A 56846-nucleotide genomic window follows, 5' to 3' on the forward strand; every position below is an offset into this window, starting at 1 on the left:
GCTACGTCACGCGTTTCAGATAGGCCGGAGGAAGTCGCAGCGTGACCAGATCATCGATCGGCTACGGCATCATCGGCTGCGGCATGATGGGCCGCGAGCACATCCGCAACATCGCTCTGTTGCCCGACGCGCATGTGGCCGCGATCTTCGAGCCGGACCCCGGCATGTTGGCGGCGTCGCTGGCGACGGCGTCGGGCGCGCGATCGGCGGCATCGATCGCCAAACTGCTGGCCATGGACGAGGTAGACTGCGTCTTGATTGCCAGCCCCAACCACCAGCACCTCGGTCAGATGGAGCAGATCGCCGCACTTCGACCACTGCCGGTGCTGGTGGAAAAGCCGCTCTTCACCGACGCCGCTGGCGAGGGGCGGATCGCGGCGCTGAAAGCTCGGCTTCCGCTCGTGTGGGTGGCCATGGAATACCGCTATATGCCGCCCGTCGCCGCATTCATCGAGCAGGCGCGCCACGCCACCGGCGGCATCCGCATGCTGACGGTCCGCGAGCACCGTTTCCCGTTTCTGGCCAAGGTCGGCGACTGGAACCGCTTCAACCGCAACACCGGCGGCACGTTCGTCGAGAAGTGCTGCCACTTCTTCGACCTGATGCGGCTGATCCTCGGATCCGACCCCGTCCGCGTGATGGCGAGCGCTGGACAGGCCGTAAACCATCTCGACGAACGCTACGGCGGTGAGAGGCCGGATATCCTTGACCATGGCTATGTGCTGGTTGATTTCGCGAGCGGTGCGCGCGCCATGCTGGAACTCTGCATGTTCGCCGAGGGCAGCCGCTACCAGGACGAACTCTGCGCTGTCGGCGGCGACGGAAAGATCGAATGTCTGGTGCCGGGTCCCGGTCGCTTCTGGCCGACCCACCTTGGCCCTGCGCCAGTGCCCCAGTTGATCGTCAGCCCGCGCAATCTGCCTGGACCACGCCTGCTGGAGATTCCCGTCGACCCCCGGCTGCTCGAGGCAGGCGACCATAACGGTTCGACCTATTTCGAGCATGTCCGCTTCACCGCTGCGGTGCGCGGACAAGGCAAAGTGGAAGTGACCTTGCAAGACGGCTGGTGGGCCGTCGTCATGGGTCTCGCCGCCCAGAGATCGGCCCGCGAAGGCCGCGCCATCGAACTTGCCGTTGAATTCGCGTTGCCGACCTGAGGCCGACCACGCATTCACCAGACCATAGGGTCAGATGCGCCGACCGGTTGCTGCGTCGAACAGATGCGCACATGCGCGGTCGATCTCGATCCGCACCGGCGCGCCCTGCTTGAGCGGAAGCCGTTCGCGGAAAAGGCAGGAAATTTCCTCGCCGGCGCAGTCGACCTTGGCGAAGATTTCCGAACCTGTGGCTTCCAGAAGCGTGACCGTGCCTGGCATTCCCCCGGCAGTTGCGCGGATATGTTCGGGGCGGATGCCGTAGACGAGTTCGCGTCCTGCGGCATCCGCCGGCTGGGCGCCTTCGGGCAACGGCAGGATCAACCCGCCGGCGCTGCGGAACACGCCCTCCTCGATGCGGCCGGCGATGAAGTTCATCGCGGGCGAGCCGATGAAACCGGCAACGAAGAGATTGGCGGGATGGTCGTAGAGGTCAAGCGGCGCGCCGATCTGCTCGACCAGGCCGTCATGCAGCACGACGATCTTGTCGGCCATGGTCATGGCCTCGATCTGGTCGTGCGTGACATAGATCGTCGTGGTACCCAGCCGCTGGTGCAGGGCCTTGATCTCGCCGCGCATCTGGACGCGCAACTTGGCGTCGAGGTTGGAGAGCGGCTCGTCGAACAGAAAAACCTGCGGGTCGCGTACGATCGCGCGGCCCATGGCGACGCGCTGGCGTTGGCCGCCGGAAAGCTGGCGCGGATAGCGGTCAAGCAGCTTTTCCAGGCCAAGAATGCCGGCTGCCTTCCGGACCCGGCCAGCGGTGTCGGCCGGGTCGGCTTTCTTGATCTTCAGGGCAAAGCCCATATTGTCGGCCACAGTCATATGCGGATAGAGCGCATAGTTCTGGAACACCATCGCGATGTTCCGGTCTCGCGCCCGCAGATTGTTGACCATGCGCTCGCCGATTGCGATCCTCCCGCCCGAGATCGTTTCAAGTCCGGCAATCATGCGCAGCAGCGTCGACTTTCCGCATCCCGACGGGCCGACCAGGATGACGAACTCGCCGTCGGCGATATCGACACTGACGTCGTGAATAATCTTGGTGGCCCCGAAGGCCTTCTGCACGTTGTTGATCGTTACCGATGCCATTGGATCTTTCCTGGAAAAAAAGTGATGTCCGGACGCGCCTCAGCCGCCCTTGACGGCGCCGGCGGTCAACCCCGCGACGATCTGCCTTTGCGCGAACATGGTCAGGATCAGCACCGGCAGCGTCACCACCAGCGCCGCCGCGGCGAGCGGCCCCCAGCTGACCTGCTCGTAGGACAGCATGTTGTAGACGGCGACCGGCAATGTGCGCGTCTCCCGGCTGGCGAGCACCACGCCGAAGACGAAATTGTTCCACGAGAAGATCACGGACAGGATGAAGGCGACGACGATGCCCGGCTTGGCGATGGGCAGGGCAACCAGCCGGAAAACCTGCCAGGAGCTGGCGCCGTCGATATTGGCTGCCTCTTCCAGTTCCATCGGCGTGGTCTCGAAATAGCCGATCATCACCCAGACCACGATCGGCACCGTCACCACCAGGTGGATGATGATCTGCGGCCAGAGCGTGCCGAGAATCCCGATCCATTGGAACAGCAGAAACAGCGGGATGAGATAGGATAGCCCAGGCGTCATGCGGGCGATCATGATGACGACGGCGGATCGCTCGGCCTTGAGCCGCGCGATGCCATAGCCGGCCGGTACGCCGATCAGCAGCGCCAGCAAGGTCGCCGTGCCGGTCACCAGAACCGAATTCCAGAGATAGAGCAGGAAATCGTTCTCCTCGAACACCTTTACATAGTTCGACCAGGCGAAACGTTCGGGGATCAGGATCGGCGGATAGGCACCGTTGTCGATTTCGAACTTCAGCGACAGCGAGATCATCCAGAGGAAGAACAGGATCGCCGGCGAGACGAAAACCAGGGCAGCGAAAAACAGACCGATCTGGTTGAGCAGCCGTGAACTCATCTATTTGCCCTCCGTATCGATCCACTGCGAGCGTTGGCGCAGCATCAGCAGGACAAAAGACAGGGCCACGATGACAATGAAGAACACCACGGCCATGGCCGAACCGTAACCGATATCGTAGTAGGAGAAGGCGGTGTTGTAGAGATAGATGTTGATGGTTTCCGAGGCCGTGCCCGGCCCGCCCTGGGTCATCGCGTAGATGATGTCGAAGCTCTTCAGCGCATCGATGGTGCGGATGATGACCGCGATCATCAGGAACGGTGCGATCATCGGCAAAGTGAGATAGCGGAATTGCTGCCAGGCATTGGCGCCGTCGATCTCGGCGCTTTCGAAGGGCTCGCGCGGCACCGAAGCCAGCCCACCCAGCACAATCAGCATGACCAGCGGCGTCCACTGCCAGGTCTCGACCGCAACCAGCGACGGGATGACCGTGTTGGCATTGAATATCCATTCCTGAGCCGGGATGCCGACCAGCGACAGCAAGTAGTTGAGTACGCCGAGCTGAGGATGGAACATCATGGTCCAAACCAGTGCCACAGCAACGGGCGTCGCCATCATCGGCATGACGAAGACGCCGCGCAGCAGACCGCGCAGCGGAAACCTGGCGTCGAAGATCAGGGCGGCCAGGGTGCCCAGGAGCATCGGCGCTGCAACCGAGAGGAAGGTGTAGGTCAACGTATGAACAAGGGATTCCCAGAAACGTGGGTCGCTTGCCAGGCGGAGGTAGTTTTCCATCCCGGCAAAGCTCCGCGACTGGCCGAGCGTCCAGCGGTTGACGCTCATCCACAGCGTGAAAGCCCAAGGAAAAACGATGACGGCGCCAACGACGACGAGTGCGGGGACAACGAAAGGCCAGTAGTTGGGAGCCAGCCGGATCGTCTGGCTCCCGTCGATAACCGGCATCGTCACCCCGGTCTGTTCTGGGGTGGTGGCCGACATCAGCCCTGCTCGCTCCTGTCGAGAACCGGCTGGAACTGCTCGGTGGCCTTCTTCAGCTCGGCGGCGGGATCGGCGCCGGCAATCATGTTGGTCAGCGCCACGCCATAGATGTCGCGGAATTCGGTGACGGGAATGATGACCGGCAGCGCCAGCCGGCTGATATTGCCTGAGCCGATCACGGCATCAAGCCAGCTTGCCGGCATAGTGACGCCTTCGCGCACCTTGGGATCCTCCAGCACGGATTTGCGGAACGGAACGCCGGCGCCGGCCTGCAACAGCCTCGCGCCCATGGCTGGCGATACCGCCCACTGGCAGAACAGATAGGCGGCCTCCTTCTTCTCGCTGGCGGCGGTAACGCCAATCCCGTCGCCAAAGGTGCCCGAGGCATGCGCCTTGGGACCCTTGGGCATGACGCCGTAGCCGACCTTGCCGACCACCCTCGATTTTTCCGGGTTTTCCATCGGCGGGGCAAAACCCACGCCGTCGAGCCACATGCCGATCTTGCCTTGCAGGAAGGCAGACTGTGCTTCGGCCCAATTGAACCCGGTGACGCCCGGAGGGGCGGACTTGGTCATCAATCTTTGATAGAGCGCGGCAGCCTCGATCGCCTCGGGAGCCTCGGTGCGCAGCTTGCCCTTGTCGTCGAGCGGCGTCATGTCGTAGCCGAGCATCAGCGATGTCCACACCGGCGTATTTGCGTTCTTGAGCCCGCGGGCGACGAAGCCGTATGTATTGGTCGACGGGTCGGTCAGCGCTTCGGCGGCGGCCACCAGTTGCTCGAAGGTCTCGGGATATTTGAGGCCCTTGGCCTCGAACAGCTCCTTGTTCCAATAGAGTATCCAGTAGTCCACCGAGAAGGGTAGCGAGCGCAGCACGCCCTGGCCGTCCTTGGCAAACAGCATGCCGGCCTCGGCGAAGTCGCTTTCGACCAACCCCGGGTCGGTGAGCGACGGGTCGGCGAGGTAGCCGGCGATGTCAGCCAGCCAGCCACCTTTCTCGAACTGGCGCTTTTGCACGTGGTAGCTCAGATGCACGACGTCGAAGCTGGGCTTGCCCGAGCTCAATTCGATCACCGTCTTCTGGCGCTGCTGCTGCTCGGGCGTGGCCTCGGCATTGACCTTGATGCCGGTCAGTTCCTCGAACTCGGCGAGATATTTCAGGATGGTGTCGCTGCGCGGGCTTTTCACCAGATTGACGTCAAGCGTCGTCCCGGCAAAGCGTTTCCAGTCGACGCCTGCGGCAAAGCTAGGGCGGAGCCCCACAAGGCCGGCGGCGGTGAGCGCCGCGGTTCCGGCAAGGAGTTGCCTCCTGGTTGGGTTGAACAGATTGGACGACATTTCTTCCTCCCGGTTGCTGTCGTTGTGGATGCGCCGCGAACCGCGGCGCGGCTATATTTCCTCAGATCTGGAGCGCCAGCCGGCGCGCATTGTCGATATGCAGACTGATCGCTTCAACCGCCTTTTGCGAATTGCGGCTCTCCATGGCTTCGATGACCGCCAAATGTTCGCGCATCACCGGCACCACGCGACCGTCGATGCGGAAACGCTCCTGGTGGATCAGCCGGATTTTCACCGAGTTGACCAGATAGGCCTTGGCGATGATCTCGTTGCCCAGCGCATTGATAAAGGTATCGTGCATGGCCCAGTCGATGGTCTGGGCCTTGGCTTCCATTTCCGGCGTCGGCGCCTGCCCCAGAGCTTGAGCCAGCATCTCCTCGTGTTCGCGCCGCATGCGGGCAAGTTCGGCATCTGAAGCGCTGGCCGTGAATAGCGCCACCGCCTCGCGTTCCATGAATAGCCGAAACTGAAAGGCCTCGCGGATCAGATTGATGTCGATGTGCGCGATTTGCATGCCGCGCTGCGGGATGGTGGTCAGCAATCCCTCGGCCTCGAGACGCGGGACGATCTCGCGAATAGCGCCCAGCGGCAGCCCGGTGAAAGCGACCAGTTCGCGCTGTGACACGAACTGCCCCGGCCGCAGATCACGGGCCAGCAAATGCCGCGTGAAGCTGGCATAGGCTTTCTCCCGGAGAGTGATCGGTTCGCTGCCGTCTTCCACTTCAGCTCGCTTCCTTGTCGGCCAGCCCGGCCTTGTCGGTCAGGCCGCCTCTGTCGCAAACAGCCTGTCGTAGGCCGCGGCAAGCTGCCGCCGTCCTTGTGGGCCGATCGCCTCCAGGGGCGGGCGGACCGCCAGCCAGCGCTCGTCGCCGGTCGTGCGCGCGACCATGACCTTCACCGCCGGTGTGACCGGGTATTTGAGCAATTCGAGCACGAAGTCCTCGACGCGTGGGTCGTCGCGGCCGTCTTCGACCATTGCGAGGATTTCGCCGGTAACAAAATTAGCCATGCCGGAAATCGCACCCTGTCCGCCGCGGCGCACGCTTCTCGCCAGATGCCGTTCGTCGCCGATCAGGATCACCAGATCGCCATGCGCTTCAAGCAGCGCCTCACTGTAGCTCCAGTCCCCGCCGGAATCCTTCACCCCGGCCACCACAGCGGGAAAGGCGGCGCGCAACCGGCCGATCAGCCCAAGCGGGAGCGGCACCATGGTGACAGAGGGGATGTTATAGAGGAGCACATCACGCGCCAGCGGGCCGAGTGCGGCGAAGACGGCGGAAAACCATCCGAACAGCCCGTTCTCGCCGACATTCTTGAAGTAGCTCGGCGGAGCGAGCAGAATGTTGCGAACGCCGCGCTGCAAAGCGTGCCGAGCCTGATCGGCGGCATCTTCGATTGCATCGACCAGCACGCCGGCGACGAGCTGATGTGCCGGTATACCGGCCGCCAACATGGCTTCGGTGACGATCCGCCGCTCGTCGGTGCCCACCGAGGCTCCTTCCCCGGTGGTGCCGAACAGCGTCGCGCTGCTGCAGCCGGCGCCAAGGCAGGCTCGGGCGTGCGCGATCATCGGCGCGAGCGCTATCTGCCCCGACGGGTCGAAGGGTGTGGCTAAGGCAACCGAAAGACCAAAGCGGGAAGCCAATGCGATCTCCGTTGAAATCAATGTGCACGTAGCGTTAGCACGCTAACATGTCAGATGTAAACTGGCGATCTTGCCAACTCGGCATCGCCGATTGGCGCTGCCGCGGCAGCGCCATCACCGATCACATCCTGCCGCCCGAGCATCACATATGCTGCTGTCCCCGAGCGTCTGCGGATTGGCTGGACGAGGCGGCCTAAGCTGATCAAGTGGCGACGAGGTGGCCGTCGCCAACATCTTCAAGCTTGAGTTTCCGGGGCTCGTCACCGATGCGCCGCACAGCGCTTGGAATTTCGCTGTCCAAACGGGCGAACCGGGCGCGGCGCCGGCCTGGATCGGGAACCGGAACGGCTTCGATCAGCCGCTTTGTGTAAGGATGGCGCGGGTTGGAGAAGATCTGGTCGCGGGTGCCCATCTCGACGATCTGCCCCAGATACATTACCGCCACGCGATCGGAGATGTTCTCTACCACCGCCATGTCGTGCGAGATGAAGAGATATGCGACGCCGAATTCGCGCTGCAGTTCCTTCAGCAATCTTAACACGCGCGCCTGCACCGACACATCGAGAGCAGAGACGCTCTCGTCGGCAATGATCAGCTTTGGTCGCAGCGCCAGCGCCCGTGCAACGCAGATTCGCTGGCGCTGCCCGCCGGAGAATTCGTGGGGATAGCGCTCCATCTGGTCAGCGGAGAGGCCGACGCGTTCGAACAGTGCGGCGATCTGGGCGTGCCGTTGCTCTTTGTCGCCGAGGCCGTGGATCAGCAGAGGCTCGGCGACGAGATCGCCTACTCGCATGCGCGGGTCGAGGGACGCGAAGGGATCCTGAAAGATCATCTGCACATTGCGGCGTACAGCCTTGCGCTCCTTGCGGCTGAGCGCCGACAAGTCGTGGCTGCCGATTGAAATGCTGCCGGTGTAGGGCACCAGCCCGGCGATCGCCTTGGCCGTCGTCGACTTGCCGCAGCCCGATTCGCCGACCAGCGACAGCGTTTCGTGCGGCGCGATCGAGAAACTGACGCCCTCGACCGCGTGCACCCTGCGGTCAACGCGACCGAAGAAGCCGCCGCGCAGGTCGAAGCGGACGTGAAGATCGCTGACGGATACAAGCTCGGCCGGCATGTGGGCGGCGTCTTGTCGGTCTTCGGCCGGCCGTCCACCGCCGATGCGTGGCACGGCGGCCAGAAGCTCGCGCGTATAATCTGCCTGCGGGCGGGTGAAGATGTCGGTCGCGCTGCCCTGCTCGACCATCCGGCCATCGCGCATGATGATAACGCGGTCCGCCATCTCGGCGACGACACCCATGTCGTGCGTGATCAGGATAACGCTGGTGCCGTGCTCGCGCTGCAGGTCACGCAGCAACTCCAGCACCTCGCCCTGAACGGTGACGTCGAGGGCGGTCGTCGGTTCATCGGCGATCAGCACATCCGGGTTCAGGGCCAGAGCCATGGCAATCATCACACGCTGGCGCATGCCGCCTGAGAGTTCGTGCGGATAGTGCTCGAGCCGCCGTTCGGCATCCGGAATTCGGACTGCCTTCAGCGCCTCGAGCGCCCTCAGCCGCGAGTTGGAGCGCGACAGCGAGGCGTGTGCCTCGATCGCCTCCGTGAGCTGCCGGCCGATGGAAAGAACCGGATTGAGCGATGTCATCGGTTCCTGAAAGATCATGGCAATGCGGTCGCCGCGGATGCGGCGCATACCACTCTCGCTAAGAGCCGCGAGATCCTGATCGCCGAGCCGGATGGAGCCTGATCTGATGCGTGCCGCCGGCTGCGGCAGCAAGCCCATGATGGCCAGCGCCGTCATCGACTTGCCGGAACCGGACTCGCCGGCGATGCAAAGCGTTTCGCCGCGCATCAGGTCGAATGTCAGGTCGGAAACGACGTCGCGGTCGCCCTCTTCGCCGCGCACGGCGACGCTCAGACCTGAGACGCTGAGTACCGGCCTGACAGAGCCACTCTCCGCGGCGGCCTGCCCGGATCGTTTGATGTCCTCCACCTTCATTCAAAGACGCAGCGGGGGAAGTAGAAAGAAACCACCCAGTTGGGCATGTCGACGATCTCGCTGATGCGCAGGTCGCCGCAAACCGACACGAGCATATAGGCGTCTACCGGATCCATGCGGTAGCGGCCGGAGAGCAGGTCGATCATCTGCGAGACGGCGCTCCTGGCGCCGTCCATCAGATCCGGCCCGATACCGGTTGTCACCTCATAGCCCTTGGCGTCGAGATGTCGCGACACCGGACCGGGCGTCGTGAAACGCGGCGTCCGCAGCCGGGCATCCTTGACCAGATCGAGCGTCAGCACGGCGTCCATGGGGCTCTCGATCGCCGTGCCGCAGACCTCGCCGTCGCCTTGCGCGGCGTGCGTGTCACCGACCGAGAACAACGCTCCCGCGACCTCTACGGGCAGGTAGAGCACCGTGCCGGCAGCGAGATCACGGATGTCCATATTGCCGCCCACGCGCCGCGGCGGGACCACCGAATGCAGACCCGGCTCAGCCGGGGCATTGCCGATGGTGCCGGCGAAGGGCTTGAGCGGCACCCGGCCGCTCTTGCCGAACAGCGCGGGTTCGAGCGAGGCGGCGTCGTACTTCCAGATATTCAGTGCCGGTTGAGTGAAGTCATCCGCCAACAGACCGAATCCCGGGATATTCGCTGTCCAACCGAAGCCGGACGGCTTGAACGCCTCGATGGTGATTTTCAGGGCATCGCCGGGCTCTGCCCCGTCGACATAGATTGGCCCAGTGACCGGGTTCACCTTGGCAAAATCGAGCAAAGCAACGTCGTCAACGGTGCTCTCCATCGTCAGCTGCCCGCCGGACGAGTCCAGGCACTGGAACTCGATCGTCGACCCTGGCGCCACCCGTTCGGCCGGGACAAAGGAATTGTCCCAGCCGAAATGATGGTGGCGCCCGTGGATGGTGTAGTCGCAGTTATTGCACATCGGTCACATACACATTGTCGTAGTTGATCGGGATGTGGACCGGGTCGACATAGAGGTTGTCCGCGCCACCCATGCGGGTTGATTTCATGGTGAAACGCTGCTCGTTGAACACCGGTGCCCAGGGCGCGTCGTCCATGATCTTGCCGTAGATCTCGCTCCACATCTTGGCGCGTTCGCCAGCCTTGGCCGGGTCGACGATCGAGTCGGCTTCGGCCGCCTTGGCGTCGAGCTCCTTGTTGCAATACCACGACCAGTTCCAGCCGCCCGGGACGGCACCAGCGCAGCCGAGGATCGGGCCGTAGAAGTTCGACGGATCGGGGAAGTCGGCGATCCAGGCCATGCCGCCGGACCAGATCATCGGCGCACCGGCCTTGTCGCCGCCGGCGGCGATGACGTTGGCCTGCGCGAGCGACTGGATGCTGGCCTTAATGCCGACCGCCGCCAGATCCTGCTGGATGGCCTGCGCGATACGCGGGTTGGGATCGGTATTCATTGCAAACAGCTGCGTGTCAAAACCACCGGGATGCCCCGCCTCGGCAAGCAAGGCCTTGGCCTTGGCTACGTCATAGGGATAGCCCTTGAATTCTTTGTCGTAGCCAGGCATCGACGGCGGCAATGGCTGATTGGCCGGCACCGCACGGTTGTTGATCAGCTGGACGATGCGGTCCTTGTTGATCGCCATGTTGACCGCCTGCCGCACCTTCAGATTGTCGAACGGCGCCATGGTGGTATTCATGGTGATATAGCCGGTGTGCAACTGGCCGCCCTCGACGACACGGGCCTTCTGCTCGGGATCGGCCATCACCTCCTGGAATTTCGCCGGCGGAATGCCGTCGCCGGGAACGTCGATCTCGCCTTTCTGGAGCCGCAGCAGCGCCACGATCGGCTCCTGACCGATCTCAAAGGTGATCTTGTCGAGATGCGGCAGGCCCTTGTGCCAGTAATCCGGGTTACGCTCGAAGACCACGCGCTGGCCGAGCGTCCATTCCGCGAGCTTGAAGGCGCCGGTGCCGACCGGATGTTTGCCGAAGTCCGCGCCGTATTTTTCGACCTCTTCCTTCGGCACGACATGCGAGAAGTTGATCGCCATGACATGCAGGAAGGTGGCGTCGGGCCGGGTCAGCTCGAACTTGATCGTGTAGGGATCGACGACGGTTATGCCGGCCAGGCTTTCCGCCTTGCCGGCAGCGACATCGTCATAGCCTTTGATCGACCCGAAGAAGCCGGCACCAGGGCTCTGTGTCTTTGGATTGGTGACCCGGTCGAGCGAATATTTCACGTCGTCGGCGGTCATCTCACGGCCATTGTGGAACTTCACTCCTTGGCGCAGCTTGAAGGTGAAGGTCTTGCCGTCGGGCGCAATCTCGTAGCTCTCGGCAAGGTCGGGCCGCAGGTTGGTGGTGCCCGGCTCGTAGTCCATCAGCCCGTCGAACAGGCTCTTGATCATCGACCAGTTCTGCCAGTCATAGCCGATGGCCGGATCGAGCGTAGCGACGTCGTCCTTGTAGGTAATGGTGATCGCGCCGCCCTGCTTGGCATTCGGATCGACGGCGTCTTCGGCGCGTACGCTCGTCATGCCAAGCACCAGCGCAAGCGCCGATGCCGCCACGGTCGATATCAGATATTTTCTCATGTCATGTTCCCTTTCTCTGGTGTTCTTGGTTTTCATCTGAGCTTGATGCGTGGATCGATGAACGGTGCGACAGTGTCGGCCAGGAGATTGCCGAGCACGATGGCAAAGGCCGAAACCAGGGTGACCCCCATGATGATCGGAATGTCGATGCGCTGAATGGCCTGCCAGGCTAGCTGGCCGATGCCTGGCCAGCCGAACACGCTTTCGACAACCACGATGCCGCCCATGAAGATGCCGATGTCGATGCCGATCATGGCAATGACCGGCAGGATGGCGTTGGGCAGCGCGTGCCGGAAGATAATGGCGCTGCGTGCAAGACCCTTGGCACGCGCGGTACGCACGTAATCCTGGCGCAGCACGTCGATCATCGACGAGCGCATCATGCGGGCGTACCAGCCTGCGCCGAGAATTCCCATGGTCAGCGATGGCAGCACCAGATGGCGCCAGGTGCCGTAACCGCCGATCGGGAACCAGCCGAGCCGCACCGCGAATACATAAAGCAGCAGCAGGCCCACGACGAATTGCGGCGCCGAAACGCCGACGAAGGAGGCGACCATCAGCGACTGGTCGGTGGCGGTGCCACGCTTGACGGCGGCGATGAGGCCCATCGTCAGCCCGATCACGACTTCGCAAGCAATGGCGCCGACCATCAGCAGCAGGCTTGCCGGCAGACGCGAGACGATAAGCTCCGTGACCTCCGAGCGCTGAATGTAGGAGCGCCCCAGATCGCCGCTGAGCAGGCTGATCAGATAGTGCCAATACTGGACGACAAAGGGCTGGTCGAGGCCGAGCTGCCGGCGGATGTTCTCGACCGTCTCGGGCGTGGCGCTGCGGCCGGCGATCTGGCGGACGGGATCGGCGGGCAGCAGATAGAGCAGCGCAAAGGTGATCAGAGAGACGCCGAGCAAGATGAGCACGGCCTGGACAACGCGGCGGCCGAGATAGGCGATCATGCCCGCCCCCTTTGCGTCGGATCGAGGATGTCGCGCAGCGCATCGCCGACCAGGTTAAAGGCCAACGCCAGCGCCAGGATCGCCGCACCCGGAAAGAAAACCAGCCAGGGCGCTGCCTGGAAATAGGTCTGGTTTTCGAAGATGATGTTGCCCCAGGAAGCAGTCGGCGGTTGCACGCCGATACCGAGATAGCTGAGCGTCGCTTCCAGAAGCACAGTGGTCGAGATGCCGAGCGTGCCCCAGACGATGATCGTCGGCAAAAGGTGCGGCAGGATATGACGAAACAGGATGCGTGGGGCGCTTGCGCCGATGGTGCGCTCGGCATCGATGAACTCGCGCTCGGCGAGCGAACTTGTCTCGGTGTAGATGACGCGGGCGGTCTGCACCCAGTTCACCAATGCGATCACCATAGCGACGATCCACAGGCTCGGCTGGAGCACCGCCGCCAGGCAGATGGCGAGCAGCAGCGCCGGGAAAGCCATCATCAAATCGGTGAAGCGCATAAGCGCGCTGCCGATCCAGCCGCGGAAATAGCCGGCCGTGATGCCGACCAGCGTGCCGATCAGAAGCGCCACGCCATTGGCGACGATGCCGATGATCAGCGACGTGCGCGCGCCGAAGAGAAGACGGGTCAGCAGGTCGCGGCCAAGCAGGTCGGTGCCTAGCCAGAATTGGGCTCCCGGCGGCAGTGGCGCGCCTTCAAGCGTGAGCCCGTCAAACATCTGCTCGTTCGGATCGTAGCCTGTCAGCCACGGTGCAAGAATGGCGCCGGCCAAGACAAGGGCAATAATCCCGAGGCCGAGCAATGCGAGAGGCCGTTTTAGCAGACGTCGCCAGACGCCGGCGCGAGGCTTGGCTGGCATACGCCCCGCGGCTGAAAGCTCAGGCGCGATCGGATTGGTCATCGTCGCCTTCTTCTTGTGTCATCGCCACGATCCTGCGCGCGGCGTCCTCGACGCTGATTTGCCAGCTCATCGCCAGCGAGCGAAGCTGCGCATAGGCACGGCCGTCCTCGGCGCCCTTCGACAAGACCTCCACCGCGCGTACGATGGTCTGGCGCTCCGCGACCCGCTGACGAAGCGAGGCGATCTCGCTGGCCAGAAGCTTGCGCGCCTCGAAACTCTGCCTTGCGATCAAAAGCGCGCTATAGACGCCGGCGTTGCCGACCGGTTTCAGCAATTGGGCATCGGCCTTGTGCGACAGTGCCCATTCGACACGCCCCGGCGCCTCGGAGCCGATCAGCGCTATCAGCGGCATCGGTGCCTCGCCCGGCTTCCACGGAAATTGCTCGTCAAAGCCGAGGTCTACGTCGAAGAAAACGAAGTCCGCCGCCAAGGCTTCGGCCGGCAGTTCCGGCCAGAAGCCAATCGCCTCAAGGCCGATGGCCGACAATTGCCTTGTGATCGCCTGCACGGTCGGATGTGGACGATGCAGGACAAAAGCCCTGGCGCCTCCAAGGTTCGGGATACGCGCCATCTTGCTCACGACACCACCCGCAGGCGTGGCCGCCCGAACGTCTCCGTCCGGTCATAGCGGGAAAGGTAGGGATCGGGTGCCACGCCCTTCGTCAGCGTGACCGTTTTGAACGATGTCCCATCGATACGTCCGATCTGCACCGGCAAGGTAGCGTGCTGGGTTTGCGGATCGATGGCGATGTCGCCCAGCGGTGTTCGAAATGATGTTCCGGCAAAGACCTTGGGCAGGTCCGTCCATTGTGCACCGGGGTTGCGGGTGAGGATCTCGGCGAGCGTGCGCACCGAGGCATAAGCCGCCGCCTCGAAGGATGAGGCAGGCATGACGGAAGACACTGAAGCCGCTCCGCGATCCGCCCCCGAGGTGTCGTGAAAATAGGGCCCAACGGAAAGATGACCATCCCCTGCCCCGTTGAGCGCCGGCAATTCGCATTCCGTGAGATTGCAGGACAGGATCGGGCAACGCTCCGGCCTGAAATGCGGGTCGCGCCGGCCAAGCTCGGCATAGGCGGCGATAAACGCATAGGAAGAAGGGCCGATGAGATTGTTCAGAATGAAATCAGGTCTCGTCGCCTGTACCTCCGCGATCAGCCTCGCAACATCGACCTCGCCAAGCGGCAGATAGCGTTCGCCCAGCACCTTGCCGCCGGCGTCCGCAATCAGGTCGCGCGCCACACGGTTGGTCTCCCAACCCCAGATGTAGTTGGAACCGAGCAGGAAGCCGTCGGCGCCGAAACGAGGCACGACATAGGCAAGTAGCGGTACCAGATGCTGATTGGGGCAGGCGTGGGTGTAGACGACATGCTCATTGGCTTCGAAGCCCTCGTACGGGCAGGCATACCACAGCGTGCCGCCTGCCCTTTCCAGGATTGGAATGACCTCCTTGCGGCTCCACGAGGTGACGCAGCCAATGATGTGACGCGCGCCGCTGTTGGCGAGAATGTCCGCGCAGCCGCTTGCATACCGATCGATGTTGCCCTGCGGGTCGCGCTCGACCGGGATGAATTCGAAGGGGACAACGGGATCGGCGTTGACGTCGGCGATGGCGTTCATCGCGCCCGCACGGCAGGATTCGGACACCAGCCGGTAGTTGCCGGACCGCGAATAGAGAATGCCGATCTCGATATGCCGTTTCAAGCAAAGCCTCAAAATGACAATGCCCCGCAGCCACCGCCGCAAGGCGAGGCATACGAGGCATTCTTGCCGCCCGGCGGCCAGAGCCGGTATTTGTCTCACCGTATTACGCCCGCGCCCCCAGTCAAGAGCCGCCACACGAAACTTTGGCCAGCCGAAACGGTTCGACGCGGAGCACGCAACTCATGCCGCTGGTCGTGTAGAGTCCGCCGGGAACCAAAATTACTGATGTCCAGGTATGAGGCCGGACAACCTGGTTCGCTACCATTCAAAGCAACGACTTTAATATCGGTTTACCTGAATCTGCTAGCAGCAATGACGCCGGTTTTCGTCGGTCAAGCAAAGGGTCCACCTTGCCGCAGCAATTCAGCACTCCGTTCAGTCACCGGGGCGACCGCAACTGGTCGAGGTTGCACGGCTTCATGGGCGTCGAGTTGGAACTCGCGTCCGATGTTCTCGTGCCTCGTGTCGCCTTGGCCCGGAAGCTCGGCGGACGGGACTTCGGTGCCGGGAGCCGGGCTTGAGCATCATTCGCGCCTTGCAAGGCGCCGACCTCCCGGCAGTCGCGGACATGTTTCAGCGCGTGCTGCTGAAGGAAGGGACGAAAGCGCCGGCCTCTCTCGTCGAATACATGAGACGGTTTTATCTGGATGCGCCCGGTTGCGGCGGCGACCTCCGGTCGCTTGTCCATGTCAACGACGCCGGTCGCGTCTCCGGATTTGTCGGTGTCCACGTGCTGCCGATGACGTTCAACGGCCGACAACTACGCGCCGCCATCTGTAGCTCGCTCATGGTCGAGGACCATGAGCACGATCCGCTGGCCGGCGCCCGCTTGCTGAAAGCATACCTTGATGGTCCGCAGGACATCTCCTTCAGCGAGACGGCCAACGATATCTCCGTGAAATTGTGGACCCGGCTGCGCGGCGCGGTCCTGCCGCAATACAGCCTTGACTGGGTCCGCGTGATGCGCCCCGCGGCCTTCATGCTCAGCCTTTCCGCCAATCGCCTGACGCTTGCCCGAATGCTCAATCCGTTGGCGCGTGCCGTCGACCGATTTTATTGCAGGAGGATGACGCCCAGCGAACGACGCTGGTCAGGTGTGGCGGTGGAAGGGGCAGGCCACGGAGCATTTCGGATATCCGAAATCGACAGCCACACATTTGCCAAGCTCATCGAGCCGTTTACCGCTCAATTCGCCCTGCGCCCGGATTGGACGGAAGGCCAACTCGACCACATCCTGACCGATGCGGCACAGAAGCCGGATTTAGGCGAGCTTGTCTTCGGTTGCGTGACATCGCCAGTCGGCAACAATGTCGGCGCTTTCGCCTATTACGCACGGAAGTATCAAATTGGTCGCGTGCTGCAGATCCTCGCCCTCCCCGGCCAGGCGGGCTCGGTGATAGACTGCCTTATCGATCATGCCGCCGCGCGCGGCGTCAGCGGCCTGCGCGGACGTGTTCAACCTGCACTTCTGGAGGCGATGCTTGGACGACGCATCGCTTTCCTGACCGTTGCCTCAACGGTGGTGCATTCACGTGATCCAGAGCTGTTGGACGCCATGAAGAACTCGCAAGTCTTCCTGAACGGTCTTGCGGGCGAGCAGTGGAGCCGGCTGATCGGGAGCCGTTTCAGCTAGAGTCGGGACACGTTCAAATCGAACCGTCCATCCGTGGCCCGGTTTCGAGGCGGTTCAGGTGCCGATTTCCTCGACTTCATCAACGAGTTGCGGACGCTGGTGCAGATAACGCGTCGCCTTGCGTTTGGCGATGATATCGGCCCAGACGCGTTCCACTTGTGAGGCGGCCAACCCCGCCGCCTGCCCCACCAGCTCAGCCGCCACGCCGTTGTTGAGGCCGTAAAGGCAAATATCCATACGGTCATAAGGAAGCGAGAAGTAGAACTCCTCCTGGGTCTGCGCCAGCGAGTAGGTATCGGTGGTCGGCGGCCGGTTCCGGATTTCCTCCGGAACACCGAGATGGGCCGCCAGCGCATAGACCTGCGTTTTATAGAGGTGCGCGATCGGCTTGACGTCCGCTGCGCCGTCACCGTTCTTCACGAAGAAACCCTGATCGTATTCCAGCCGGTTCGGCGTTCCAAGGACGGCGAAGTTCAAGCGGTCGGCGTGATAGTATTCGATCTGCTTGCGGGTGCGCTGTTTCATGTTGGTGGCGGCGACGATACCAAGATAGACAGGCAACGGCATTCTCAGTTTCGTCTGCTTGCCTTCCGGATCCTGCACCACCAGGGATGAGATATTGTAGCCCTTGCCCTCGAGGGCGTTCGCGATCACGATCTTCGAGGCCCAGCCTTCGGCGTATTCCGGGACCAATTCGCGGATAAAGGCGTCGCGACGCTGGTAGCAGCCCATCGCGCTCAGGGTCGGCCCGATATCCTCTACGATAGCCTCGACGCCAAAAGTTTCGGCGACGAGGCGGCCGAGCCGCAGACTTTCGGGATCGGAATCGCTTTCCGGCATGAACAGGCAAAGCACATTCCGCGGTCCGACGGCTCGCGCGGCCAACGCGACCGACACGCTCGAATCGATCCCGCCCGAAAGACCGAGCACAAGGCCCCGCTTGCGAAACCCGCGCAACTGCTGACGCAAAGCCGTTACGACACGGTCCGTTTCGGCGGCCAGGTCGATCGCCAGAGCCTGCGCCAGAAAGGTCCGCGCGTCCTTGGCGGGGCGAACATTCATTGAGCGGCCTCCATGGTTTCTGCCGCAAGCCGACGACTGACCTTGCCGGTATCGGTCTTCGGCAGTTCCCGGCGGAACTCGATGACCCTGGGGACCATAAAGTCCTCAAGGTGGCGTGCACAATGACGAATGATATCCTTTTCGCTAAGCGCCGGGTCGGACCGTACGATGAGTGCACCGATCGCATGCCCGAGCACGGGATCCGGCACACCGACAACCACTGCTTCCGCGATGCCCGGATGCGCGTGAAGCACGGCTTCCACTTCCTTGGGCGCGACTTTCTCCCCCCGCGACTTTATGATGTCGTCCTTGCGGCCGACGAAATAAAGAAAGCCTTCCTCATCGGCCCGGAACAGATCGCCGGTGTAGAGAACCATCTCCCAAGGATTCGGACCTGGGCGAAGGGCTTGTGCCGTCGCAGCTTCGTTTCGCCAATAACCCTGCATGACGTGCGGCCCGCGAATGACCAACTCACCTGCTACGCCCGGCGGCACTCGTTGCCCGTAGTCGTCGACGACAAAGGCCTCGGTGTTCGGAATGGCTATCCCGACCGACCCCGGCCGGTGGTCGAGTTCCTCGGGGGGCAGATAGGTGCAGCGCTTGCATTCCGTCAGGCCATACATCGAATAGAGCCTGACATCGGGGAAAAGAAACCGCAGGCGTTCTATGTGAGCCGGCGGCAAGGCAGCCGCCGTGTTGGAAATATAGCGAAGGCTGGGCAGGAAGCCCGGCGCCAGGTCACGCATCTGCAGGATCATCGCTGCCATCGTGGGCACGAGCGGAAGACCGGTGACGCCTTCCTGGCGGATACGTTCAAAGACCGCCTGGGGAAAAGCGAAGGACTTCTCGAGCACGAGCGTGGCGCCGAGCCTGACAGCCATCAGCAACTGATAGAGCCCGTAGTCGAAAGCCAGGGGCAGAACATTCAAGATGATGTCGTCCGGCGAATTGCGCAGATAGGTGGTGATTGAGTCGGCCGCCGCGTCGCAATTGCGGTGCGTCATCATCACGCCCTTGGGCCGGCCGGTCGAGCCCGAGGTGTAGATCAACATCGCAAGATCGACGTCAATGCCGCGGTGGTCAATCTCCCTGGCTTGGAACGTCAAGCAATCCGCCAGGGATGTGGCGCCTGCCGGGCATTGGTTATCCGCACCAAGGGTGGAAGCCACGAAGATGCCGGTCTTGCCGGAGGATCCGGACGCCTCGGCGACCAAGGGCATCAGTTTTGCTTGCGTAAGGATCGCAGCTGCGTCGCAATCGGCGATGATGTAGGCAAGCTTTTCGGCCTTGGTAGATGCGTTGATCGGACTGAAAGTCGCGCCTGCCTTAAGAACTGCGAAAATCGAAACCGCAGCCTCCCAGCAATTGTCCATGAAGATCAGGACGCGGTCGTCGCGCCTGACGCCATTCGTGAAAAGGGCGGCGGCCAGGCGGCTTGAGAGATCGTCCAGCTCTTCGTAACACAGCCTTTTGTGCTCGGTGATCAATGCCGTTTTGGCTGGATGGGCAGCGGCCTTGGCAGCCAGAAAATGTTCGATCCGCACGGACGCTCCTCGCCAATTGCGCCTACGCTGCCAGCGCTTCTGCTTTCGCCTTGATGAAGGCGGAGATACGGTCAATCGAATCCAGATTGGCCGGTACGATGTCGGTATCGACCATCGCGATGCCGAAATCATCCTCAATGAAAGCTACGAGTTCCAGCACGGCCGTCGAGTCGATGATGTCGTTCTCGATCAGTGATGCCGTGTCTGCAAGCTCGTAGGACGAGTCGCCGAACAGGAAGTTGTCGACGATAAAGGTTTTGACCTTGTCCTTGATTGTTACCATGATGTTTTCTTCCCTCGATTTCTCAGGCCGCTCGTGCTGTACCGACCTTTTGGCCGGTGAAAATCTTCTGCCACAGTTGGGTCGACAAAATGCCGACGAAGGCAGCATTGTCGCGGAACCCGGACGCTGGCTGCAAGCGGCATTTCTCGTGCAGGTTCGCCACCGCCTTGGCGTTGAATAGTCCTCCGGCGGCGATGCTCGCCTCGCTGAGCGAGTCGCGCACGTAGTCCAGTTCTCCGGCTCCAACGAAGGAGCGGGCTTCCGGCGCCCGGTAAGGCTGTTTGGTGCGCTCCCCGATGGCCGTCGGGAGCAAGTGCTTGGCAACTTTGCGCAGTATGTGTTTTTCCACCAGCCCCTTCAGCTTCATTTCCGGCGGAAGTCTTGCTGCAAACTCCACCAAACGATGATCGAGGAAGGGGAAACGCCCTTCAATACCGTGCGCCATGGCCATCCGGTCGCCCTGGCTCGAGAGGATGTAGCCCGGCAGGAGAAAGCGGGTTTCGAGATATTGCCCCTGATGTAGCGGATGCCACCGGGAAAACGCCTCAGGCAACCGGCTGGCCAGTTCCTCGGCTGCGTCATAGCCCTTCAATGTCGCGCGCAGGTCACCGGAAAAGAACATCTTCGCCGCTGATGTGGTCTTGAAACGCGGCCGATGCGAGAATAGGGGATCGTCCAGGGCAGCGCTGCCGGTGCCGAAGAACGCAGCCAGGTACTCCACGGACTGCTGTTGCAGCCCCGGCAGATAGGGATAAAGCTTGCGGAACAGCTGTGGCCTGATGCGCGATGCCGGCTGTCGTCCGCAGAAACGGCGAACCCGCGCTTCCTTGAAGACATCATAGCCGGCAAAGACCTCGTCGGCGCCTTCGCCTGTCAGCACCACTTTCAAACCGGCCTGGCGAACGAGGCCGGACAGTTGATAGAGGGGGGCGGGGGCGGTACGGATGATCGGCCGTTCGGCAAAGCGGATGACTTCGGGAAACACACCGGCGATATCGCCCGCACGGCAGGCGATGGTTCGATGATAGGTGCCAAGCGCCAACGCCATTTCGGTCTGGAAGGCGCTTTCGTCATGCTCGGCGCTGTCGAACGTCACGGAAAATGTCTGCAGCTTAAGAGGAGTCATGCCGGCCGCGATTGCCGAAACGAGGGATGAATCGAGCCCGCCCGAAAGGTAAGAACCGACCGGAACGTCGGCGCGCATGCGAAGCCTCACCGCGGCGGTCAAAAGGGCCTGCAGTTCTTCGGCCGCATCGTCCTCATTGCTGATTTTTGATGGCGCGTCGAGATACGGGTAGTCTAGGTGCCAATATGGTTTGACCGTGACTTGCCCCTGTGTCGCGATCATCACGCTTCCCGGCTCCAGCTCGTGGATGTTGCGGAAAGCCGTGCGTGGAGCGATCGGCGCCCACAGCGTAAAGATCTGGTCGAGTGCGATCGGATCGATTTCGGCCGAGACGCCGGGCACCTTCAGCAGGGCTTTTATCTCCGACGCAAAGTAGAGCACCCCGTCCCTGCTGGTGTAGAACAGCGGCCGAACACCCATGCGGTCTCTTGCAAGCACCATCCGCCGACGCCGATTATCCCATATCGCGAAGGCGAAATCACCGTTCAGGAGCGACAGGCAGTCTTCGCCCATCTCGTCATACAGCTGCAGGAGAACTTCTGTGTCGCTCGACGTGCGGAAGCGTCGGCCCTTGGCCAGCAGTCCTTCGCGCAATTCCACGTAATTGAAAATCTCGCCGTTGAACGCAATCGTCAAATTGCCGGTCTCGTCGGACATCGGTTGCTGGCCATCACCAATCCCGATCACCGACAGCCGCGCATGCCCAAGTCCAGCTTCGGGCGCTACGAATTTCCCTCGTTCATCCGGCCCGCGATGGGCGATCGCAGACGTCATGCGCGCAAGCAAAGCTTCCGCATCCCGGACTGAACCGAAATAGCCCCCGAATCCGCACATCTACACAGCTCATACTGAACAGCAAGCCACAGAACATAGCGTTCATAAGCGCCTCAAAGGTTAATCGGATACTTTTCAGCGAGCATGTGGTTAACAGGATGTTAGGACAGTATGATGCTTTTTGCAGTCCGACTTGTACCCACTCCAGGTCACGCTTGACGGTGAGCTACTGTCGCACGAGCACCATGGGCCAGGTTCTTCAAAGCTTCGCGCCGGATCAGTTGCGGATTGGGCCGAATGCCAGTGATACCGGTTCGCATCGAGATAGCGATGTCACGGCGAGCAGTGCAAATTACTGCTTCGAGTACGGCCGGTACCAATCGACAAACTTCTTCAGCCCGTCCTCTATCGAAACGCTAGGCCTGAAGCCGAAATCCCGCTCCAGCGCGGTCATGTCGGCATAAGTCTTCTCGACGTCGCTCGCCTGCATCGGCTCGTTGTGGCGGATTGCCTTGACCTCGAGCAATCTTTCCAGAATGTCGATGAAGTCGCCCAGCCGCACCGGCCGGTTGTTGCCGACATTGTAAAGCCTGTTCGGCGGAACGTCAGCCGCCGGCGGCTTGTCGAGCACAGCGACAACCGCCTTCACAACATCGTCTATGTAGGTGAAATCGCGCCACATTTCGCCATTGTTGAAGACCCGGATCGGATTGCCCTCGAGCATCGCCTTGCTGAACATCCAATAGGCCATGTCGGGGCGGCCCCAGGGACCATAGACCGTGAAAAACCGCAGGCCGGTCTGCGGTATGCCGAACAGATGGGCGTAGGTGTGGCTCATCAGTTCATCGGTTTTCTTGGTGGCGGCGTAAAGCGAGACGGGCTTGTCGACCTGATCGGCCTCGCTGAACGGCACGCTGCGGTTGCCGCCATAGACCGAGCTCGACGAGGCATAGACCAGATGCTCGAATGCCGGTTCGGCGCGACAGAATTCGAGCACTTCGAGGTGGCCCATGACATTGGAACGGATATAGAGCCGTGGATTGTCGAGTGAGTGACGCACGCCGGCCTGCGCTGCGAGATGCACGATCCTGACGATGCCTTTCCCGGCCAAAGCGGCCGCAAGCGCGCCCTGTTCGGCAATATCGATCTGGTGGAACGAAAAATCCTTACGGGGCAGAAGGCGGGCAAGCCGCCCCTTTTTGAGCGCCAGGTCGTAATAGTCGTTCATGTTGTCGACGCCGACGACCGCTTCTCCCCGGTTGAGCAGATGGTGGCAAACATGACTGCCAATGAACCCCGCGGCTCCGGTGACAAGTATAGGCAACAAGCTTCTCCACGCGCACAGCCGGGCGGGTATCTGGAGAGGCAGATCCAGCCCATTTCGTCGTGCTATAGTCGAAAGCCGAGGTGGAGACCACCACTAAGCTGATGCTTCAGCTTGCCTCGCGCATGGCTTCGGCAGCCTGCAGGTCGACCGACACCAGTTGGCTGACGCCTTGCTCGGCCATGGTTACCCCGAACAGCCGGTCCATGCGCGCCATGGTGATCGGGTTGTGTGTGATGATGACGAAGCGCGTTTCGGTGGTTGCGGCCATTTCGTCCATCAGATTGCAGAAGCGTTCGACATTGTGGTCGTCGAGCGGGGCGTCGACTTCGTCGAGCACGCAGATCGGCGCCGGGTTGGTCAGGAACACGGCGAAGATCAGCGACATCGCCGTCAATGCCTGCTCACCGCCGGACAGCAGCGTCATCGTTTGCGGTTTCTTGCCGGGCGGGCGCGCCAGGATCTCGAGCCCGGCTTCGAGCGGATCGTCGGACTCGATCAGTTGCAGCTCGGCGGTGCCGCCGCCGAACAAATGCGAAAACAGCCGCTGAAAATGGCCGTTGACCACCTCGAAGGCGGCGAGCAGCCGCTCGCGGCCTTCGCGGTTCAGGCTGTGGATCGCCTGCCGCAGCTTGCGGATCGCCTCGATGATGTCGTCGCGCTCGGAGACGATGGTCTCCAGCCGGTCCGACAGTTCCTTCTGCTCTTCCTCGGCGCGCAAATTGACAGCGCCCAACCGTTCGCGCTCGACCTTCAGCCGGTCGAGCTGACGCTCGATCTCGGCCATTTCGGGCATCGGGCTGTCGGGTTCGAGGCCAGTGTGGCGGATCACCAGATGCGGCGGCGTGTTCAGCGTTTCCTGGATGCGCGCCTCGACTTCCAGCCGCCGCTCGTCGGCAGCGGTCAGCCGCTCTTCGGCGCGAACACGCGTTTCGCGCGCTTCGGCGAGCGACTGGATGGCAGCGGTCGCAGCCTTGTCCAGCTCGGACTGCCGGTTCTCCGCTTCCTGCAAGCGGTCACCTGCAGCTTTTCGCAGGCTTTCGGCCTCGGCGAGTTGCGACAGCAGGGCGCGCCGTTTGGCGTCGATCTCGTCGGGTGCGTCGGCCAGTTGCTCGCGCTCGGCCTCAGCCTCTGCCTTGCGTTCGCCGAGTGCCGCGATCTGCGTCGAGGCGTTTTCGGCGCGCTCCACCCAGTTGCGCCGTTCCGCGCCGATCGCGTCGAGCCGGCGCGTACGTGCCTCGGCTTCTCGCCTCAGGCCCTCGTGAACGGCACGCGCATCGGCAAGGGCGGCGCGGTCGCGGGCGACGTTGGCCGCCAACTGCTCGAGCTGCAGTTGCAGATCGCCGAGATCGGGAGCGTCTTGCAGCAGCATTTCCGCCTCGACGAATGCTGCCGCCGTCTCCTCATGGCTGTCGACGATACGCGCGCGCGCCTCGTCAAGTGCTGCACGCCGGCTCGACAGTTCGCCGCCGGCTTTTTCGGCCTCAGCCAGCGTATTGCGGGCAGCATCCAGCCCATGCTGGGCGTCGCGCCCGGCCTGTCGGGCATTGCGTTCGGCCTCGCTCGCCTGGGCAAGCGCCTGTTCGGCCTGCGCAAGCGCCTGTTCGGCTTCGCGCAGGATGCGCGTGGCATGAACCGCTTCGGCATCGAGTTCGGCCAGCCGGTTTTTCTGCGCCAGCCGCTGCGCGGCGGCGGTCGGCGCATCGGCGCTGGCGGTGAAGCCATCCCAACGCCAGAGCGCGCCTTCGCGGCTGACCAATCGTTGACCGGGAGCAAGCAGCGTCTGCAACTTTCTTCCGTCGGCGGCATCGACAATGCCGATCTGGGCCAGCCGGCGGGCCAGTTGCGCCGGCGCGCGCACCACGCTAGCGAGGCTCTTTATGCGTTCCGGCAAAGCGACATCGCCGGGCTGGATTTCGCTCTGGCCCCAATGCACAGGCGCGCTACGATCAAGCGGCACGTCGAGATCTTCGCCAAGCGCGGCACCCAGCGCCGTCTCGTAGCCACGCTCGACGCTGATCTGCTCCAGCACCGAGGGAAACAAATCGCCGCTCGCGGCGTTCAGGATCTTGGCGAGCGTGCGGGCCTCGGTTTCGATCCGCGCCAGTTCGGCCTTTGCGTCCTGAACCGGTGGGCGGGCGGCACTTTCGCTTGCGCGTGCCTCGGCGACCGCCTGTTCCGTGGCAATCGCGGCTCGTTCGGCCCCTTCGAGCAGCGCCTGCGCCTGTTCGACCAGCAGCCGCTTCTCGGCGGGGTCGGGCAGGCCGGCGACCCTGGAGACGATCTCCGACAGTTCGCGGTCGACATCAGCAAGCTGGCGGGCAAAGCGGTCGCGGCGCTCAGCGGTATCGCGCAGCGTCCGTTCAATCTGGTTGCGCGAGGCGGCCGCCTCCGCCCGTTCGGCGGTCAGCGAGGCCAGCTTGGCCTCGCTCGAAGCAAGCGTCGATGCCGCCTGCTCGAAAGCCGCGCGGGTGCTGGCCTCGCGCTCGGCGGCGCCGGCGTTTTCGACATTGAGCGCGGCTTCTTCGGCGGCGAGGCGTTCGAGGATATCCGCATTGTCGCGGACCATGTGCTCCTCGCGGGCAAGGTCGCCATCGAGCTGTTGCAGTCGGCGGTCGAGCTCAGCCTGGCGGGCGCGGATGCGGCCTGCTTCTTCCTCGATCTGTGCCTTAGCGATCGACAGACGCTGGAAGGCGGCGGCGGCGGCGGCTTCCGCATCGCGCAGGTCCGGCAGCCGGTGGGCGTTGATACCTTGTTCCCTGGCGGCAGCCATCTGGGCGGCAGCACGGTCGCCGACCAGCGCGGTGGCAATCGCCAGCGCCGAACGCGCTTCGCCTTCCTGCGTCTTGGCCAGCGTCCAACGCAGATGCAGCAGCGTCGCTTCGGCCTTGCGGATGTCGGCCGACAGGTTCTTGAAGCGCGAGGCCTGGCGGGCCTGGCGTTTCAGGCTTTCGATCTGGCTTTCCAGCTCGCCGACGACGTCGTCCAGCCGTTCGAGGTTCTGTTCGGCCGCCTTCAGCCGCAGCTCGGCTTCGTGGCGCCGTGTGTGCAGGCCGGAAATGCCGGCCGCCTCTTCCAGCAGTGCGCGGCGCGCCTGCGGCTTTGCCTGGATCAGCTCGCCGATGCGGCCCTGGCCAACCATCGAGGGCGAGCGGGCGCCGGTCGACTGGTCGGCGAACAGCAGCTGGACATCCTTGGCACGGGCTTCCTTGCCATTGATGCGGTAGAGCGAGCCGGCCTCGCGCTCGATGCGGCGCGAGACCTGCAACTCATCGGCGTCGTTGAAGGCAGACGGCGCAGTCCGGTCGCTATTGTCGAGGAACAGCGTGACTTCGGCGGTGTTGCGGGCCGGACGCGTTCCCGAGCCGGAAAAGATGACATCGTCCATGCCGGACGCACGCATGTTCTTGTAAGAGCTTTCGCCCATAACCCAGCGTAGCGCCTCGACCAGGTTCGACTTGCCGCAGCCGTTCGGCCCGACGATGCCGGTCAGGCCGCGTTCGATGACGAACTCGCCGGGTTCGACGAAGGATTTGAAGCCGAGGAGGCGAAGGCGCGAGAACTTCATTCGCGCCGACCCATAGCCAAGTTTCGCAAAACTGTTCCGCGGTTTTGCAAGGAGAACCAGCGGCAAGACAAAGAAGTGCGCACGCCGAAGCGCAGCCGCTTCGGCGCTGCCAAAACGTCAGAGCAGAGGGTCGATGATGGCCGACATTTCCGCAATCGACATCGCCCCTTTGTAGGTCTTTCCGTTGATGAAAAAGGTCGGTGTGGAATCGACCTTGAATTCGTCGGCGCCGCGCTTCTGGACGGATCTCACATCGTCCAGAAGTTTCTGGTCCGTCAAGCAGGCCTCGAAGGACTCCTGTGTAAAACCGGCAAGCTTGGCGATTTGCAGCAGTGCGTCCTTGGTATTGTTCACACCAACCCAGTTCGCCTGCTGCCTGAACAGCACGTCGACCATCGGGAAATAGTTGTCCTTGGAGCAGCGCGCCAGCATGAAACCGGCCTCGGCGCTGGGGTCGAACGGAAATTCGCGTAGGATGTAGCGGGCCTTGCCGGTGTCGATATATTTCGTCTTCAGCTCCGGGAAAGTGGTCTCGGCGAAATGCGCGCAATGTGGGCAGGTCATCGATGCATATTCGACGATGGTGACCTTTGCGTCGTCCTTGCCAAGCTGCATGTCGGGCAGCGCGCCCGGCTTCAACAAGGCCGTCATATCCACGGTACCCTGAGCTTCCGGCGCCTTGGCGGCGGCTGGAGCGGCCGGCTTCGCAGGATCGGCCGGTTTCGTCGGATCGGAGGGGGGCGCAGGCGTCACATCCTGCGCCTCGGCTTTCTCGCCGGAATCGCTGCAGGCGGCAAGCAGCGCCATCGCCGGTATGGCGGCCAGCGACGACAAGAGATTTCTGCGGGACAAGGAACGGATCATACGAATCACCTGGCAATAGTTGGATTTTGCAATGCAAAGGCTACAAAAAGCGAGAGTTGGCGCGAATTAAGGCATTGCCACCCCTATTCCAATCGGCAAATTCGAGCATGCCATCACGATAGCGCGAGATTACGGCTTCCTTTGGCCTAGAATGGTGGCGCCAAGCCGCTCCAGCGAGGCGCGCAGCCCGTCGTCCTCGATCAAACCGACAGTGCCCGACAGCTTCGCCTTCTCGGCCACGGTCAGCGGCCGCAAACTGGGTTTCGGCTTTTCCTTGCCCGCCATTACCGGTTTCTGCACGATCCTGATCCGGCCGATCGCATTGAAGCCGAGAAACGCATTGACCCGGTTGATGATCTCGCTGGTCTCGTGCTGCAGATGCAGTGCCGCCACACCCTCGCAGGCAATCACCAGCACCGCCGGCTCGAACGGATCGTCTTCGTGCATGCGGCGCGGCCACTGGATCTTTTCCGGGCGCGAGCGGCCGGCAAGCCGCGGCCCGGCAATCTCTTCCCACGACTGAACCAGCCCGATCGACATGCCGGCCCGCTTGCGCAGCACCGGGTCGAGGATCTCGGTTGCGAGATCGCTCACCGGAACGGGATTGCCGAAGGGCCTTTTCCCTGCCATGTGCGTTCTCCAGTCACCAGCTTCAGCACCAGTGGATTAGGGCCGACCCTCGATCAATGGCACTGCACGACCAGACCCGCAAGGCCGTATCCGGAGACAATGGCGAGATCGCGTTCCGGCTGCTTGGCTGGTACGACGCGCATCACCGCGACCTGCCCTGGCGTGTTCCGCCGCACGCGCTGGCAAGCGGCGCGCAGCCCGATCCCTATCTGGTCTGGCTTTCCGAGGTGATGCTGCAGCAAACCACGGTCGAGGCGGTAAAATCCTATTTCCGGGCGTTCGTGCAGAAGTGGCCAACTGTCGAGGCACTGGCGGCGGCACCGATCGAAGACGTCATGAAGGCCTGGGCCGGGCTCGGCTATTATTCTCGCGCCCGCAACCTCAAGGCTTGCGCCGATCTCGTCGCGCGGCTAGGCGGCCGCTTTCCGGACAGTGAGACCGGCTTGAAGGAACTGCCCGGTATCGGCGCCTATACGGCAGCGGCGATCGCGGCGATCGCCTTCGACCGACCAGCCGCCGTCGTCGACGGCAATGTCGAACGGGTCGTCTCACGGCTGTTTTCGATCGCCACGCCGCTGGGCGAAGCCAAGAGCGAGATACGCAGCCATGTCGAGCACCTGGTTCCCGGGACAAGGCCCGGCGACTTCGCGCAGGCGATGATGGACCTGGGCGCGACGATCTGCACGCCGCGCCGGCCCCGCTGCACGCTTTGCCCCGTCAGGCAGGATTGCAGCGCCACAATCTCGGGCGATCCCGAGCGCTTTCCGGTCCGCCTGCCCAAGGCCGAGAAACCCTTGCGCCGCGGCGCCGCCTTCGTCGCCGTCAGGGGCGACGGCGCCATCCTTTTACGCAAGCGCGTGGATAAAGGCCTGCTCGGCGGCATGACTGAGGTGCCAACGACCGGCTGGACGGCGCGCATCGACGGCGCCACAACGGAAGCGGCAGCCCCGTTCCCCGGCGACTGGCGGCAGGCCGGACGCATCGGCCATGTCTTTACCCATTTTGCGCTCGAACTCGACGTGTTCAAGGCGGAGACCGACAGCGTCGCCCCGGCCGGGCATTTTTGGTCGCTGGCCCATGAAATTTCCGGGGAGGCGCTGCCGACCGTCATGAAAAAGGTAATCGAAGCGGCGATACCGGGCGCGACGAAGAAGCAGCGTCCGCATTGAAAGAAAGAGAGAAGAATGTCCGAAATCCGCCACATCGTTTTCGACATTGGCAAAGTGCTGATCCACTATGATCCGAACCTGCCCTTCAGCCGCTTGATCCCCGATCCCGACCAACGGAAATGGTTCTTCGACAATGTCTGCACGCATGATTGGAACATCGAGCAGGATCGCGGCCGGACCTGGGAAGAGGCAGAGACGCTCCTGATCGCCCAGTACCCGGATCACGAACAGAATATCCGCAATTTCCGCCGCCATTGGCACGAAATGGCACCGCATGCCTATAATGACAGCGTAGCCATCATGGAGCGCCTGATCGACACGGGCCATGACGTGACGCTGCTGACCAACTGGGCTGACGATACGTTCCGCGAAGCGCGCGACCGCTTTCCGTTCCTGGAGCGCCCGCGCGGCATCACCGTGTCAGCCGAGATCGGGCTAATCAAGCCGGATCGCGCCATCTATGATCACCACGTCACCGCGTTCGGCCTCGAACCGTCAGCCACGCTATTCATCGACGACAGCCAGAAAAATGTCGACGGCGCCAAGGCGGCCGGCTGGCAGTCGGTGCTGTTCACCGATGCAAAGACGCTCAGGGCGGACCTTGCGCGTCTTGGGATCAAGGTGTGATTTGAATCGCTTCCAGGGACTGGCTGAGCCTTCGCATTAACTGATCTGTCGCAACTCAGAAACCGTCAGGCCCCTGCCCGTTCCATGCCTAGCCGCGCAATGCGGCGAAGCTCGTCGATCGGGGTCAGTCCTCCGCTGCGCTCATAATGCCAGAAGGTCCATCCGTTGCAGGCGTCCAGCCCCTGTACCTCGGCGCCGATCTTGTGGATCGACCCGGCACTGTCGCCGATCGCCAGCGTGCCGTCGGCACGCACCTTGGCCGCCCAGCGCTTCTTGGCGTCGTAGAGCGTGGCGCCGGGTGCCACCAGGCCATTGTCGAGCAGGGTGACGAAGGCGACGCGCGGCTCGGCGCGCTTGCCGGTCAGCACTGTCAAATTGGCGCCGTCCAGCGGCCGGACCGCATCGATGCGTTCCATGGCGGCATCGATATAGGCTTGCTCACGCTCGATGCCGACGAAGTGGCGGCCAAGCCGTTTGGCCACCGCACCGGTGGTTCCTGAACCGAAGAAGGGATCGAGCACGATGTCGCCGGGCCTGGTCGATGCCGTCATGACGCGGGCAAGCAACGCTTCCGGCTTCTGCGTCGGATGCAATTTGTCGCCATTGTCGTTCTTCAGGCGCTCGCCGCCGGTGCAGATCGGAAACAGCCAGTCGGAGCGCATCTGAATGTCGTCGTTCGATGCCTTCAGCGCCTCGTAGTTGAAGGTGTAACCTTTGCCCTTCTGGTCGCGCGATGCCCAGATCATCGTCTCATGCGCGTTCTGGAAGCGACGGCCACGGAAATTGGGCATTGGATTGGTCTTGCGCCAGACGACGTCATTGAGGATCCAGAAGCCCAGGTCCTGCATCTTGGCGCCGACCCTGAAAATATTGTGGTAGGAGCCGATGACCCAGATCGTGCCGTTGGGCTTCAACACGCGGCGCGCCGCCAGCAGCCAGGCGCGGGTGAAGGCGTCGTAGGCCTCAAAACTGTCGAACTGGTCCCAATGGTCGTCGACGGCATCGACCTTGGATTGGTCGGGCCGGTGCAGATCGCCATCGAGCTGCAGATTGTAAGGCGGATCGGCAAAGATCACGTCGATCGATTTTTCCGGCAGCCGTTCCAGCGCGGCGACGCAGTCGCCCTTCAGGATCGTATCCAGCCACTCGGATTGCTGGGGAGCATCGGAAAGCTCGTCGAGAAGACGCACGGCAGACATTATGACACCCAAGGCACGCGTTACTGTTTACTGTCCGTTATGGTTACCGATCAGCGTAAATATTCAGTGAAGCATACTGCCGAATTTGCGAAGCCCGGCCTGTTGGTGTATGCCGCGCCGCCTGAGCCGTTTGGACCAAAGGCCTCTTGGCATTCCCTTCATCCCGCTTTCCGGATCACCATGCCCCAGCCAGACCTTGTCATCTTCGATTGCGACGGCGTGCTCGTCGATTCCGAAATCATCGCCGCACGCATCGATGCCGAGCTTTTGACCTCGGCCGGCTATGAGATATCGGCGGAGGAGATTTCCGAGGTCTATGCCGGGCTGACTTTCAAGGACATCATGATGCGGGTCGAGGAAAAGTCCCGGATCCCGTTCCAGGCCTCCCTGATCGACAAGGAGGAACAGCTGGTCGATCGCCGGCTGCGCAGCGACGTGCGTGCCATCGACGGGGCGCACGAGGCTGTCGCCGCGGTAATGGTGCCGCGCTGCGTCTGTTCGAATTCGCGTTCGGAGCGGATCGAATTCATGCTGGAGAAGGTGCAGCTTTTGCCGTTCTTTGCCGGCCGTATCTTTTCGTCGCTGGAAACGCCGACCGGGAAAACCAAGCCGGCGCCGGACGTGTTCCGGTTCGCCGCGGAAAAGCTCAAGGCCGATCCTGCGAACACCTTCGTCATCGAGGATTCCGTGCATGGCGTCACCGGCGCCAAGACGGCGGGAATGCGCGTCATCGGCTTCACCGGCGCGGCGCACAGCTATCCCGGCCACGCCGATGCGCTGACCGAAGCCGGTGCCGAAACGGTCATCCGCCGCTGGGCGGAACTGAAAAGCGTGATCGCCGCGCTGTCGGAATGGTCGGCGGACGCCTGAGAGGCCGCCTCCAACCGCCGTGGCGCGAATGCACCGGCTCAGTTGGTCGCGGCGGCTTTCTTCTTCTTCGGCTTGTCCGACGCCCCTTTCGGAGCGCCCTCGTCATACCCGGCAAATGCCTGGTAGTCCCGCGCCGTCGGCTCCGGAACGACGACGTTGGAATCGGTGAAGACGAACTGCGTGGCACTCGAGGGATCGGTAACCTGGACCTGATAGGAGTGAAGCTGCGAATAGAGAACTTCGGTGCCGTGCATCACCGCGATACGGATCGGCATGGTGATGGTACCGGGGGCGAACATCGGACCAGGCACGACCTTGCCGGCAACGGCTATCTTCATCGACAAGGAGCCGTTGGCGCGGCTGCAGTCGCGGGTCACATCGGTGATCGAAGCCTGATAGATGATCTTGGCGGAATCGTCCGGCTGATCGACGCCTGCCGCGTCCGCTGCCGGCTGGGCGGCTTGGGCATCCTCGGCGGCAACATCGGTTTTTTTCTTCGGCTTCGGACCGCTCTTGGCGTAGATATTGAAGAAGGCGGTGCCGTCACGCAACGTCACTTTCGGGCAATAGGCCTGCAGCTGGCTGGAAAGCACCTTGGGGTCGGGTGGCGGTGGTGGCGTCGTATCCTTCTTGCCGAAGCCGAGAATGCTATTGTCGCTCGATTGGCAGCCTGCGGCAGCAAGCATAAAGCCGGTGAGCGCCAGACCCGCGACAAAACGACCGTTGAATGAATGAAACGCCATGAACTGCACTTCCCTCTCGCAAAGCCGGTGACGTATATCAACCGCGCGGCAAAAATGCGACTGAGCCAGCGCAGAAATCCACCACCTTACGGCGGGCGAAGATTCCCGCAGCAATGGAAACGTGACGATGCAATATGTGAGTACCCGCGGGGAAGCGCCCGCGCTTGGATTCTCCGACGCGGTGCTGGCCGGGCTGGCCCGCGACGGCGGGCTCTATCTGCCGAGCGCCTGGCCGCATTTTTCCGCAGCAGAGGTCCGCGCCATGCGCGGCCTTGCCTATCCCGATCTTGCAATCCGCGTGCTGTCGCCGTTCCTCGGTGGCGAGATCGCGGCGCCGGTGTTCGAACGGCTGGTGCGCGAAGCCTATGCGACCTTCCGCCATGAGGCCGTCTGCCCGCTGGTGCAGAGCGGGCCGAACAGCTTCGTGCTCGAGTTGTTCCACGGCCCGACGCTCGCGTTCAAGGACGTGGCGATGCAGCTTCTTGCGCGGCTGATGGACCATGTGCTGGCCGAGCGCGACCAGCGCGCCACCATTGTCGGCGCCACTTCCGGCGACACCGGAGGGGCCGCCATCGATGCCTTTGCCGGGCGCAACCGCACCGACATCTTCGTGCTTTTCCCGCACGGCCGCGTCTCGCCGGTGCAGCAGCGGCAGATGACGACGTCGACCGCCGCAAACGTCCAAGCATTGGCGATCGAAGGCAATTTCGACGACTGCCAAGGCCTGGTGAAGGACATGTTCAACGACCACGGTTTTCGCGACCGGGTGTCGCTATCCGGCGTCAATTCGATCAATTGGGCCCGCATCATGGCCCAGATCGTCTATTATTTCTCCTCCGCGCTGTCGCTTGGCGCGCCCGACAGGCCGGTTTCCTTCACGGTGCCGACCGGCAATTTCGGCGACATTTTCGCCGGCTACGCCGCCAAGAAGATGGGATTGCCGATCGAGCGGCTGATCATCGCCACGAACGACAACGATATTCTGGCGCGCACGCTGGCGACCGGCGAATACCGCATGAAAGGGGTCTTTTCGACCACGTCGCCCTCGATGGACATCCAGGTGTCTTCGAACTTCGAACGCTTGCTGTTCGAGGCGTCCGGCCGCGATGCCTCGACCGTGCGGCGCTACATGGACGGGCTCAAGCAGTCCGGCGCCTTCACCATCGAGGCCGGCGAAATCGCCAAGATCCGCTCCGAATTCGACGCCGGCCGCGCCACCATGGGCGAGGTCGCCGCCACAATCCGCACCACACTTGCGGCGAGTGGCTATCTGCTCGACCCGCATACCGCCGCAGCCGTGCATGTGGCCACTGGCAAAGCCGCCGGTGAGGTGCCAATGGTGGTGCTGGGCACTGCGCACCCGGCAAAGTTTCCGGCGGCCGTCGAAGCCGCCAGCGGCGTGTCGCCTGCCCTCCCCGCATGGCTGGGCGGGTTGATGAGCGCCGAGGAAAAATACACGGTACTTCCATCCGACCTGAAAATGGTGGAAGATTATGTCGGCCGCCACACGCGGGCGGCGCGTTAGGGAGTAATTGCCATATGGGTGTTGAGGTAAGCCGTCTGTCGAACGGCCTGACAGTCGCCACCGAAACCCTTCCAAGCCTCGAATCTGTTGCCCTTGGTGCCTGGGTCAAGTCGGGCGCACGCAACGAGCGTGACGAAGAGCACGGAATGGCGCATTTGCTCGAGCACATGGCTTTCAAGGGCACCAGGCGGCGAAGCGCCTTCGAGATCGCCTCGGAGATCGAGGACGTCGGCGGCGAGATCAATGCCGCGACCAGCGTCGAGACGACCTCCTATTATGCAAGGGTTCTGAGCGACGATGTGCCGCTGGCGGTCGATATCCTTTCCGACATCCTGCAGGACTCCGAATTCGATCCGCAGGAGCTGGAGCGCGAACAGCATGTGATTCTGCAGGAGATCGGCGCCGCGCACGATACGCCCGACGATGTCGTTTTCGATCACTTTACCGAGACCGCCTTCCGCCACCAGACCATCGGCCGCTCGATTCTCGGCACGCCGGAAACCGTCAAATCCTTCACTTCGAAGCAACTGCACGACTTCATCGAACGGCAATACGGCGCCGAGAACATGGTGATGGTGGCAGCCGGCGACATCAAGCACGACGATTTCGTGCGCGAGGTCGAAAAGCGTCTCGGCGGCTTCCGCGGCAAGGCCGACGGCACCATCCCGCAATATGCGCAATATGTCGGCGGCGATTTTCGCGAAGACCGCGACCTGATGGACGCCCAGATCGTGCTGGGTTTCGAGGGCCGTGCCTATCACGTCCGCGATTTCTATGCCTCTCAGGTCCTGTCGATGATCCTCGGCGGCGGCATGTCGTCGCGGCTTTTCCAGGAAGTCCGCGAAAAACGCGGCCTGTGCTATTCGGTCTATGCCTTCCACTGGGGTTTTTCCGACACCGGCGTCTTCGGGGTCCATGCGGCAACCGGACAAAGCGATATCGCCGAGCTGGTGCCTGTGATCATCGACGAGCTACAAAAGGCCGGCGAAAACATCCTGCAGGAGGAGCTCGACCGGGCGCGTGCCCAATACCGCGCCGGGCTGATCATGTCGGCCGAGAGCCCGGCCAGCCGCGCCTCGCAGATCGCCAGGCAGTTGCTTCTGTTCGGCAGGCCGATCGCCAAGGAAGAGCTGATGGAGCGGCTGTCGGCGCTGACGGTCAAGCGGCTGACGGATCTGTCGTCGCGGCTTTTTTCGACGAAGCCGACGCTTACAGCCGTCGGGCCGGTGGGTACGCTCGCGCCCTATGAAGCGATCCTCGATTCGCTTTCGGGCTCGCAGACCACTGCCCGTAAGCTTGCCGTCTAAGCTTATTCGAGCGTCGTGTTCGCGCTCCCTTTCTTTCGCCGCGACCTGCCGGCACTGAAGGGCGACCTTGTCACGCTGCGTGTGCCGCTGACCAACGACTATCGCGAGTGGTCGGTGCTGCGCGGCGAAAGCCGTGCCTTCCTTGAGCCGTGGGAGCCGCGATGGACCCCTGACGAGCTCGACCGCACCGCATGGCGGCATCGTATCGGCCGCTACCGCGAGGACTATGCGCAGGGGACGGCGATCGCCTTCTTCATCTTCGAGAAAAGCAGCGGCAAGCTTGCCGGCGGTATCACCCTCGGCAATATCCGCCACGGGGTCGCCCAAAGCGGCCATATCGGCTACTGGATCGGCGAGCGCTTCAGCGGACGCGGCCTGATGACCGATGCCGTCAAGGTGGTGACGCGTTTCGCCTTCGAAACGCTGCGGTTGCACCGGATCGAAGCTGCCTGTATCCCCGATAACGCCCGGTCGATCCGCGTGCTTGAAAAAGCCGGATTCCGGCGCGAAGGACTGCTACGATCCTATCTCAGGATCAACGGCATCTGGCAGGACCATTACCTATACGCCCGAATCGCGGACGATCCGCCGGGCGTTGGAACAAAGGGCTGATTTTGACGAATTTTCTGCGCAACGGGTCGCTGCTTGCCCTTATGCTGGCGGCAATCGTCACGCTCTGCGCGGCATCCTCGGCGTTTGCGGTCGAACCGATCAAGATTGCCCGCGACGACGTGGCGCTCGACCTTTCGGGTGCCGTTGAAATCTACCGCAACCAGGGCGAGAATTTCCAGGTCTCAACGGCACCCGGCCCGGACGGCATCGTGCGGCGAATCGAGGTCGAGGCCAATGACGCGCGCTCGACCGGCGACTGGGCGGTGTTCGCGCTCGCCAATACCACCGACCAGCAGCTCGACAGGCTGATTGTCGCACCGCATTTCCGGCTGGTGAATTCCGGCCTGTTCTGGCCGGATCTCGGCTCGACCCGTATCGCCGCGATCACGCCCAGCGAAGGCTTTGCGCTCGACCGCCAGACCAGCCCAGACGCCGACGTGTTCCGGGTGACGCTGAACCCCGGAACGGTGATTACCTTCATCGCCGAGCTCGCCTCGCCCAAGCTGCCGCAGGTCTATCTGTGGGACCCCGAATCCTACAAGGACTCCGTCAATTCCTACACGCTGTTTCGTGGCATCGTCATCGGCATCGCCGGCCTGCTGGCGCTGTTCCTGACCATTCTTTTCGTCGTCAAGGGGACCTCGATGTTCCCGGCGACGGCGGCCCTAGCCTGGGCGGTGCTTGCCTATATCTGCGTCGATTTCGGCTTTCTCAACAAGATCATAGAAATATCCCCGGGCAATGAGCAGATGTGGCGCGCCGGAACGGAGGTGGCGCTTGCGGCGACCTTCGTGGTGTTCCTGTTTGCCTATCTCAACCTCAACCGGTGGCACGGCCATTTCAGCTACGGCGCACTGGTCTGGATCCTCGGGCTGGTGCTGATCGCCGGCGTTGCCATCGTCGATCCGGCGGTTGCCGCCGGCATTGCCAGGCTGTCCTTCGCAGCCACCGCGCTGACCGGGCTCGGCCTGATCATCTTCCTCGGTATACGCGGTTACGACCGCGCCATCATGCTGGTGCCCAGTTGGGTGATGGTTCTGCTGTGGCTATGCGGATCGTGGATGGCAATCACCGGCATGCTGGACAACGATATCGCCCAGCCGGCGCTCGGCGGTGGGCTGATCCTCATCATCCTGCTGATCGGCTTCACCGTGATGCAGCACGCTTTTGCCGGCGGCGCCCTGCATCAGGGCCTGTTCTCCGACCTCGAGCGGCAGGCGTTGGCGGTTGCCGGATCGGGCGATACTGTGTGGGACTGGGACGTGCTGCGCGACCGCGTCGTCACTCGTCCCGACGTCAGCATTCAGCTCGGCCTTGCGCCGAACAGCCTCGGCGGCCCTGCCCGCAACTGGCTGCCGGTGCTGCATGCCGACGACCGCGACACGTTTCGCACGACGCTCGACGTGGTGCTCGAGCACCGGCGCGGCCGGGTGTCGCAAAACTTCCGCCTGCGCGGCGCCGACGGGCACTATCACTGGTTTTCGCTGCGTGCCCGGCCGGTGATCGGCTCGGACGGCGAGGTCATCCGCTGCGTCGGCACCATGGTCGACGTGACGGAGCAGAAGAAATCCGAGGAACGGCTGCTGCACGACGCCGTGCACGACAATCTGACCGGCTTGCCCAACCGCGAGCTGTTCATGAACCGGCTGGAGGCGATCATCTCGATCGCCCGTACCGAAGAGAAGGTGCGCCCGACCGTCTTCGTCATCGACATCGACCGCTTCAAGCAGGTCAATGACGGGCTCGGCATCTCGGCCGGCGATACCATCCTTTTGACCATCGCGCGGCGGCTGCACCGGCTGCTCAAGCCGAAGGATTCGCTGTCGCGATTTGCCGGCGACCAGTTCGCGCTGATGCTTTTGTCGGAGCAGGATCCGGCTCGCATCGCGGCCATTGCCGATGCCATCAAGCACGCCATCAACAACCCGATCACCTTCGCCAAGCGCGAGATCGTGCTGACCGCCTCGATCGGGCTGATCACCTGGACCTCCACGCAGACCTCGGCTGAGGACATGGTCAAGGACGCCGAGCTTGCCATGCATCAAGCCAAGCGCTTCGGCGGCGACAGGATCGAGCCGTTCCGGCCAGCCTTCCGCACCGTCGGCACCGACCGGCTGCAGTTCGAGTCCGATCTGCGCCGCGCTATCGAACGACGCGAATTCACGCTTGCCTACCAGCCAATCGTGCGGCTGGAGGACGGCAGCGTTGCCGGCTTCGAAGCGCTGCTGCGCTGGGACCATCCGCGTCGCGGCATGATTCCGCCGGCGGATTTCATCCCGGTCGCCGAAAACTGCGGCCTGATCGTGCAGCTTGGCCTGTTTGCCATGCAACAGGCTGCCGAAGACCTAGCAGGATGGCAAAAGCAGATCGGCGATGCGCCGCTGTCGGTCTCGGTCAATCTGTCCAGCCGTCAGCTCATCCGCCGCGACCTGGTCAGCGACGTCCGCTCGGTGATCGCGCGGGCCAATCTGAAACCGCGCTGCTTCCGGCTCGAACTCACCGAATCGCTGGTGATGGACAATCCCGAGCAGACCGCCCATGTGCTGACCAAGCTGAAGCAGCTTGGCATCGGCCTGTCGCTGGACGATTTCGGCACCGGCTATTCATCGCTGGCCTATCTGACGCGCTTTCCGTTCGACACCATCAAGATCGACAAGAGCTTCGTCGACGACGCGACGCCGAAACGCGCGGTGCTGCTCAAATCCATGGTCAACATGGCGCATGAACTCGGCCTGTCGGTTGTCGCCGAAGGCATTTCGGACGAGAGCGATGCGCTGGAGTTGCGGCAGATGGGCTGCGAATACGTGCAGAGTTTCATGTTCGGAGCGCCGATGCCGGGCGACCAGGTGCTGAAGACGCTGAAGGAACAGTATCCGCTCACTCAGGCGTGACAAATTTCGGGACGTAATGAGGTTCAGGCGTGACCGGCAGCCAGGCTGAGATGCGCGAGATCGATGCCGATCGAGGCAAGGATCCGGTCGTATTTGCGGTCGATGTCGGCGTCGAACAGAAGCTCGGCACTAGCCGGGCAAGTCAGCCAGCCATTCTCGACGATCTCGTTTTCAAGCTGACCCGCACCCCAGCCGGCATAGCCGAGCGCCATCAGAGCCCGCCGGGGTCCGCGGCCGGAGGAGATGGCGCGCAATATGTCGACGGTCGCAGTCAGGCAGACGTCGTCGGACACGGCGAGCGAGGATTCCACCCGGTAGTCGCCCGAATGCAGGACGAAGCCGCGGCTGCGATCCACCGGTCCGCCATTGCGCACGACGAAGTCGCGCGCCGGCGGCGGCAGGCGAATTGCCTCCAGTTCGTTCATGATCCCGAGTTGCACGAGCAGGTCCGGAAACAGCATCTGCTGCGTCTGGTTGATGATCAACCCCATCGCGCCTTCGTCGCTGTGCGCGCAAATGTAGATGACGGAGCGCGTGAAGCGGTCGTCCTTCATGCCGGGCATGGCAATCAGGAACTGGTCGTCGAGAAAGCCGGGTCCTGCGGCCGTCTTTTTATGACGCAACAAATCCATGACCACAGCGTAACGCGTTTCCAGGGCGCCGAAAAGATGGGCGGCGCCCGATTTGATCAGGCTCATAAGTCAAAGGTCACGCAAATATGATGCCGGCGGCGTCATGAAATCATTGTGCGGCCATCAACAGACGATCAAATCATTGCCATGCAAAGCTTGAAAATCCTGCTGCTTGGCGTGGCCATTGGGTCGGCGACCTGCCTCCCCGCCTCAGCCTCCTCGTCGGCCTGGTACAATAGCGAAGGCGGCCGGGTGCGGCTGGTGACGAGCGGCAAAGCCGACGAGGCCGGGCGTCTCCAAGGTGTCCTCGACATTGCGCTGAAGCCAGGCTGGAAGACCTATTGGCGCGATCCGGGCGATGCGGGCGTGCCGCCACAGATCGACATCTCGGCCAGCACCAACATTGCCGACGCGACGCTTTCGTTTCCGCCGCCGCAGCGCCACGATGACGGCTATGGCAAATGGGCCGGCTACGACCACCCGGTTTCATTGCCGGTGACGTTCACGCTTGCTGCACCCGGCCAGCCGGCCGTCATCGATGCGGACATCTTCCTCGGCATTTGCGAAACCATCTGCATCCCGGTGCAGACAAGGCTGACCATCGATCCCGGCGCCGATCCCGACAACGCCGAGGATGCGGCACTGGTCAAGGCAGGCCTTGCAACTCTGCCCGCCACGGCAACGCCCGATTTCGGAATAAACGTACTGCCGGGCGATCACGAAACCCTGATTGTCGAAGCGAGCTTTCCGGGCACTCCCGAGGCCGCCGACTTCTTCGTTGCCGGCGAACGCGACTACATGTTCGGTGCCCCGACCCGCAGCGAAAAGGATGGCAAGCTGATCTTTACGGTGCCGATCCTCGACAGGCCGTCGACAACGCCAACCGATGGCGGCCTTCACTACACACTGACAAGTGCCGCTGGCGCGGTCGAAGGCCTGCTGCCTTTTCCGTGATGCCAACGTCTGGACGGTTGCCGGGCGCGCCTTAGTTCGCTATCGCAAGGACACTCCCTTTCCATTCTCAAGCGAGGACCATCATGACGATCTCCGTTGGCGACAAACTGCCGGATGCGACCTTCAAAACAATGACCGCCGACGGTGCAAAGCCGATCACGACGGGCGAGATATTCTCAGGAAAGACGGTCGTGCTGTTTGGCGTTCCAGGCGCTTTCACGCCGACCTGCAGCAATAATCACCTGCCGGGCTACCTGGATAATTACGACGCCATCCTGGCGCGCGGCGTCGACACTATCGCCGTCGTCTCGGTCAACGATGTTCACGTCATGGGAGCCTGGGCTCGCTTCAGCGGCGGTGAAGGCAAAATACTTTATCTTGCCGATGGCAATGGCGATTTCGCCAAATCGGTCGGCCTCGACGCCGACCTCTCCAGCGGCGGCATGGGGCTGCGCTCGAGGCGTTTTTCGATGATCGTCGATGACGGCAAGGTCACCGCACTCAATGTCGAGACAAAGCCCGGCGTCGACGAGTCCGGTGCGGCTCACATTCTCGGACAGCTTTCCGTCTTGGCGACAGCCTAGGCCAGGGATGACAAAGGGCGCCTTCGAGCGCTACGCGTTCAAAGGATGCCGCCTTTTCATCGGCGCATGATCCTTCCGAAAGCCGACCCGGTTTTCAGGGCCATGCGTCGGCGCTTCGGGACTGCTTGCTTTTTGGGACCTCGGTTATGTCTGACATCTTTTGGCGCGCTGTCGCGATCGGTATCGGCGCAACCGCGCTTATGGATATCTGGGCGATTTTCCTGAACAAGGCGTTTGCTCAGCCACGGCCGAACTGGGGGCTGGTCGGCCGCTGGGTCTGGCATCTCAGGGAAGGCAAGGTCTTCCATGACGACATTGGCGAGGCCTCGCCCTATGCGCATGAATCTGCACTTGGCTGGGCCTTTCATTATGCTGTCGGCATCGTCTACGGCATCATACTGGTCGTGCTGGCCGGAACGGGCTGGCTCACCGCGCCGACCTTCCTGCCGGCCTTTATCCTCGGCATCGTCACCGTCGGCGCCGGTTGGTTTCTGCTGGCGCCCGGCATGGGTGCCGGCTGGGCCGCTTCGAAGCGCCCCAATCCAATGCAGGTCCGCGCCCTCAATCTGGTGTCGCACACGGTGTTCGCGCTCGGACTGTTCGGCACCGCCCTGCTCATCCGATAGCCAAGTCAGCCGTCGCGGCGCTGCGCCGGCCTGTCGATCGGCTGCCATCCATGGATAACGCGACGCGCACCGGTATCGTATGCGAAGTAGTTCCCGCCGCCCGCTGGCTGATCCGCCTCGCGGCTGATTTCCCGACCGCTCAAAGAGAGCAGCAGGAGCGTTCCGACACCTCCGTGACCTATGAATGCGACCTCGACAGCGGCGTCGGTGCCTAGCACAGTGTCTACCTCGCTTAGAATACGACGCTGGGCATCGATAGCTCGCTCCCATCCACGAATGCTGCTGTTTGGATTGGCGAAGAATTGGTCGGCGACCGCTTCGAACTCGGAAGGCGGCAGGAAACCGGTTGCCGATCGGTCATTCTCATGCATCCCTTCCCTCACCTCGATCGCAAGGCGGAGATGCCTTCCGAGTATCTCGGCGGTTTCTATCGCCTTGCGTTCACCCGATGACACGATCCGCCGAATCGACCCAACCCACGGCTGATCGAGCATTGCCGATGTTCTCGCTCGCCCGACGTCGGATAGTCCCCATTCCGCCACTGGAACGTTGGCATCGACCTGAACCTGGGGATGCGTGATGTAGTATGCGATCGGCATGATAGAGCTCTTCCTGCCAGAGAGCGGACCCGCAGCCGGAATTCAATAGCTTTGGGTCGAGCGCCGCGCCTTTGTGGTCGTCGGCTGCTTTGACTGCGAACCTGGTACTGGTGCCACAGTCTTGACGAGCCCTTTCTTGAATGGCGCCATGCCGAGCCGCGCCAATTCGTCGGCGCGCTCGTTCTCGGGATGGCCGGCATGGCCCTTGACCCAATGCCAGGTGACCTGATGGCGGTTACGCGCTGCATCGAGCTGCTGCCACAGCTCGGCATTCTTCACCGGCTGCCTGGCGGCCGTCTTCCAGCCGTTGCGCTTCCAGCCGTCGATCCAGCTGAAAATACCGTCCTTGACATAGTTGCTGTCGGTATAAAGATCGACGGCGCAGGGCTCCTTGAGCGCATTAAGCGCCGAGATGGCCGCCAACAGTTCCATACGGTTGTTGGTGGTGGCAGCCTCGCCGCCCGACAGTTCTTTCGTGACACCGTTGAAGCGCAAGACCGCGCCCCAGCCGCCAGGCCCGGGATTGCCCGAACAGGCACCATCGGTGAAGATTTCAACGCGCTTGGTCATGTTAGTCCATATTCGGAAGGAGAGTTGATCGCCCGATGGAAGCGCATCCGGCGGATATATTCGGTCGGGTCGCGTTTCATCACAAGCCCGCCGTCCGGGACCGTCAGCCAGTCGTAGAGCCGGGTCAGCATGAAGCGCAGCGCCGAACCGCGCGCCAGCATCGGCAGCGCCGCTTTCTCGTCGCTGCTCAGCGGCCGCACGCTTTGGTAGCCGGCAAGCAACGCCGTGCCCTTGGTCAGATTGAAGGAAAAATCCTTCTCGAAGCACCAGGCGTTGAGGCACGTGGCAACATCATAAGCGTAGAGGTCGTTGCAGGCGAAATAGAAGTCGATCAGCCCGGACAGTTTCTCGCCGAGGAAGAATACATTGTCCGGGAAAAGATCGGCATGGATGATGCCCTGCGGCAGACCGTTCGGCCAGTTCCGCTCGAAATCGGCGAAATCGGCATCGACCTCGGCCGCCAATCCCGGCTCGACCTCATCGGCGCGGGCGTGGGCGGCGTTCCACAGCTTGCGCCAGCCATCGATGGCAAGGGCGTTGGGGCGGGTCATCGGGAAATCCGCGCCGGCGAGATGCAGTGCCGCCAGAGCCTTGCCGACCTCGCCGCAATGCCCAGCTGTCGGCCGCCGCAGCGATAGACCCTCAAGGAAGGTGATGATGACCGCCGGCCGGCCGGCAAGCGTTCCGATCACACCGCCATCCTGCGCGGTGACCGGGAGCGGGCACGAAATGCCCTTTCTGGCGAGGTGGGCCATGAGGCCGAGAAAGAACGGCAGGTCAGCCTTGTCGACGCGCTTCTCGTAAAGCGTCAGGATGTAGGAGCCGCTGCTGGTGTGCAGCAGAAAATTCGAATTTTCGGTGCCTTCGGCGATGCCCTTGTAGGACAAGAGATCGCCGACCGGATAGTTCCTGAGGAACTCGCCGAGCTCGCCCTCATTGACATCGGTGTAGACCGCCATCGTTGCTACGCAGCCCCATTGACGAAGGCCATGTCGGCTGCCGTCAGTTCGACATCGCGCAACACCCGCATCACCGGAAAATCCTCTGTCTCCGTCGCCGTCACGGCCAGCTCGATGGTCACGTCGAAGCGCTGCCGGAAGGCATCGACAATCTCGTCGACGATGATCTCCGGCGCCGAGGCGCCCGCCGACAGGCCGAGCGTCGAGATGGCGGCAATGTCATTCCATGGAATTTCGGAGGCGCGCTGCACGAGAAGTGACATCGAGGCGCCGGCGCGCTCGGCCACTTCGACCAGGCGTCGCGAGTTGGAGGAGTTGGGCGCACCGACGACCAGGAAAAGATCGGCGCCGGCTGCTGTTTCCTTGACCGCCTCCTGGCGATTGGTGGTGGCATAGCAGATCGATTCCGCCGCCGGCGCGTGCAGCTCGGGAAAACGTTGCTGCAGGGCGCGGATGATGCCGGCAGTGTCCTCGACCGACAGCGTCGTCTGGGTGACGAAACCGAGCGCTTGCGGGTCTGCGGGCCCGAAGCTTGCGGCGTCGGCTTCGGTCTCGATCAGAGTGACCGCGCCGTCCGGCAACTGGCCCATTGTGCCGATCACCTCCGGATGCCCGGCATGACCGATCAAAAGCACGTGGCGCCCAAGCCGCTGATGGCGCATTGCCTGCTTGTGGACCTTCGAGACCAGCGGGCAAGTCGCATCGAGATAGAAGAGGTTGCGGGACTGGGCGTCGGCCGGTACCGATTTCGGCACGCCATGCGCCGAAAAGACAACGGGGCTCTGGCGATGCTCGGGCGGGATCTCGGAGAGCTCCTCGATGAACACCGCGCCGAGACTTTGCAGCCCTTCGACGACGTAGCGGTTGTGCACGATCTCGTGGCGGACATAAACCGGCGCGCCATATTTCTTGAGTGCCAGCACGACGATCTGGATGGCACGGTCGACGCCCGCACAGAAACCGCGCGGCTGGCAGAGCCGGATGGTCAGCGGTGGCTTTGTCTGAAGCATGATTGCATCTTACGCTGATTGTAGGCCGGTTGATCGGACTATGACTTCTGAGCTCATGGCGCGAAATGAGGTGTGCGGCCCTGCCCTGTCAAGGGTAGTGGCGGCGATCATTGGTCTTTCGCCGGGCGGCGGAGCCAGGAGATCAGGACACCGGCAAGGGCGACGGCAAGGCCGTACCAGGTTATCGCATATTGCAGATGGCTGTTCGGCAGGTCGATGACGGTGACGCCGCCGACCGGCAACCCGCCGGGGTTGGCCGCCGCGTTCGCATCGATGAAGATCGGCACCAGCACCGCACCTGCCGGCAGGCCGGCGCTCGAGGCCATCGCGTCACGATCTTTCCAGTAGAAGATGTTCTTCTGTGGGTCATTGTCTGGAAGCATCATCGAGGGCTTGGCCGGCAGCGGGTTGCGGGCGAGCCCCGTCACCGTCACTTTGCCCGTCACCTGCCCCTGCGGCCGCTTGGCGGGGCCCTTGAAATCGTAGGGCACGAAGCCGCGGTTGATCAGCACGAAACGGCCATCGTCGAGCTGCAGCGGCGTGAACACATCGAAGCCGGACTGGCCTTCCCAGGTGGCGAGGAAATGCCGTTCGCCTTGATGCAGGAAAGTGCCGGTCACTATCACCGGCGTGTAGTCCACGTCGCCGGTGGCAGCAAACCGCTTTTCGACCTCGGCCAATGGCACAGGCGCCGAATGCGTGCGCTGGTCGATCGTCTGGAGAAGGCCCTCTTTCCAGTGCAGGCGCTGAACCTGCCAGGTGCCGAGCGCCAGCAGGATCAAAAACACGACGATACCCAGGCCGAGCGCCAATGCGCGTTTCGGCCTCGACCGGCCGGCCACCAAACCTGATGCCTCGCTCATTCGCCGCGGTCCAGCCGGCCCTCGGCCGCCTTGTTGCGGTATTGCAGCGTCAGCAGCACGCCCTTGATCAGCCTGAGCGCCGCCAGGCAAAGCACCAGCGTCAGCGGAATCCACAGCAACAGATGCAGCCAGAGCGGCGGATTGAGCGTCACCTCCATCCACAGCGCCAGGCCGACGACGATGAAGCCGATGATCAGAATAACGAACACCGCCGGCCCGTCGCCGGCATCGGCGAAGGAATAATCGAGGCCGCAATTGGTACAGCGATCGCCGACGGTGAGGAACCCGGAGAACAGCTTGCCCTCGCCACAGCGGGGGCAGCGGCCATGCAGGCCGGCCGAGATCGGATCGATTGGTGGCCAGATCGCCTTGTCGTCGCTCATGGGGTCATCCTAGGAGCATTTGCCGCAAAAGATAAGGCGGCCACGTCGCCGCAGCCGCCTTGTCTATTTCCTCGGCCCCATTTTCCTCGGGCCCATTTCCTCGGGCCAATGTCAGTGCGGTTCGATCATTGCGCCGTTCGATGCCCAGACATAGATCGAGGCAAACAGGAATAGCCACACCACGTCGACGAAATGCCAGTACCAGGCGGCGGCCTCGAAGCCGAAATGCTGCTTGGGCGTGAAGTCGCCCTTCATGGCGCGGATCAGGCAGACCAGCAGGAAGATAGTGCCGATGATGACGTGGAAACCATGGAAGCCGGTCGCCATGAAGAAGGTGGCGCCGTAGATCGAATCCCTGAAGCCGAACGGCGCATGCATGTACTCGTAGGCCTGCACCATGGTGAACAGCATGCCGAGGCCGACGGTCAGCACCAAGCCATTGATCAGCCCTTTGCGGTCGCCGTGGATGAGCGAGTGGTGCGCCCAGGTCACCGTGGTGCCCGACAGGAGCAAGATGACGGTGTTGTAAAGCGGCAGATGGAAAGGGTCGAGAACTTCGAGGCCCTTGGGCGGCCAGACGCCGCCGGTGAAGGCGGTACGGGCATACTGATGGACCTCGCCGGGGAACAGGCTGGCGTCGAAGAAGGCCCAGAACCAGGCGACGAAGAACATCACCTCGGAGGCGATGAACATGATCATGCCGTAGCGCAGATGCAGCGACACGACACGAGTGTGGTGTCCCTCATGCGCTTCCTTGATCGTATCAGACCACCAGGCGAACATCGTGTAGATGACGATCAGCAGGCCGATGAAGAACAACCATGGATTGGCGATGTTGAAACCGAAGATGGGGAAATCGCCGCCCTTGAGATATTGCATGTAACAGACGCCGCCGATCGCGGTCACCAGCGCCCCGACGGAGCCCAGGAAAGGCCATGGGCTCGGGTCGACGAGGTGGTAGTCATGTTGTGGTTTTGCGTGTGCGTCTGCCATATCAACCCCCGAGGCTTGCTTCGGTATCTGAACTCTTGTTGCGGCGGCCGTCGGCCGGTACCGATGATGCGACCGGCTTGGTCTTGTCGACCGGGAACATCGTATAGGACAGGGTAATCGTCCTCAAATCCTTCAGTTCCGGCGCGTTGACGATGTCGGGATCGACATAGAACACGACCGGCATGTCCAACGTCTCGCCCGGCTTCAGCGTCGTGTCGGTGAAGCAGAAACACTCGACCTTGTTGAAGTAAGGTCCGGCCAGTTCAGGCTGTACATTGAAGGTGGCGCGTCCGGTGATGGGCCGGCTGAATTTGTTGGTCGCGCTGAAATGCGCCTCGGCTGTTTCGCCGATCTTGATGGTGATCGAGCGGGCGACCGGCTGGAATTGCCAGGGAATGCCGACGGTGTTGGCATCGAAGCGGATGGTGATGTCACGGTCGAGCACCCGATCGGCATATTGCTGGGTCGCCCGTTTAACGGTGCCGCCGTAGCCTGTCGCCTGGCAGAACATCGCGTAGAGCGGCACTGCGGCATAGGCCATGCCGATCATGCCGCCGAAGAACGCGATGCAGACGCCGGCGACGACGCGGTTCGTATTCTTCTTCGTAGGATCGGTGACTGTTTGCCTGGTCATGTTCAGCTCACATCGAACCGGTGACGCTGTGACCAAATTTCACGATGGTCGCGACGTAGAATATGACGACCAGCGCCGCCAGCGCGAAGCCGATTGCGGCCGAGCGATTGCGGCGGGCCTTCTGCTGACGGTCGGTCAGCGTGACCAGTTCAAGCTTCTTTTCGGCCATGCTCATGCTCCACCGATGGTCAGCGCGCGCGCGACGACGCAATCGCCAAGGTAGGCGGCGAAGATGGCGAAGAGATAGAGCAGCGAATAGCCGAACAGGGCCTTGGCCGGCTTCATCGCCCGGTCGTCATCGGCCATTTGCAGCACCTTCCACGCATACCAGACGAAGCCGGCGCCGAGCAGCAATGCAACGACGCCATAGGCTGGCGTGGTGAAGCCGAGAACCCATGGCAGCACGCCAACCGGTGCGAGGACCAGCGCATAGGCAAAGATCTGGCGTCTGGTCGAAGCCTGGCCGGCGACATTCGGCATCATCGGAATGCCTGCCTTGGCATAGTCCTCCGACTTGAAGAGCGCGAGCGCCCAGAAATGCGGCGGCGTCCACAGGAAGATGATCAGGAACAGCACCAAGCTTTCGAGGCTGACCGATCCGGTTACCGCCGCCCAGCCGATGACCGGCGGAATGGCACCGGCAGCACCGCCGATGACAATGTTCTGTGGCGTCCAGCGCTTCAGCCACATCGTGTAGATGACGGCATAGAAAAAGATGGTGAAGGCCAGAAGCGATGCGGCCAACCAGTTGACCAGCACGCCGAGCGTCATCACCGACAGAACCGACAGCACCAGCCCGAAGCTCAATGCCTCGCCAGGCCGTATGCGGCCGGCCGGCACGGGACGGCCGGCGGTGCGCGTCATCACCGCATCGATGTCTGCGTCATACCACATGTTGAGCGCACCGGACGCGCCGGCACCAATGGCAATAGCCAGGATCGCGATCACCGCCAGCAGCGGATTGATGGTCACCGGGGCGGCGACCATGCCGACAAACGCTGTGAACACCACCAGCGACATGACGCGCGGCTTCAGCAGGGCGAAGAAATCGCCCGCCGTCGCTTCCGACATGCGGAAGCCCGGCTCGTCAATCAGTCTGTCTTCGGCAAGGGCCATGCGTACTTAGAGTCCATCATTCCGTTGGCCAAAACCGCCGGACGGCCGGCGGTTCCGTATTAAAGGAGGCAACCGCCTACTTGATCTTCGGCAGCTGTTCCCATTGGTGGAACGGCGGCGGCGAAGGCAGCTGCCATTCCAGCGTGGTCGCACCCTCACCCCAAGGATTGGCGCCGGCGACCCGCTTCTTCTGGAACGCCTCGAAGACGCCGAACAGGAAGATGACGACGCCGACAGCCGAGATGTACGAGCCGTAGGACGACACCATATTCCAGCCGGCGAAGGCATCGGGATAGTCGATATAGCGACGCGGCATTCCGGAGAGACCGAGGAAATGCTGCGGGAAAAAGACCAGGTTGACGCCGACGAAAGTGACCCAGAAGTGGGTGTTGGCGATCACCGGCGAATACATGTAGCCGGTCATCTTCGGGAACCAGTAGTACCAGCCGGCGAAGATGGCGAAGACCGCGCCCAGTGACAGCACGTAGTGGAAGTGCGCAACCACGAAATAGGTGTCGTGCAGCGGGCGGTCGAGGCCGGCATTGGCCAATTGCACGCCGGTGACGCCACCAACTGTGAACAGGAAGATGAAGCCGATCGCCCACAGCATCGGGGTCTTAAGCGAAATCGACCCGCCCCACATAGTGGCGATCCACGAGAATATCTTCACGCCCGTCGGCACCGCGATGACCATGGTGGCGAAGACGAAATAGCGCTGGGTGTCGAGCGACAGGCCCGTCGTGTACATGTGGTGGGCCCAGACGATGAAGCCCACCGCGCCGATGGCAACCATCGCATAGGCCATGCCGAGATAGCCGAACACCGGCTTCCTCGAAAAGGTCGAGATGATATGGCTGATGATGCCGAAGCCCGGCAGGATCAGGATATAGACTTCTGGATGGCCGAAGAACCAGAACAGGTGCTGGAACAGGATCGGGTCGCCGCCGCCGTCCGGGGCGAAGAAGGTGGTGCCGAAATTGCGGTCGGTCAAAAGCATGGTGATGCCGCCGGCCAGCACCGGCAACGACAGCAGCAGCAGGAAGGCGGTGATCAACACCGACCACGCGAACAGCGGCATCTTGTGCATGGTCATGCCGGGCGCGCGCATGTTGAAGATGGTGGTGATGAAGTTGATGGCGCCAAGAATCGAGGAGGCGCCGGCGATGTGGATTGAAAGGATCGCCAGGTCCATGGCCGGTCCAGGCTGGCCCGATGTCGAGAGCGGCGGATAAAGCGTCCAGCCGCCACCGACGCCATAGGCGCCCGGCGCACTCGGGACGAAGGCCGAGATAATCAGCAGGATGAAAGCCGGCGGCAGCAGCCAGAACGAGACGTTGTTCATGCGCGGGAACGCCATGTCCGGCGCGCCGATCATGATCGGCACCATCCAGTTGGCAAAGCCGCCGATCAGCGCCGGCATCACCATGAAGAAGATCATGATCAGCGCATGCGCGGTGGTGAAGGCATTGTACATGCTCTTGCCGCCGTCGATGGCGGCGTCACCGTTCATGCCGTAGACCATCTGTGCCAGGCCAGTGAATATCTGGATGCCCGGCTCCTGCAATTCCATGCGCATGACGACCGATAAGGCGCCACCGATGCAGCCCGCCATGATCGCGAAGATCAGATAAAGCGTACCGATGTCCTTGTGGTTGGTCGAATACACCCACCGGACCCAGCCATGATACGGCTTGTGGTCGTGGTCGTCGTGAGCTGCAGCGTCTGCCATGGTCGGCTCCGTTCCCTGAATCTTTTCTGGTCGCGGCATCAGTTGCCGGCGGCCGCTACCTTGTTCGTGCCATCGACCTCGGCCATCAGCGCCTTGTTGGCGCCGGGAAGATCGGTCTTGGCTGCCGCCAGCCAGGTCTTGTATTGCGCATCGGAGACGACGCGAATGGCGATCGGCATGAAGGCGTGGTCCTTGCCGCAGAGTTCCGAGCACTGGCCGTAATAGAGGCCTTCCTTGTCGGCCTTGAACCACACCTCGTTGATGCGGCCCGGCACCGCGTCGGTCTTGATGCCGAAGGACGGCATGGCAAAGGCGTGAATGACGTCGGTCGCCGTCACCAGCACGCGGGTCATGGTGTTGACAGGCACCACCATCTCATTGTCGACGGCGAGCAGGCGCGGATAGGCGGCGCGATCTTCCTTGCCGGCAGCAGCCCTGTCGGCATCCTGAAGGATCGCGGAATTGAAGGAAAGCGTGTTGTCGACCTGGTATTCGTAATCCCAGTTCCACTGATTGCCCGTCGCCTTGACGGTCAGCTTGGCTTCTTCCGGCGGCGTGTATTGCGCGGTCAGCAGCTGGAACGAAGGAATGGCGAGACAGAGCAGGATGACGACGGGACCGACAGTCCAGATGACCTCGATCAGCGTGTTGTGGCTGGTGCGCGACGGGGTCGGGTTGACGCTCGCCCGGAATTTCAAAATGCAGTAGGCGATCAGAAAAAGCACCAAGGCGGTGATCACAATGATGAACGCGAACGAATAGTTTCCGAACCACTCGATCTGCCTCATAATATCGGTCGCCGGAGGCTGAAAACTGGTTTCCCAGGGTTGAGGCTGGGCTGCATGAGCGGATGCAGCGGCAAACAACGTGGCGGCGGCACTAGCTACGATTTTGGCGGTTGCCAGGAATTTTCTCATCGCCCTCGTCATCTCCCAGTTCCTCGCGATCGGACCGCAAGAATGCCGAATAATGCCGGGACGGGAATCCCGGACAATTCAAGGCTGGTTCAAACCATACTCTATTTGCCTCCGCAAGAAAGGAGCGGCGGAACCCGTGCGGCATTTTTGCGCGCAAGCGCGGCTGTAGCTTCGTGCGGTGACCGCTCGTCGCGAATCACCGGAGCGGCATCCCGGCAGAATGAGCCGCGCGGCGCGCGAAACCGTCGCAATTAGGGCGAAATTGGCACGGAAAAGCGCATTGTCGCCTATGTCGGGGCAGACCGCGGGGGTCTCGTCCTTTACTTGGGTTTAGTGCGGCTTAAAGTGCCGTGATTCGCAATGGAGCCGTCATGAACGCTTGGCTTTCGAGAACCTTGGCGGAGGTCATCCTTGTTGCCGCCGCAATAGCCTTGTCAGGCGGCGGCCTGGCCAATGCCGCGCAGCCAAGCGGCACGGTGAAGTCGACGCATGGGGCGTGGTCGATCATCTGCGATACGCCGGCCGGTGCTACGTCCGAACAATGCGTGATGATGCAGAACGTCGTCGCCGAGGACCGCCCGGAAATGGGTCTTTCCGTTGTCGTGCTGCGTACAGCCGACAACAAGGCCGAAATCCTTCGTGTGCTGGCGCCGCTCGGCGTGCTGTTGCCCAACGGCCTCGGCCTCAATGTCGACGGCAAGGATATCGGCCGCGCCTATTTCGTGCGCTGTTTCCAGGACGGCTGCTATGCCGAGGTCATCCTGGAAAAGCCGCTGCTCGATACGCTGAAGACCGGTACGTCGGCGACCTTTATCGTCTTCCAGACGCCCGAAGAAGGCATCGGCATTCCCGTCGACCTCAAGGGTTTTGCCGACGGCTTCGCCGCCCTCCCTTGAACGCGGTCTTGTAGCACGATCCAGTGATTGTTGACCGGCCGCGGTCACGGCAAATCTCATTTCAGATTGTCTGTGCAGGCCTTCGCGCCTACATCGTGGGAAACAATCCTCCTGCGAATGGACCTGCCATGAACAGCCTGATCGGCCAATTCGACATTTCCGACGATCGCATCAAGCAGATCGTCGCCGAGACCATCAACGGCGCCGACGACGGCGAACTGTTTCTCGAATACAGCGAAAGCGAAGCGCTGATGTTCGACAATGGCAAGCTGAAGACCGCGAATTTCAACACCGACCAGGGTTTCGGCCTGCGCGCCGTCGCTGGCGAGGCCAGCGGCTACGCCCATTCCAGTGATCTCTCCGAAGCCTCGCTGCGGCGCGCCGCCGATGCCGTTTCGACGGTGAAGAGCGGCTATTCCGGCACGCTTGCCGCAGCGCCCGCCCGTACCAACCGCCATCTCTACGGCGACGGAAACCCGATCCCCTCGCCTTCCTTCGAGACCAAGGCCAAGTTGCTTCAGGAAATCGATGCATGGCTGCGGGCCGAAGATCCGCGCGTCAGGCAGGTGACGGCGTCGCTCGCCGCCTCCTGGCAGCATGTCGAGATCGTGCGCGCCGATGGCCAGATGGTCCGCGACATCCGCCCGCTGGTCAGGATCAACGTATCGGTGGTGGTCGGCGACGGCGACCGCCAGGAGAGCGGCTCCTACGGCATGGGAGGCCGCAAGGATTTTGGCGAATTCCTGGTCGAGGACAGCTGGCGGCACGCGTCCAAGGAGGCACTGCGGCAGGCGCTCGTCAATCTCGAAGCGGTTCCAGCACCTGCCGGCACTTTCGACATCGTGCTGTCGAGCGGCTGGCCGGGCGTCATGTTGCACGAGGCCGTCGGCCACGGGCTGGAAGGCGATTTCAACCGCAAGAAGACGTCGGCCTTTGCCGGCCTGCTTGGCCAGCAGGTGGCGGCGAAAGGCGTCACCGTCGTTGACGACGGCACCATGCCCGAGCGGCGAGGTTCGCTGACCGTCGACGACGAAGGCACGCCTTCGGCCCATAACGTGCTGATCGATGATGGCAAGCTGGTCGGCTACATGCAGGACCGCCAGAATGCACGGTTGATGGGCATGAAGGCCACCGGCAACGGGCGGCGCCAAGGTTACGCGCATGAGCCGATGCCGCGCATGACCAACACCTACATGACGGCAGGCGACATGGAGCCGGAGGAAATCATAGCCTCGGTCAAGAACGGCATCTATGCCGTGTCGTTCGGTGGCGGCCAGGTCGACATCACTTCGGGCAAGTTCGTGTTCGGCTGCACCGAGGCCTACATGATCGAGAACGGCAAGGTGACGCAACCGATCAAGGGCGCCATGCTGATCGGCAATGGGCCGGATGCCATGCATCGGGTTTCGATGGTCGGCAACGACATGAAGCTCGACACCGGCATCGGCATGTGCGGCAAGGCCGGACAGGGCGTGCCGGTCGGCGTCGGCCAGCCGCATCTCAGGATGAACCAGATGACGGTCGGCGGCACCAGGGTTTGATGCGGCTGCCGCCTTCCGGTAACATCGCCTTCCAAATGATATTTCCGGATGCCAGTGTCTTCGACCATGTCCAAAGCCAAAATCGTCATCCTGACAGGCGCCGGCATTTCGGCGGAATCGGGCGTCGCCACGTTCCGGGATCCCGACGGGGTCTGGGCGAAATACGACCTGCAGGACGTGGCCACGCCGCAAGGTTTTGCGCGCGACCCCGTAAAGGTGCAGGATTTCTACAATATGCGCCGGCGGCAGATGGGCAGCGTCGACCGAATGCGGCGCACGCCGCGCTGGCCAAGCTCGAGCAGAAATTCCCAGGCGACGTCCTCGTCGTCACGCAGAATATCGACGACCTGCATGAGCGCGCCGGTTCGCGCAAACTGATCCATATGCATGGAGAACTGGGCCATGCCCTTTGCCTGAGCTGCGGGCAAAGCAGCACCTGGGCCGACGACATCGCTGCCCATTCGGCCTGTCCAGCGTGTGGCGCAAAAGGTCAATTGAGGCCTGACGTGGTCTGGTTCGGCGAAATGCCTTACCGCATGGAGGAGGTCGGCGAGGCGCTGACGCGCTGCGACCTATTCGTGGCCATCGGCACCAGCGGGAGTGTCTACCCGGCAGCAGGTTTCGTGGAGGAGGCACGCGCGGCCGGAGCCGTAACAGCCGAACTCAATCTGAAATGCGCCGGCTGGGCCTCCCGTTTCGACGAGCAGATGGAAGGGCCGGCGACACAAGTGGTGCCCGCCTTCGTCGAGCGCGTCCTTTCAGGCGCAGGCTAGCACCGTCTGGCTATGCAGCCTTGAATTCAGCGCGCGATCAGCATCTTTGTTATGTCGGGAGAGGAAACTGTGATCGCTGCCGGAGAAAAGCTAGAAGTCACCAGTTCGACCGACGATCAAGTCGCACTGCCTGTTCCAGTCTTGCCTTTAACACGGCCAGAGGACGTATTTGGATCCCTGCCCCACATAGGCAGGCCGAAGACGTTGGAAGAGATGGAGGCGGGTGTGCCCGCCGCAGCTCGAACTGCCCTAAAGCCATGATGCCGCTGTTTTCGGCAGGCGATGGTCGGGATCGATGATTTCAAGATCCGGAGCATCGTTTTCGTTCCAGCGCCACAGCGCGACGCATGTGCCGCCAGGCGACATGAAGGACGGGTAGATCACGCCGTGCAGCCCGTCGCCAAGCAAGCGGTCTCTCAGTTGGTGCGTCTCGGGCACAAAGCCTCCATCCACGATGTCACGCCATTCGCACCGGTGAATGTCGGCCGTTACACCGAGCTTCGACAGCGTATCAGCCTCTGTCAGGTCGGCCAGCCGGGCGCCTGACAGTTTCAATTGTGCAATCAGCGCCGGGTGCTGGACAAAACCCTGATTGTACTCGGCCCAAGCCGTGGACAGTTCCCGGGCGGCGTAGATCGCCGGCGTGCCAATCGGATTCCAGCGGCCGCCGAAGCGGGCCGCGCCCTCACCGGAAAGCGGCAGATGGGCCCAGCGCGGCACAAAAGCGCGCCATAGAGTCAGCCTGGGTTCAGGCATAGATGCCGGAGCGGACTGCCTCCAGATAGGCAAGCACCTTGTCAGTCTTGCCTTCGCGAACGAGATCGTAGGCGGTCTTTCCCGCCCAGCCGGGGATCGGCTGATGTTTGAACCAGATCGCGGCACGCTGTTCATCACCGGCCATCTCGCCGGCCATCGCCAGGATGCGGACGATGGGACTCAATGCGGCGTCGACCTTGCGCGCACCGGACTTGGCGGCAAGCGTGTTGCGCGCGAGACCGGTCAGGCCGGCCAGTTCAGTCATATTGACCCCTAGCAGTGCGGCTACCCGCCTCGGCGAGAGAAACGGCGCCCGCTCCTCGCCGAAGCGCGATGCCGAATTTTCAAAGGCTGCGGTGCTCATGGCAATTTCCTAGCCCAGTTTGAACGACGTACACTCAAAATGTGCTTTTTTGGTGCGCATTTCAAGCCCTAGCTGCTAGCGCCTTCGTCTCGGCTTCTCCAACAGCGCGACGGCCTCGACATGCGGCGACCACAGGAACTGGTCGATCGGGATTACGCTCTTCAAGGCGTAACCGCCATCGAGGAGGATGCGAAGATCCCGCGCCAGCGTCACCGGATTGCAGGACACCGCGGCGACGAGCGGCACGTCGGAGCGCGCGATCTGCTTCGACTGGTCCTCGGCGCCGGCGCGGGGCGGGTCGAAGACTACGCCGTCAAAGGCATTCAACTCCTTGAATGTGAGCGGCCGCCGGAACAGGTCGCGACGTTCGCCGGTCACCCGCTTCAGGCCGCTGGCGAAACGGAAGGCCCGGTCAAGCGCCGAGAGTGCTGCCGCATCGCCTTCCACCGCATGAACCTCCGATCTTGAGGCCAGACGCAGTGCGAAGCTTCCGCAGCCGGCGAAGAGATCGGCGACCTTTTTGGCGCGCGCGAGATGCTGGCCGACAATGTCGGCCATCGCTTCTTCGGTGGCCTCGGTCGCCTGCAGGAAAGCGCCCGGCGGCACTGCGACAGCGACGCCACCAAACAGGACGACCGGTTTCTTTGGTTCGATAATGATCTCGCCGTCGACCGACAGCCTGGCTAGCCTCTCGGCAATGACAAAGTTCGAGGCGACGCGGCGCTGGTTCTCGCCGAGCTTACCGGAATCGTGAACCGCGACATCGAGGCCGGAACCGGTCACCGTCACCGCCATGTGGAACGATTTGGTCGTGGTGCAGATCAGTCCGGCAAGCATCCTCAAACGGTCGAGCGCAGCGACGATCTGCGGCAGCGAGATCGGGCATTCCTCGATGGAGATGATTTCGGACGACAGCGCGCGAACGAAGCCGAACTGCATTCCCGCCTCGCTCCGCCGGGCAGTGAAGACGACGCGGCGGCGCGTGTGCGGCGCGCACGGCACCAGCGGGCCGACATCGCAGGCGATGCCCTTG

54 protein-coding genes and 1 pseudogene (2 of these 55 cut by a window edge) are annotated in these 56846 nt (G+C 62.5%); 16 read left to right on the forward strand and 39 right to left on the reverse strand.

Features of this window, described 5'->3' with window-relative positions; genetic code table 11:
* Together NKH29_RS08185 and NKH29_RS08190 are read left to right on the forward strand one after the other, a co-directional pair.
* Positions 1-23, forward strand: the final stretch of a protein-coding gene (locus tag NKH29_RS08185) for a GntR family transcriptional regulator (protein ID WP_352589045.1). 634 nt of this gene lie to the left of the window's left edge; the window shows 23 of its 657 coding nt (coding positions 635-657); its start codon lies beyond the left edge, outside the window; the stop codon is at positions 21-23.
* Between the two features lie 60 nt (positions 24-83).
* The gene (locus tag NKH29_RS08190) at positions 84-1157 is read left to right on the forward strand and encodes a Gfo/Idh/MocA family protein (protein WP_502911230.1); all 1074 of its coding nucleotides are present in this window, start codon (positions 84-86) and stop codon (positions 1155-1157) included.
* Between the two features lie 30 nt (positions 1158-1187).
* Here NKH29_RS08190 and NKH29_RS08195 read toward each other — a convergent pair whose 3' ends face one another.
* The 13 genes from NKH29_RS08195 to NKH29_RS08255 all read right to left on the reverse strand — a co-directional run bounded on the left by NKH29_RS08195 (position 1188) and on the right by NKH29_RS08255 (position 15163).
* Positions 1188-2246: an ABC transporter ATP-binding protein gene (locus NKH29_RS08195; protein WP_352937170.1), complete on the reverse strand. Its 1059-nt coding sequence runs from the start codon at positions 2244-2246 to the stop codon at positions 1188-1190.
* 39 nt (positions 2247-2285) lie between these two features.
* Entirely contained in the window at positions 2286-3107 is an 822-nt protein-coding gene (locus tag NKH29_RS08200) for a carbohydrate ABC transporter permease (RefSeq protein WP_352999361.1), read from the reverse strand.
* Positions 3108-4010 (reverse strand): carbohydrate ABC transporter permease, encoded by a 903-nt coding sequence (locus NKH29_RS08205; protein WP_245274609.1) that lies wholly within the window; start codon positions 4008-4010, stop codon positions 3108-3110.
* A gap of 35 nt (positions 4011-4045) precedes the next feature.
* Positions 4046-5383: an extracellular solute-binding protein gene (locus NKH29_RS08210; RefSeq protein ID WP_023716964.1), complete on the reverse strand. Its 1338-nt coding sequence runs from the start codon at positions 5381-5383 to the stop codon at positions 4046-4048.
* Positions 5384-5444: 61 nt separating this feature from the next.
* Positions 5445-6104 (reverse strand): GntR family transcriptional regulator, encoded by a 660-nt coding sequence (locus NKH29_RS08215; protein ID WP_023716963.1) that lies wholly within the window; start codon positions 6102-6104, stop codon positions 5445-5447.
* A gap of 39 nt (positions 6105-6143) precedes the next feature.
* Entirely contained in the window at positions 6144-7028 is an 885-nt protein-coding gene (locus tag NKH29_RS08220) for a dihydrodipicolinate synthase family protein (protein WP_023716962.1), read from the reverse strand.
* Between the two features lie 202 nt (positions 7029-7230).
* Positions 7231-9027: an ABC transporter ATP-binding protein gene (locus NKH29_RS08225; RefSeq protein WP_023716960.1), complete on the reverse strand. Its 1797-nt coding sequence runs from the start codon at positions 9025-9027 to the stop codon at positions 7231-7233.
* On the reverse strand, positions 9024-9968 hold the full coding sequence (locus NKH29_RS08230) for an acetamidase/formamidase family protein (RefSeq protein WP_023716959.1): 945 nt from the start codon (positions 9966-9968) through the stop codon (positions 9024-9026). The genes NKH29_RS08225 and NKH29_RS08230 overlap by 4 nt, the downstream gene beginning before the upstream one ends.
* The gene (locus tag NKH29_RS08235; protein ID WP_352999362.1) at positions 9958-11601 is read right to left on the reverse strand and encodes an ABC transporter substrate-binding protein; all 1644 of its coding nucleotides are present in this window, start codon (positions 11599-11601) and stop codon (positions 9958-9960) included. The genes NKH29_RS08230 and NKH29_RS08235 overlap by 11 nt, the downstream gene beginning before the upstream one ends.
* Before the next feature lie 32 nt (positions 11602-11633).
* Entirely contained in the window at positions 11634-12554 is a 921-nt protein-coding gene (locus NKH29_RS08240) for an ABC transporter permease (RefSeq protein WP_352483693.1), read from the reverse strand.
* Complete coding sequence (locus tag NKH29_RS08245) at positions 12551-13417, reverse strand: ABC transporter permease (RefSeq protein ID WP_352716749.1); 867 nt, start codon at positions 13415-13417, stop codon at positions 12551-12553. Before NKH29_RS08245 ends, NKH29_RS08240 begins: the two co-directional genes overlap by 4 nt.
* Positions 13418-13436: 19 nt before the next feature.
* A complete protein-coding gene (locus tag NKH29_RS08250) occupies positions 13437-14039 on the reverse strand; it encodes an ANTAR domain-containing response regulator (protein WP_023716955.1) in 603 nt (200 codons plus the stop codon).
* A complete protein-coding gene (locus tag NKH29_RS08255) occupies positions 14036-15163 on the reverse strand; it encodes a transporter substrate-binding protein (RefSeq protein WP_023716954.1) in 1128 nt (375 codons plus the stop codon). The genes NKH29_RS08250 and NKH29_RS08255 overlap by 4 nt, the downstream gene beginning before the upstream one ends.
* 517 nt (positions 15164-15680) lie before the next feature.
* Here NKH29_RS08255 and NKH29_RS08260 point away from each other — a divergent pair.
* Positions 15681-16796: a hypothetical protein gene (locus tag NKH29_RS08260; RefSeq protein ID WP_352483695.1), complete on the forward strand. Its 1116-nt coding sequence runs from the start codon at positions 15681-15683 to the stop codon at positions 16794-16796.
* Positions 16797-16850: 54 nt separating this feature from the next.
* On the opposite strand, the gene nadE is transcribed toward NKH29_RS08260, so the two are convergent.
* The 8 genes from nadE to NKH29_RS08300 form a co-directional block, all read right to left on the reverse strand.
* On the reverse strand, positions 16851-17858 hold the full coding sequence (gene nadE / locus NKH29_RS08265) for an NAD(+) synthase (protein WP_352483696.1): 1008 nt from the start codon (positions 17856-17858) through the stop codon (positions 16851-16853).
* Positions 17855-19402: a class I adenylate-forming enzyme family protein gene (locus NKH29_RS08270; RefSeq protein ID WP_352483697.1), complete on the reverse strand. Its 1548-nt coding sequence runs from the start codon at positions 19400-19402 to the stop codon at positions 17855-17857. Before NKH29_RS08270 ends, nadE begins: the two co-directional genes overlap by 4 nt.
* Before the next feature lie 22 nt (positions 19403-19424).
* Positions 19425-19688: an acyl carrier protein gene (locus NKH29_RS08275; RefSeq protein WP_156948004.1), complete on the reverse strand. Its 264-nt coding sequence runs from the start codon at positions 19686-19688 to the stop codon at positions 19425-19427.
* 19 nt (positions 19689-19707) lie between these two features.
* A complete protein-coding gene (asnB, locus tag NKH29_RS08280) occupies positions 19708-21645 on the reverse strand; it encodes an asparagine synthase (glutamine-hydrolyzing) (RefSeq protein WP_352999363.1) in 1938 nt (645 codons plus the stop codon).
* Positions 21646-21937: 292 nt separating this feature from the next.
* Positions 21938-22909 (reverse strand): NAD-dependent epimerase/dehydratase family protein, encoded by a 972-nt coding sequence (locus NKH29_RS08285; RefSeq protein ID WP_352814242.1) that lies wholly within the window; start codon positions 22907-22909, stop codon positions 21938-21940.
* Positions 22910-23018: 109 nt separating this feature from the next.
* Positions 23019-26477, reverse strand: a complete 3459-nt coding sequence (smc, locus tag NKH29_RS08290; protein WP_352999364.1) for a chromosome segregation protein SMC — start codon at positions 26475-26477, stop codon at positions 23019-23021.
* A 117-nt stretch (positions 26478-26594) separates the two neighbouring features.
* Positions 26595-27341, reverse strand: a complete 747-nt coding sequence (locus NKH29_RS08295; RefSeq protein WP_352716267.1) for a DsbA family protein — start codon at positions 27339-27341, stop codon at positions 26595-26597.
* Between the two features lie 129 nt (positions 27342-27470).
* Positions 27471-27971 (reverse strand): DUF721 domain-containing protein, encoded by a 501-nt coding sequence (locus NKH29_RS08300; RefSeq protein ID WP_352716265.1) that lies wholly within the window; start codon positions 27969-27971, stop codon positions 27471-27473.
* 56 nt (positions 27972-28027) lie between these two features.
* Here NKH29_RS08300 and mutY point away from each other — a divergent pair, with 56 nt between their 5' ends.
* Both mutY and NKH29_RS08310 read left to right on the forward strand, forming a co-directional pair.
* Positions 28028-29140, forward strand: a complete 1113-nt coding sequence (gene mutY, locus NKH29_RS08305) for an A/G-specific adenine glycosylase (protein WP_352999367.1) — start codon at positions 28028-28030, stop codon at positions 29138-29140.
* Positions 29141-29155: 15 nt separating this feature from the next.
* On the forward strand, positions 29156-29767 hold the full coding sequence (locus NKH29_RS08310) for an HAD family hydrolase (RefSeq protein WP_352999368.1): 612 nt from the start codon (positions 29156-29158) through the stop codon (positions 29765-29767).
* Between the two features lie 65 nt (positions 29768-29832).
* On the opposite strand, the gene NKH29_RS08315 is transcribed toward NKH29_RS08310, so the two are convergent.
* Positions 29833-30966 carry a site-specific DNA-methyltransferase gene (locus NKH29_RS08315; RefSeq protein WP_023716941.1) on the reverse strand — a complete coding sequence of 378 codons (1134 nt, stop codon included), beginning with the start codon at positions 30964-30966 and terminating at the stop codon, positions 29833-29835.
* 180 nt (positions 30967-31146) lie between these two features.
* Here NKH29_RS08315 and NKH29_RS08320 point away from each other — a divergent pair, with 180 nt between their 5' ends.
* Positions 31147-31836: an HAD family hydrolase gene (locus tag NKH29_RS08320; RefSeq protein WP_023716940.1), complete on the forward strand. Its 690-nt coding sequence runs from the start codon at positions 31147-31149 to the stop codon at positions 31834-31836.
* A 38-nt stretch (positions 31837-31874) separates the two neighbouring features.
* Here NKH29_RS08320 and NKH29_RS08325 read toward each other — a convergent pair whose 3' ends face one another.
* Positions 31875-32579 carry a hypothetical protein gene (locus tag NKH29_RS08325; RefSeq protein ID WP_352483704.1) on the reverse strand — a complete coding sequence of 235 codons (705 nt, stop codon included), beginning with the start codon at positions 32577-32579 and terminating at the stop codon, positions 31875-31877.
* Positions 32580-32706: 127 nt separating this feature from the next.
* Here NKH29_RS08325 and thrC point away from each other — a divergent pair, with 127 nt between their 5' ends.
* From thrC to NKH29_RS08345, 4 genes are read left to right on the forward strand one after another with little or no spacing between them, the layout of a single operon-like run.
* Positions 32707-34104: a threonine synthase gene (thrC, locus tag NKH29_RS08330; RefSeq protein WP_352483705.1), complete on the forward strand. Its 1398-nt coding sequence runs from the start codon at positions 32707-32709 to the stop codon at positions 34102-34104.
* Between the two features lie 14 nt (positions 34105-34118).
* The gene (locus tag NKH29_RS08335; protein ID WP_023716937.1) at positions 34119-35411 is read left to right on the forward strand and encodes a M16 family metallopeptidase; all 1293 of its coding nucleotides are present in this window, start codon (positions 34119-34121) and stop codon (positions 35409-35411) included.
* A gap of 15 nt (positions 35412-35426) precedes the next feature.
* Positions 35427-36023, forward strand: coding sequence for a GNAT family N-acetyltransferase (locus NKH29_RS08340; RefSeq protein ID WP_023716936.1), 597 nt, complete (start codon positions 35427-35429; stop codon positions 36021-36023).
* Between the two features lie 2 nt (positions 36024-36025).
* Positions 36026-38914, forward strand: a complete 2889-nt coding sequence (locus NKH29_RS08345; RefSeq protein WP_023716935.1) for an EAL domain-containing protein — start codon at positions 36026-36028, stop codon at positions 38912-38914.
* A gap of 23 nt (positions 38915-38937) precedes the next feature.
* Here the strand turns inward: NKH29_RS08345 and NKH29_RS08350 are convergent, their stop codons facing one another.
* Complete coding sequence (locus tag NKH29_RS08350; protein ID WP_023716934.1) at positions 38938-39546, reverse strand: YqgE/AlgH family protein; 609 nt, start codon at positions 39544-39546, stop codon at positions 38938-38940.
* 147 nt (positions 39547-39693) lie between these two features.
* Between NKH29_RS08350 and NKH29_RS08355 the strand changes: the two genes are divergently transcribed.
* The 3 genes from NKH29_RS08355 to NKH29_RS08365 all read left to right on the forward strand — a co-directional run bounded on the left by NKH29_RS08355 (position 39694) and on the right by NKH29_RS08365 (position 41710).
* A complete protein-coding gene (locus NKH29_RS08355) occupies positions 39694-40500 on the forward strand; it encodes a protein-disulfide reductase DsbD domain-containing protein (RefSeq protein ID WP_023716933.1) in 807 nt (268 codons plus the stop codon).
* A gap of 83 nt (positions 40501-40583) precedes the next feature.
* Positions 40584-41084 carry a peroxiredoxin gene (locus NKH29_RS08360; RefSeq protein ID WP_352589027.1) on the forward strand — a complete coding sequence of 167 codons (501 nt, stop codon included), beginning with the start codon at positions 40584-40586 and terminating at the stop codon, positions 41082-41084.
* Between the two features lie 146 nt (positions 41085-41230).
* Entirely contained in the window at positions 41231-41710 is a 480-nt protein-coding gene (locus NKH29_RS08365) for a DUF2938 domain-containing protein (protein WP_023716931.1), read from the forward strand.
* Positions 41711-41715: 5 nt separating this feature from the next.
* Here NKH29_RS08365 and NKH29_RS08370 read toward each other — a convergent pair whose 3' ends face one another.
* The 12 genes from NKH29_RS08370 to coxB form a co-directional block, all read right to left on the reverse strand.
* Positions 41716-42309: a histidine phosphatase family protein gene (locus NKH29_RS08370; RefSeq protein WP_352895031.1), complete on the reverse strand. Its 594-nt coding sequence runs from the start codon at positions 42307-42309 to the stop codon at positions 41716-41718.
* A gap of 42 nt (positions 42310-42351) precedes the next feature.
* Entirely contained in the window at positions 42352-42879 is a 528-nt protein-coding gene (rnhA, locus tag NKH29_RS08375; protein ID WP_352483707.1) for a ribonuclease HI, read from the reverse strand.
* Positions 42876-43838 (reverse strand): homoserine kinase, encoded by a 963-nt coding sequence (locus NKH29_RS08380; protein ID WP_352814260.1) that lies wholly within the window; start codon positions 43836-43838, stop codon positions 42876-42878. The genes rnhA and NKH29_RS08380 overlap by 4 nt, the downstream gene beginning before the upstream one ends.
* Before the next feature lie 5 nt (positions 43839-43843).
* Entirely contained in the window at positions 43844-44848 is a 1005-nt protein-coding gene (ispH, locus tag NKH29_RS08385) for a 4-hydroxy-3-methylbut-2-enyl diphosphate reductase (protein WP_352895030.1), read from the reverse strand.
* 107 nt (positions 44849-44955) lie between these two features.
* Entirely contained in the window at positions 44956-45711 is a 756-nt protein-coding gene (locus NKH29_RS08390) for an SURF1 family protein (RefSeq protein WP_352895029.1), read from the reverse strand.
* The gene (locus tag NKH29_RS08395) at positions 45708-46094 is read right to left on the reverse strand and encodes a DUF983 domain-containing protein (RefSeq protein ID WP_023716925.1); all 387 of its coding nucleotides are present in this window, start codon (positions 46092-46094) and stop codon (positions 45708-45710) included. The genes NKH29_RS08390 and NKH29_RS08395 overlap by 4 nt, the downstream gene beginning before the upstream one ends.
* A gap of 111 nt (positions 46095-46205) precedes the next feature.
* Positions 46206-47087 (reverse strand): cytochrome c oxidase subunit 3, encoded by an 882-nt coding sequence (locus NKH29_RS08400; RefSeq protein ID WP_023716924.1) that lies wholly within the window; start codon positions 47085-47087, stop codon positions 46206-46208.
* A 1-nt stretch (position 47088) separates the two neighbouring features.
* Complete coding sequence (locus tag NKH29_RS08405; RefSeq protein WP_023716923.1) at positions 47089-47721, reverse strand: cytochrome c oxidase assembly protein; 633 nt, start codon at positions 47719-47721, stop codon at positions 47089-47091.
* Between the two features lie 7 nt (positions 47722-47728).
* Complete coding sequence (locus NKH29_RS08410; RefSeq protein WP_023716922.1) at positions 47729-47896, reverse strand: cytochrome c oxidase system small membrane protein; 168 nt, start codon at positions 47894-47896, stop codon at positions 47729-47731.
* Entirely contained in the window at positions 47893-48837 is a 945-nt protein-coding gene (locus NKH29_RS08415) for a heme o synthase (RefSeq protein WP_352483710.1), read from the reverse strand. Before NKH29_RS08415 ends, NKH29_RS08410 begins: the two co-directional genes overlap by 4 nt.
* A 76-nt stretch (positions 48838-48913) precedes the next feature.
* Positions 48914-50566 (reverse strand): cytochrome c oxidase subunit I, encoded by a 1653-nt coding sequence (ctaD, locus tag NKH29_RS08420; protein WP_023716920.1) that lies wholly within the window; start codon positions 50564-50566, stop codon positions 48914-48916.
* 38 nt (positions 50567-50604) lie between these two features.
* Positions 50605-51483, reverse strand: a complete 879-nt coding sequence (gene coxB / locus NKH29_RS08425) for a cytochrome c oxidase subunit II (RefSeq protein WP_023716919.1) — start codon at positions 51481-51483, stop codon at positions 50605-50607.
* Between the two features lie 371 nt (positions 51484-51854).
* Between coxB and NKH29_RS08430 the strand changes: the two genes are divergently transcribed.
* From NKH29_RS08430 to NKH29_RS08440, 3 genes and pseudogenes are all read left to right on the forward strand, one after another.
* Positions 51855-52379 carry an invasion associated locus B family protein gene (locus NKH29_RS08430; protein WP_023716918.1) on the forward strand — a complete coding sequence of 175 codons (525 nt, stop codon included), beginning with the start codon at positions 51855-51857 and terminating at the stop codon, positions 52377-52379.
* A 128-nt stretch (positions 52380-52507) separates the two neighbouring features.
* A complete protein-coding gene (gene tldD / locus NKH29_RS08435; RefSeq protein WP_352999370.1) occupies positions 52508-53920 on the forward strand; it encodes a metalloprotease TldD in 1413 nt (470 codons plus the stop codon).
* Positions 53921-53986: 66 nt separating this feature from the next.
* Positions 53987-54693: pseudogene (locus tag NKH29_RS08440) on the forward strand (NAD-dependent deacylase).
* 249 nt (positions 54694-54942) lie between these two features.
* Here the strand turns inward: NKH29_RS08440 and NKH29_RS08445 are convergent.
* The 3 genes from NKH29_RS08445 to NKH29_RS08455 form a co-directional block, all read right to left on the reverse strand.
* Positions 54943-55476, reverse strand: coding sequence for an RES family NAD+ phosphorylase (locus tag NKH29_RS08445; RefSeq protein WP_502895932.1), 534 nt, complete (start codon positions 55474-55476; stop codon positions 54943-54945).
* Entirely contained in the window at positions 55442-55813 is a 372-nt protein-coding gene (locus NKH29_RS08450) for an antitoxin Xre/MbcA/ParS toxin-binding domain-containing protein (protein ID WP_023716914.1), read from the reverse strand. The genes NKH29_RS08445 and NKH29_RS08450 overlap by 35 nt, the downstream gene beginning before the upstream one ends.
* Before the next feature lie 75 nt (positions 55814-55888).
* Positions 55889-56846 carry the 3' portion of a class I SAM-dependent RNA methyltransferase gene (locus NKH29_RS08455; protein ID WP_352999371.1) on the reverse strand. The gene runs 284 nt beyond the window's last position, so only the last 958 of its 1242 coding nucleotides appear in the window; its start codon lies beyond the right edge, outside the window — the gene reads right to left on this strand; it ends in the stop codon at positions 55889-55891.

Origin of the sequence: Mesorhizobium sp. M1295, from assembly GCF_040318135.1 — a bacterium.
GTDB lineage: Bacteria > Pseudomonadota > Alphaproteobacteria > Rhizobiales > Rhizobiaceae > Mesorhizobium.

Bases quoted from the DNA above. Each gene is read 5' to 3' on its own strand.
- NKH29_RS08190 (WP_502911230.1), top strand. From the start codon at position 84: ATGATGGGCCGCGAGCACATCCGCAACATCGCTCTGTTGCCCGACGCG.
- NKH29_RS08195 (WP_352937170.1), bottom strand. From the start codon at position 2,246: ATGGCATCGGTAACGATCAACAACGTGCAGAAGGCCTTCGGGGCCACC.
- NKH29_RS08200 (WP_352999361.1), bottom strand. From the start codon at position 3,107: ATGAGTTCACGGCTGCTCAACCAGATCGGTCTGTTTTTCGCTGCCCTG.
- NKH29_RS08205 (WP_245274609.1), bottom strand. From the start codon at position 4,010: ATGCCGGTTATCGACGGGAGCCAGACGATCCGGCTGGCTCCCAACTAC.
- NKH29_RS08210 (WP_023716964.1), bottom strand. From the start codon at position 5,383: ATGTCGTCCAATCTGTTCAACCCAACCAGGAGGCAACTCCTTGCCGGA.
- NKH29_RS08225 (WP_023716960.1), bottom strand. From the start codon at position 9,027: ATGAAGGTGGAGGACATCAAACGATCCGGGCAGGCCGCCGCGGAGAGT.
- NKH29_RS08230 (WP_023716959.1), bottom strand. From the start codon at position 9,968: ATGTGCAATAACTGCGACTACACCATCCACGGGCGCCACCATCATTTC.
- NKH29_RS08235 (WP_352999362.1), bottom strand. From the start codon at position 11,601: ATGAGAAAATATCTGATATCGACCGTGGCGGCATCGGCGCTTGCGCTG.
- NKH29_RS08240 (WP_352483693.1), bottom strand. From the start codon at position 12,554: ATGATCGCCTATCTCGGCCGCCGCGTTGTCCAGGCCGTGCTCATCTTG.
- NKH29_RS08245 (WP_352716749.1), bottom strand. From the start codon at position 13,417: ATGCCAGCCAAGCCTCGCGCCGGCGTCTGGCGACGTCTGCTAAAACGG.
- nadE (WP_352483696.1), bottom strand. From the start codon at position 17,858: ATGAATGTTCGCCCCGCCAAGGACGCGCGGACCTTTCTGGCGCAGGCT.
- asnB (WP_352999363.1), bottom strand. From the start codon at position 21,645: ATGTGCGGATTCGGGGGCTATTTCGGTTCAGTCCGGGATGCGGAAGCT.
- smc (WP_352999364.1), bottom strand. From the start codon at position 26,477: ATGAAGTTCTCGCGCCTTCGCCTCCTCGGCTTCAAATCCTTCGTCGAA.
- NKH29_RS08295 (WP_352716267.1), bottom strand. From the start codon at position 27,341: ATGATCCGTTCCTTGTCCCGCAGAAATCTCTTGTCGTCGCTGGCCGCC.
- NKH29_RS08300 (WP_352716265.1), bottom strand. From the start codon at position 27,971: ATGGCAGGGAAAAGGCCCTTCGGCAATCCCGTTCCGGTGAGCGATCTC.
- mutY (WP_352999367.1), top strand. From the start codon at position 28,028: ATGGCACTGCACGACCAGACCCGCAAGGCCGTATCCGGAGACAATGGC.
- NKH29_RS08310 (WP_352999368.1), top strand. From the start codon at position 29,156: ATGTCCGAAATCCGCCACATCGTTTTCGACATTGGCAAAGTGCTGATC.
- NKH29_RS08315 (WP_023716941.1), bottom strand. From the start codon at position 30,966: ATGTCTGCCGTGCGTCTTCTCGACGAGCTTTCCGATGCTCCCCAGCAA.
- NKH29_RS08320 (WP_023716940.1), top strand. From the start codon at position 31,147: ATGCCCCAGCCAGACCTTGTCATCTTCGATTGCGACGGCGTGCTCGTC.
- NKH29_RS08325 (WP_352483704.1), bottom strand. From the start codon at position 32,579: ATGGCGTTTCATTCATTCAACGGTCGTTTTGTCGCGGGTCTGGCGCTC.
- thrC (WP_352483705.1), top strand. From the start codon at position 32,707: ATGCAATATGTGAGTACCCGCGGGGAAGCGCCCGCGCTTGGATTCTCC.
- NKH29_RS08335 (WP_023716937.1), top strand. From the start codon at position 34,119: ATGGGTGTTGAGGTAAGCCGTCTGTCGAACGGCCTGACAGTCGCCACC.
- NKH29_RS08350 (WP_023716934.1), bottom strand. From the start codon at position 39,546: ATGGATTTGTTGCGTCATAAAAAGACGGCCGCAGGACCCGGCTTTCTC.
- NKH29_RS08355 (WP_023716933.1), top strand. From the start codon at position 39,694: ATGCAAAGCTTGAAAATCCTGCTGCTTGGCGTGGCCATTGGGTCGGCG.
- NKH29_RS08360 (WP_352589027.1), top strand. From the start codon at position 40,584: ATGACGATCTCCGTTGGCGACAAACTGCCGGATGCGACCTTCAAAACA.
- NKH29_RS08365 (WP_023716931.1), top strand. From the start codon at position 41,231: ATGTCTGACATCTTTTGGCGCGCTGTCGCGATCGGTATCGGCGCAACC.
- NKH29_RS08370 (WP_352895031.1), bottom strand. From the start codon at position 42,309: ATGCCGATCGCATACTACATCACGCATCCCCAGGTTCAGGTCGATGCC.
- rnhA (WP_352483707.1), bottom strand. From the start codon at position 42,879: ATGACCAAGCGCGTTGAAATCTTCACCGATGGTGCCTGTTCGGGCAAT.
- NKH29_RS08380 (WP_352814260.1), bottom strand. From the start codon at position 43,838: ATGGCGGTCTACACCGATGTCAATGAGGGCGAGCTCGGCGAGTTCCTC.
- ispH (WP_352895030.1), bottom strand. From the start codon at position 44,848: ATGCTTCAGACAAAGCCACCGCTGACCATCCGGCTCTGCCAGCCGCGC.
- NKH29_RS08390 (WP_352895029.1), bottom strand. From the start codon at position 45,711: ATGAGCGAGGCATCAGGTTTGGTGGCCGGCCGGTCGAGGCCGAAACGC.
- NKH29_RS08395 (WP_023716925.1), bottom strand. From the start codon at position 46,094: ATGAGCGACGACAAGGCGATCTGGCCACCAATCGATCCGATCTCGGCC.
- NKH29_RS08400 (WP_023716924.1), bottom strand. From the start codon at position 47,087: ATGGCAGACGCACACGCAAAACCACAACATGACTACCACCTCGTCGAC.
- NKH29_RS08405 (WP_023716923.1), bottom strand. From the start codon at position 47,721: ATGACCAGGCAAACAGTCACCGATCCTACGAAGAAGAATACGAACCGC.
- NKH29_RS08410 (WP_023716922.1), bottom strand. From the start codon at position 47,896: ATGAGCATGGCCGAAAAGAAGCTTGAACTGGTCACGCTGACCGACCGT.
- NKH29_RS08415 (WP_352483710.1), bottom strand. From the start codon at position 48,837: ATGGCCCTTGCCGAAGACAGACTGATTGACGAGCCGGGCTTCCGCATG.
- ctaD (WP_023716920.1), bottom strand. From the start codon at position 50,566: ATGGCAGACGCTGCAGCTCACGACGACCACGACCACAAGCCGTATCAT.
- coxB (WP_023716919.1), bottom strand. From the start codon at position 51,483: ATGAGAAAATTCCTGGCAACCGCCAAAATCGTAGCTAGTGCCGCCGCC.
- NKH29_RS08430 (WP_023716918.1), top strand. From the start codon at position 51,855: ATGAACGCTTGGCTTTCGAGAACCTTGGCGGAGGTCATCCTTGTTGCC.
- tldD (WP_352999370.1), top strand. From the start codon at position 52,508: ATGAACAGCCTGATCGGCCAATTCGACATTTCCGACGATCGCATCAAG.
- NKH29_RS08450 (WP_023716914.1), bottom strand. From the start codon at position 55,813: ATGAGCACCGCAGCCTTTGAAAATTCGGCATCGCGCTTCGGCGAGGAG.